Source organism: bacterium, assembly GCA_019912885.1.
GTDB lineage: Bacteria > Lernaellota > Lernaellaia > JACKCT01 > JACKCT01 > JAIOHV01.
This window is the reverse complement of record JAIOHV010000056.1, coordinates 1-57,671: the sequence shown is the minus strand read 5'-3', so window position 1 is coordinate 57,671 and position 57,671 is coordinate 1. Positions and strand designations below refer to the sequence as shown.

Annotated in this window: 49 protein-coding genes (1 of these 49 running past the window's edge); 26 read left to right on the top strand and 23 right to left on the bottom strand. The window is 64.5% G+C overall.

Going from position 1 to position 57,671, the window contains the following annotated elements; genetic code table 11:
- The 4 genes from K8I61_04835 to K8I61_04820 form a co-directional block, all read right to left on the bottom strand.
- On the bottom strand, positions 1-717 hold the 5' portion of the coding sequence (locus tag K8I61_04835; GenBank protein ID MBZ0271339.1) for a hypothetical protein. Its footprint begins 528 nt before the window's first position; only the first 717 of its 1,245 coding nucleotides appear in the window; it begins with the start codon at positions 715-717; its stop codon lies beyond the left edge, outside the window.
- 2 nt (positions 718-719) lie between these two features.
- Positions 720-1,982 carry a hypothetical protein gene (locus tag K8I61_04830; protein MBZ0271338.1) on the bottom strand — a complete coding sequence of 421 codons (1,263 nt, stop codon included), beginning with the start codon at positions 1,980-1,982 and terminating at the stop codon, positions 720-722.
- 138 nt (positions 1,983-2,120) lie between these two features.
- Positions 2,121-4,379, bottom strand: a complete 2,259-nt coding sequence (locus K8I61_04825) for a beta-propeller domain-containing protein (protein ID MBZ0271337.1) — start codon at positions 4,377-4,379, stop codon at positions 2,121-2,123.
- Between the two features lie 234 nt (positions 4,380-4,613).
- Positions 4,614-6,200 carry a tetratricopeptide repeat protein gene (locus K8I61_04820; protein MBZ0271336.1) on the bottom strand — a complete coding sequence of 529 codons (1,587 nt, stop codon included), beginning with the start codon at positions 6,198-6,200 and terminating at the stop codon, positions 4,614-4,616.
- Positions 6,201-6,371: 171 nt separating this feature from the next.
- On the opposite strand from K8I61_04820, the gene K8I61_04815 reads away from it, so the two are divergent.
- A complete protein-coding gene (locus tag K8I61_04815; protein ID MBZ0271335.1) occupies positions 6,372-6,785 on the top strand; it encodes a nuclear transport factor 2 family protein in 414 nt (137 codons plus the stop codon).
- 87 nt (positions 6,786-6,872) lie between these two features.
- Here the strand turns inward: K8I61_04815 and trxA are convergent, their stop codons facing one another.
- The 3 genes from trxA to mnmA all read right to left on the bottom strand — a co-directional run bounded on the left by trxA (position 6,873) and on the right by mnmA (position 9,802).
- A complete protein-coding gene (gene trxA / locus K8I61_04810; protein MBZ0271334.1) occupies positions 6,873-7,196 on the bottom strand; it encodes a thioredoxin in 324 nt (107 codons plus the stop codon).
- 141 nt (positions 7,197-7,337) lie between these two features.
- Complete coding sequence (gene mtaB / locus K8I61_04805; GenBank protein ID MBZ0271333.1) at positions 7,338-8,687, bottom strand: tRNA (N(6)-L-threonylcarbamoyladenosine(37)-C(2))-methylthiotransferase MtaB; 1,350 nt, start codon at positions 8,685-8,687, stop codon at positions 7,338-7,340.
- The gene (gene mnmA, locus K8I61_04800; protein ID MBZ0271332.1) at positions 8,684-9,802 is read right to left on the bottom strand and encodes a tRNA 2-thiouridine(34) synthase MnmA; all 1,119 of its coding nucleotides are present in this window, start codon (positions 9,800-9,802) and stop codon (positions 8,684-8,686) included. The genes mtaB and mnmA overlap by 4 nt, the downstream gene beginning before the upstream one ends.
- Positions 9,803-9,981: 179 nt before the next feature.
- On the opposite strand from mnmA, the gene K8I61_04795 reads away from it, so the two are divergent.
- The 14 genes from K8I61_04795 to K8I61_04730 all read left to right on the top strand — a co-directional run bounded on the left by K8I61_04795 (position 9,982) and on the right by K8I61_04730 (position 21,383).
- Complete coding sequence (locus K8I61_04795; GenBank protein ID MBZ0271331.1) at positions 9,982-10,263, top strand: BrnT family toxin; 282 nt, start codon at positions 9,982-9,984, stop codon at positions 10,261-10,263.
- On the top strand, positions 10,260-10,553 hold the full coding sequence (locus K8I61_04790) for a BrnA antitoxin family protein (GenBank protein ID MBZ0271330.1): 294 nt from the start codon (positions 10,260-10,262) through the stop codon (positions 10,551-10,553). Before K8I61_04795 ends, K8I61_04790 begins: the two co-directional genes overlap by 4 nt.
- Positions 10,554-10,644: 91 nt before the next feature.
- On the top strand, positions 10,645-11,721 hold the full coding sequence (locus tag K8I61_04785; GenBank protein ID MBZ0271329.1) for a carotenoid biosynthesis protein: 1,077 nt from the start codon (positions 10,645-10,647) through the stop codon (positions 11,719-11,721).
- Positions 11,722-11,730: 9 nt separating this feature from the next.
- On the top strand, positions 11,731-12,483 hold the full coding sequence (rnc, locus tag K8I61_04780) for a ribonuclease III (protein MBZ0271328.1): 753 nt from the start codon (positions 11,731-11,733) through the stop codon (positions 12,481-12,483).
- Entirely contained in the window at positions 12,480-13,391 is a 912-nt protein-coding gene (gene era, locus K8I61_04775; GenBank protein MBZ0271327.1) for a GTPase Era, read from the top strand. Before rnc ends, era begins: the two co-directional genes overlap by 4 nt.
- Positions 13,388-14,770 carry a ribosome biogenesis GTPase Der gene (gene der / locus K8I61_04770; GenBank protein ID MBZ0271326.1) on the top strand — a complete coding sequence of 461 codons (1,383 nt, stop codon included), beginning with the start codon at positions 13,388-13,390 and terminating at the stop codon, positions 14,768-14,770. Before era ends, der begins: the two co-directional genes overlap by 4 nt.
- A 157-nt stretch (positions 14,771-14,927) precedes the next feature.
- Complete coding sequence (locus K8I61_04765) at positions 14,928-15,800, top strand: hypothetical protein (GenBank protein ID MBZ0271325.1); 873 nt, start codon at positions 14,928-14,930, stop codon at positions 15,798-15,800.
- A 117-nt stretch (positions 15,801-15,917) separates the two neighbouring features.
- The gene (nadC, locus tag K8I61_04760) at positions 15,918-16,757 is read left to right on the top strand and encodes a carboxylating nicotinate-nucleotide diphosphorylase (GenBank protein MBZ0271324.1); all 840 of its coding nucleotides are present in this window, start codon (positions 15,918-15,920) and stop codon (positions 16,755-16,757) included.
- Positions 16,754-17,578 (top strand): biotin--[acetyl-CoA-carboxylase] ligase, encoded by an 825-nt coding sequence (locus tag K8I61_04755; GenBank protein ID MBZ0271323.1) that lies wholly within the window; start codon positions 16,754-16,756, stop codon positions 17,576-17,578. The genes nadC and K8I61_04755 overlap by 4 nt, the downstream gene beginning before the upstream one ends.
- A gap of 1 nt (position 17,579) precedes the next feature.
- Positions 17,580-18,344 carry a type III pantothenate kinase gene (locus K8I61_04750; protein MBZ0271322.1) on the top strand — a complete coding sequence of 255 codons (765 nt, stop codon included), beginning with the start codon at positions 17,580-17,582 and terminating at the stop codon, positions 18,342-18,344.
- A 109-nt stretch (positions 18,345-18,453) separates the two neighbouring features.
- Entirely contained in the window at positions 18,454-18,762 is a 309-nt protein-coding gene (locus K8I61_04745; GenBank protein MBZ0271321.1) for a DUF4398 domain-containing protein, read from the top strand.
- A complete protein-coding gene (locus tag K8I61_04740; protein ID MBZ0271320.1) occupies positions 18,759-19,805 on the top strand; it encodes an OmpA family protein in 1,047 nt (348 codons plus the stop codon). Before K8I61_04745 ends, K8I61_04740 begins: the two co-directional genes overlap by 4 nt.
- A 245-nt stretch (positions 19,806-20,050) precedes the next feature.
- Positions 20,051-20,566, top strand: coding sequence for an adenylyltransferase/cytidyltransferase family protein (locus tag K8I61_04735; GenBank protein MBZ0271319.1), 516 nt, complete (start codon positions 20,051-20,053; stop codon positions 20,564-20,566).
- A gap of 232 nt (positions 20,567-20,798) precedes the next feature.
- A complete protein-coding gene (locus K8I61_04730; GenBank protein ID MBZ0271318.1) occupies positions 20,799-21,383 on the top strand; it encodes a hypothetical protein in 585 nt (194 codons plus the stop codon).
- Positions 21,384-21,442: 59 nt separating this feature from the next.
- Here the strand turns inward: K8I61_04730 and ald are convergent, their stop codons facing one another.
- The 6 genes from ald to ligA all read right to left on the bottom strand — a co-directional run bounded on the left by ald (position 21,443) and on the right by ligA (position 28,871).
- Positions 21,443-22,561 carry an alanine dehydrogenase gene (gene ald, locus K8I61_04725; GenBank protein MBZ0271317.1) on the bottom strand — a complete coding sequence of 373 codons (1,119 nt, stop codon included), beginning with the start codon at positions 22,559-22,561 and terminating at the stop codon, positions 21,443-21,445.
- A gap of 23 nt (positions 22,562-22,584) precedes the next feature.
- Entirely contained in the window at positions 22,585-23,040 is a 456-nt protein-coding gene (locus K8I61_04720) for a hypothetical protein (protein ID MBZ0271316.1), read from the bottom strand.
- 112 nt (positions 23,041-23,152) lie between these two features.
- Positions 23,153-24,538, bottom strand: a complete 1,386-nt coding sequence (locus K8I61_04715; GenBank protein MBZ0271315.1) for a sigma-54 dependent transcriptional regulator — start codon at positions 24,536-24,538, stop codon at positions 23,153-23,155.
- Positions 24,535-26,562, bottom strand: a complete 2,028-nt coding sequence (locus K8I61_04710; protein MBZ0271314.1) for a hypothetical protein — start codon at positions 26,560-26,562, stop codon at positions 24,535-24,537. Before K8I61_04710 ends, K8I61_04715 begins: the two co-directional genes overlap by 4 nt.
- Positions 26,563-26,577: 15 nt before the next feature.
- A complete protein-coding gene (locus K8I61_04705) occupies positions 26,578-26,850 on the bottom strand; it encodes an acylphosphatase (GenBank protein MBZ0271313.1) in 273 nt (90 codons plus the stop codon).
- The gene (gene ligA, locus K8I61_04700; protein MBZ0271312.1) at positions 26,847-28,871 is read right to left on the bottom strand and encodes an NAD-dependent DNA ligase LigA; all 2,025 of its coding nucleotides are present in this window, start codon (positions 28,869-28,871) and stop codon (positions 26,847-26,849) included. The genes K8I61_04705 and ligA overlap by 4 nt, the downstream gene beginning before the upstream one ends.
- Positions 28,872-29,023: 152 nt before the next feature.
- Here ligA and K8I61_04695 point away from each other — a divergent pair, with 152 nt between their 5' ends.
- A complete protein-coding gene (locus K8I61_04695) occupies positions 29,024-29,701 on the top strand; it encodes a zinc metallopeptidase (GenBank protein ID MBZ0271311.1) in 678 nt (225 codons plus the stop codon).
- Between the two features lie 31 nt (positions 29,702-29,732).
- Here the strand turns inward: K8I61_04695 and sppA are convergent, their stop codons facing one another.
- The gene (sppA, locus tag K8I61_04690; GenBank protein ID MBZ0271310.1) at positions 29,733-31,478 is read right to left on the bottom strand and encodes a signal peptide peptidase SppA; all 1,746 of its coding nucleotides are present in this window, start codon (positions 31,476-31,478) and stop codon (positions 29,733-29,735) included.
- A gap of 271 nt (positions 31,479-31,749) precedes the next feature.
- On the opposite strand from sppA, the gene K8I61_04685 reads away from it, so the two are divergent.
- The 3 genes from K8I61_04685 (at position 31,750) to K8I61_04675 (ending at position 35,505) form a co-directional block, all read left to right on the top strand.
- Positions 31,750-33,591 carry a hypothetical protein gene (locus K8I61_04685; protein ID MBZ0271309.1) on the top strand — a complete coding sequence of 614 codons (1,842 nt, stop codon included), beginning with the start codon at positions 31,750-31,752 and terminating at the stop codon, positions 33,589-33,591.
- 90 nt (positions 33,592-33,681) lie between these two features.
- Positions 33,682-34,845: a PLP-dependent aspartate aminotransferase family protein gene (locus K8I61_04680; protein MBZ0271308.1), complete on the top strand. Its 1,164-nt coding sequence runs from the start codon at positions 33,682-33,684 to the stop codon at positions 34,843-34,845.
- A 258-nt stretch (positions 34,846-35,103) separates the two neighbouring features.
- Complete coding sequence (locus K8I61_04675) at positions 35,104-35,505, top strand: hypothetical protein (protein MBZ0271307.1); 402 nt, start codon at positions 35,104-35,106, stop codon at positions 35,503-35,505.
- 119 nt (positions 35,506-35,624) lie between these two features.
- On the opposite strand, the gene K8I61_04670 is transcribed toward K8I61_04675, so the two are convergent.
- The gene (locus tag K8I61_04670) at positions 35,625-38,207 is read right to left on the bottom strand and encodes an ABC transporter permease (GenBank protein ID MBZ0271306.1); all 2,583 of its coding nucleotides are present in this window, start codon (positions 38,205-38,207) and stop codon (positions 35,625-35,627) included.
- A gap of 167 nt (positions 38,208-38,374) precedes the next feature.
- Positions 38,375-40,420, bottom strand: a complete 2,046-nt coding sequence (malQ, locus tag K8I61_04665; protein ID MBZ0271305.1) for a 4-alpha-glucanotransferase — start codon at positions 40,418-40,420, stop codon at positions 38,375-38,377.
- A gap of 183 nt (positions 40,421-40,603) precedes the next feature.
- Here malQ and K8I61_04660 point away from each other — a divergent pair, with 183 nt between their 5' ends.
- Together K8I61_04660 and K8I61_04655 are read left to right on the top strand one after the other, a co-directional pair.
- Positions 40,604-42,754 (top strand): hypothetical protein, encoded by a 2,151-nt coding sequence (locus tag K8I61_04660; GenBank protein MBZ0271304.1) that lies wholly within the window; start codon positions 40,604-40,606, stop codon positions 42,752-42,754.
- A 262-nt stretch (positions 42,755-43,016) separates the two neighbouring features.
- Positions 43,017-44,327: a glycosyltransferase gene (locus K8I61_04655; GenBank protein MBZ0271303.1), complete on the top strand. Its 1,311-nt coding sequence runs from the start codon at positions 43,017-43,019 to the stop codon at positions 44,325-44,327.
- A gap of 93 nt (positions 44,328-44,420) precedes the next feature.
- Here the strand turns inward: K8I61_04655 and K8I61_04650 are convergent, their stop codons facing one another.
- Positions 44,421-46,577, bottom strand: a complete 2,157-nt coding sequence (locus K8I61_04650; GenBank protein ID MBZ0271302.1) for a hypothetical protein — start codon at positions 46,575-46,577, stop codon at positions 44,421-44,423.
- A gap of 318 nt (positions 46,578-46,895) precedes the next feature.
- On the opposite strand from K8I61_04650, the gene K8I61_04645 reads away from it, so the two are divergent.
- Together K8I61_04645 and K8I61_04640 are read left to right on the top strand one after the other, a co-directional pair.
- The gene (locus K8I61_04645; protein MBZ0271301.1) at positions 46,896-47,273 is read left to right on the top strand and encodes a PadR family transcriptional regulator; all 378 of its coding nucleotides are present in this window, start codon (positions 46,896-46,898) and stop codon (positions 47,271-47,273) included.
- Between the two features lie 123 nt (positions 47,274-47,396).
- Positions 47,397-48,329: an NAD-dependent epimerase/dehydratase family protein gene (locus K8I61_04640; GenBank protein ID MBZ0271300.1), complete on the top strand. Its 933-nt coding sequence runs from the start codon at positions 47,397-47,399 to the stop codon at positions 48,327-48,329.
- Here the strand turns inward: K8I61_04640 and K8I61_04635 are convergent.
- From K8I61_04635 to K8I61_04610, 6 genes are all read right to left on the bottom strand, one after another.
- The gene (locus K8I61_04635; GenBank protein MBZ0271299.1) at positions 48,319-49,191 is read right to left on the bottom strand and encodes a metal ABC transporter permease; all 873 of its coding nucleotides are present in this window, start codon (positions 49,189-49,191) and stop codon (positions 48,319-48,321) included. The genes K8I61_04640 and K8I61_04635 overlap by 11 nt on opposite strands.
- Positions 49,192-49,195: 4 nt before the next feature.
- The gene (locus K8I61_04630; protein MBZ0271298.1) at positions 49,196-49,966 is read right to left on the bottom strand and encodes an ATP-binding cassette domain-containing protein; all 771 of its coding nucleotides are present in this window, start codon (positions 49,964-49,966) and stop codon (positions 49,196-49,198) included.
- Positions 49,963-50,805 carry a zinc ABC transporter substrate-binding protein gene (locus K8I61_04625; GenBank protein ID MBZ0271297.1) on the bottom strand — a complete coding sequence of 281 codons (843 nt, stop codon included), beginning with the start codon at positions 50,803-50,805 and terminating at the stop codon, positions 49,963-49,965. The genes K8I61_04630 and K8I61_04625 overlap by 4 nt, the downstream gene beginning before the upstream one ends.
- Positions 50,802-51,092 carry a ribbon-helix-helix domain-containing protein gene (locus tag K8I61_04620; protein MBZ0271296.1) on the bottom strand — a complete coding sequence of 97 codons (291 nt, stop codon included), beginning with the start codon at positions 51,090-51,092 and terminating at the stop codon, positions 50,802-50,804. The genes K8I61_04625 and K8I61_04620 overlap by 4 nt, the downstream gene beginning before the upstream one ends.
- Positions 51,093-51,186: 94 nt before the next feature.
- Positions 51,187-52,260, bottom strand: a complete 1,074-nt coding sequence (locus tag K8I61_04615; GenBank protein MBZ0271295.1) for a hypothetical protein — start codon at positions 52,258-52,260, stop codon at positions 51,187-51,189.
- 31 nt (positions 52,261-52,291) lie between these two features.
- Entirely contained in the window at positions 52,292-53,056 is a 765-nt protein-coding gene (locus K8I61_04610; GenBank protein ID MBZ0271294.1) for a tetratricopeptide repeat protein, read from the bottom strand.
- 173 nt (positions 53,057-53,229) lie between these two features.
- Between K8I61_04610 and msrA the strand changes: the two genes are divergently transcribed.
- From msrA to K8I61_04595, 3 genes are all read left to right on the top strand, one after another.
- Positions 53,230-53,841: a peptide-methionine (S)-S-oxide reductase MsrA gene (gene msrA / locus K8I61_04605; GenBank protein ID MBZ0271293.1), complete on the top strand. Its 612-nt coding sequence runs from the start codon at positions 53,230-53,232 to the stop codon at positions 53,839-53,841.
- Between the two features lie 346 nt (positions 53,842-54,187).
- Positions 54,188-56,872 (top strand): hypothetical protein, encoded by a 2,685-nt coding sequence (locus tag K8I61_04600; GenBank protein ID MBZ0271292.1) that lies wholly within the window; start codon positions 54,188-54,190, stop codon positions 56,870-56,872.
- A 26-nt stretch (positions 56,873-56,898) separates the two neighbouring features.
- Complete coding sequence (locus K8I61_04595; GenBank protein ID MBZ0271291.1) at positions 56,899-57,624, top strand: hypothetical protein; 726 nt, start codon at positions 56,899-56,901, stop codon at positions 57,622-57,624.
- Positions 57,625-57,671 lie beyond the last annotated feature (47 nt).

Here is a 57,671-nt window from a genome sequence, read left to right as displayed (position 1 = left end):
GTCAAGCGCGAGAAAATCGGGGTATTGCTCGCTCGCCATCATCCCCTCGACCAAGTCCAGCACGGCGGCGATCGTCTCAAAGGTCGAGAGCCCCGCGAAATCCGGCAACGCGAGCGCATTGATGTCGAAGTTCAAATCGTGCGCCAAAAGCAGCTCGACGACGCCGTAAAAAAGCGCGTTGACGGCGCCGAGCGCGTGCACGTCCGTCACGTCGAACTCGCCGGAAAACGAGAACAACTCGATAGTCGAGACGCGCAGCGCGTAGCGCGGAAAGTCGTATTGAAAATCCGCCGCCGCGACGAGGAAGGCGTAGTGCGTCTCGTTGGTGGAAAGCGGCGTCAGCATCGTGTCGCGAAAAAAGTCGTGCAGCAAATCGCCGATGAGCACTTTGTCCTTGGCGGTCGACTTCGCGCCTCCCAGGTCAAGCTCGGACAAAAGCTTCGCCAACTCATCGACGATATTGGTCACCTGCATGATCTGCGACAGGAACAGGCCCAGCGTCGCCTCGACGTTGTCACCGTCCTTCTTGAGCGCGGCCTTGAACGCCTCGGCGGCCTCGGCGCCGCGCTCGTCGGCAAGATATTCTTTTCCGATCGCGATGATCTCGGACACGCTCGGGTCATCGAGAAACGCTTCGTCGTCGTTGCAACCCGATGCCGCGACGCAAATCGCGACGATCGCGACGACGAGCGTGAATCGGCGCGCCGCGTCACGCATGGCTACGACTCGTCGGTGGCAAGCGCGTTGGCCAGGCAAAAAACAAGCCGCGCCGTGTCGTCCGGATAATCGACGGCGCACCCGAGCAATTCAACGACGAAGTCCTTGAAGAGTTCCGGGCGCGGATCGAGGAAGTAGCCGCCGAAATCGAGATCGACGGACGGCAACAACGGCGGCAGATCGTCGAACAGATCGTTCACGAGCGAAAGATCAAACGGATCGGGCTCGCCGGGATGCACGTCTATCTCCGTGCCGTCCCAGAAGCTGTCGCGCGCCTCCTCCAGAATAACGAGCAGCGCGGGAATGTCGTCCATGAGATCGCGCGAGAAGGGATCAAGATCGGCGAAGCGATACGGCTCGCTCGGATCGTGTACGTGGTTGTCGATGATGACGACGTACCCGAAAGGCCCGACGGCGTCCGTGACGGTCGTCAACGCCTCGATCATCATGTCGCAGAAGCGGCCGAGCGCCAGCCCCGCGCGGGGCATGCGGTATTCGGACTCGGCGTTGTCGAGCAGGAATCCAGGGTGATTCGGATCGGTGAGAAGCTCGAGGACGACGCCAAGCAGATAGCCGGTCGATTCGTCGGCGGGAAGCCTCGACGAAACGAGAATCGCGTCCATCAGCGACGCGAAGTCAAAACCGAAATCCGTCGCGATGATCGTATCCACGAGCGCGCGCAAGGCGTGCGCGAACGCGCCGGAAAACGCGACATCCGCGGAATCCCAATCGCCCGTCAATTTGAGAAGCGGTTGTTCCTCGAACACAAGCGGAATGGGGCCGACCTCGAAGGCGATGCCCTTGTCCGCGGCGGCGACATCATACGCATCGATGAGCTCCGCAAGCGGGTCGTCGAAGATCTGGGAAAGCAGCATCCGCAAAATCGTGCCGCTGTCCGTGCCCTCCGGCGTGCGGTGATGCGATTTTTCGCGCGCGCGATATGGCGCGTCCGCGTCCGACTCGGGGACTTCCTGGCCCGCAAGCGCCGCGCCGAAATCGATCGCGTCGTCGGCCAGGATCAGCAGCTTTTGCGCGGTCGCGATCGCGACGCCGAGATACGCGTTCGAATCGCCCGGACGAAGGCGCTCGGCTTCATAAAACCGCCGGGCCGCGTCGCGCCCCTCGCCGGCTTCGAGCAGGCGTTTGCCGTCCGCCATGAGCAAATCGTATTGCGGATCGGGCGGATCGCCCTCCTGACTCGCCTGGCACGCGACAAAAGCGGCGACGGCCGCGGCAAGCGCAACGATGACGGCGATGCGGGGCACGAATCCTCCGGTGAACGACGCGACATTCTGGAAACATGCCGGTGCGCTGTCAAACCGCCCGGGCAGCCGGCAGACGATTCGAGCACAAAAAAAGACCGCGCGAGGCGGCCTTTTTTTTTCTCAAATCGTCGTCGTGTTTCAGTCGCCGACGGGTTCGTCCTCCGGAACGCCGTCACCGCCGCCGGTCGAACCGCCGCCGCTCCATCCGTCACCCCAGGCGTCTTCCGCGCTATACGGCAGCGCGATCGATGCCAGGTCTTCGAACGTTTCGAGGCTCGTCGCGACGAGCGCCGCGTCGGACAGGCTGTAAATCGCGTCGCCGATAACAAGGCCGCGGCGCGTGATCGGTACCTCGCCGAACCAGTCGCTGCCGGCTTCGGCGGAAAGGTCCGTATGCTCGACGGCGCCCCACTCCGAGAATCCCTCCGCGACGTTGAAGCGATACACCGCGAGGAACGAACGACCTGTCGCCTCGTCCGCGCCGTCCGCCGGCTCATCGCCCTGCTCGGCCGGCGGCGGAGCGGCATCGCCGGATTTCGCGCCCTCGCCGCCTTCGCTGCCAGGTACGTCCTCGCCGCCCTCGTCCCAACCGTATTCGACGACCGGAATGGCCAGAAGCTCCGCCGGCGGATAGTAGAGAAACGCCTTGGGGTCGTAGACCGCCGGCGAATAGACATCCCAACCCGTCGCGACGAGTTCCTCGAACGTGCGTACAGGATTCGCCGCGTCCGCCACGTCGAAGACCTGCAACAGCACGCCGCCGGTCAGCCCATTTTCATCGCCGGCCTCGCCGATCGTGACGATGTGGTTATCATCGACCGGGTGGATGTATGTCGAAAAGCCGGGAATCTCGAGTTCGCCCGCGACCCGCGGATCGGTCGGGTCCGACAGGTCGATGACAAACAGCGGATCGGTCTGCTCGAAAGTCACCACGTAACCGCGCTCGCCGAAGAAGCGCGCGGACTTCAGTTCCTCACCCGGCGCGATACCGCGAATTTCGCCGGCGACCTCAAGAAGGCCGTCCGCGGGACGCAGCACGTACACCATGCTCGAAAGCTCCTCGCCCCACCATCCGGTCGACGCGGCGACGCGCAGGTTGCCCTCGAATTCGCTCATCGAGAACTGGTTGAGCACGAAGCCATCGATCTCGCCGGTGCCGACGTAACTGGCCTGCGTCGCGCCGGCGGGCGTCGCGAATTTGTGGATCATCGAGCGGCGCACGTCCTCGCCGATCCACTCATGGACGGCGGACGCCTCTTCCGCGACGTACAGCGAATCGGTCGTGGCGTAGAGAAGCTGCCCGTCGGCGAGCAAGCCGACGTCTTCCTGCTTGTCGTACGGCTGGGATAGATCGATCGTCAGGATCGTCGAGACCGCGCCGCCCAGCGGCTCCTGGGGGCGGTAATAATCAGCGCACTTCGAAAGAAACCCGGCGCTCATCTCGCCACCGGCCCGACGATCGAAATAGCGCGGGATCCAGTCCTCCAGCGTTGAGGACTCGATGGCCGCGCGCGCGTCGTCGAGCATCTCGCCGACCGCCTGGTCGAACGCCGCGTCGTCTTCGGGCACGCCACCGTCGAAATACGACCACGGATCGACCCAGTTTTCGATCGCGTCCGTGAACGGTCGCGAGACGAGCACGATGCGAACCAGGTTGTCCACGCGGCGCGCGCTGACATACGAGCCCTCGGCATAAAGCGTGCGCAAAACGCGCGGCGACGCGCGGTCCGCGATGTCGACGATCTGCGTCACGAAGATCGACGTTCCAAGTTCCTCGCGCGGTAATTCCGGCCAGACATCGTCGGGCAATTCGCCCGGCGCGGTCGTCGAGAAGATAATGGCGAGGTCGGCGGCCACGAACAGCTCGCGCGGATGACCGGCAAGGGCAAGGCGCGCGGCCTCATGCATTTGGGCGGCGGGCCGCGCATCCGCGATGATGAAATTTCCGCCGGCAAGCAGATAGATCCACTCGCCGTCGGTCTTGACGATGTCGGCCTCGTCGACCCCCTGCTCCTGGACGTTTGTGTCGGAGTGGTCGTCATCGGCCCCATCGCCCGATTCGCCATTCGGATCGCCGGGGGCGTCGTCGTCGCCGCCTGTGGCATTATCGCCCTCGGCGCCGCCCATCGCGTCGTCGGATTCGCGCGCGCCGTCGATGGCCTGAGCCGCGGCGCGCTCGACCTGCGTCAACGCGACGAGGCGCATCCAGTCGAGGACTTCCTCGCAGTCCTGGCAGCGTACCAGACCCAGAGCCCGGGAGGCGGTGTCCTCGTCGCCCGACGAGCCGGCCGAATGATTTTGACAGGCCGTGCCGAGAAACGCGATCGCAATGATCACAAACGCCAGCGCAGCCGCGCCGATCAATCGCAAGAGATGGTTGGGCAGCGTCGAATTCACGTATCGTCTCCCGCGGGGCAATCGGGTGCGGCCTTGCCCGGGCGCACCACGCCCGCCGAAATTTCTTCCAAATTCAAGATTCAAGCAACAGGCGTGCCTAACGTTAAAAGACTTGATTTTCTTGCGGTTTTTCTTCGGGTAGCCTAATGCAAGTGTCGGATTTTCCCTCAGTTTTTCGATGTTTCCGCGAAAATCTGACGGTCCAACCGCGCCGGCGAACGAAATACCGGAGATTCAAAACGCGGCGCCAAACGCGACGGCAACGACGTTTTTCTGCCAGCGATAATCCGACAGGGAATCGTTGCGCGCGTGCCGGAACATAAGCTGGCCATAGATAAAACTGACAAAGTCGTAGCGCAAACCCAGGTCCAGCGAAAGGCGCTGATCCCGCCGGTTGCCGATGTGATTGACGTAATCCTGGTATCGAAACTCGACCGCCCCGCTCGATGTGAGATCGCGGCGCAGCGGCACGCTCATGCCGTAAAAAAGACGCCCGCCGTAATAATCATACAGATCGCTGGCGGCGCTGTTTTGCAAATACCCAAGTTCAATCGCCGCCTTCGCGCCGGCCGGCCGCGCCGGCTCGAACAACTGCGCGACGGTCGGCTCGACGGCGACGCCATCGCGCGCGTCAAAATCCGGAAACGCCTTTTGCCGGAAGGCGACGCTGGCCCGCGTGGCCGTTCGCGCCGATTCGACGAGCGTGGCGCTTGGCTCGATCTCCTGCGCCACCTCGTAACGATCCGTGCCCAAAAATACGTCGCTGATCTCGTACCCGATCCCCACGTGAAACTCGGGCATCGCATGGCGCACCCGCACCTGGCTGTCGAGCGAAAACGCGTTCACCAGCAGATCGAATTCGCGGATCGCGTCGTCCTGGTCGGCAAGGTGAACGCTCTGGAAGAAATGAAACCCGGCGCCGACGTAACCATCCGGCGTGCGCCAGGGATAAACCGTCCCTTCGAACATGCCGAACGCATACGCGCCGTCTTCACCCGCGACAATGTCGTCCGCGGGCTCGTAGAGAACATTGGTGTCATACGCCGCGCCCAGCTCAACGCCGATTTCCCACCACTTGTAGCGCCTGGCGCGCGCCTGGGCCTCGTCGAGGATCCGCGCCGCCACCCGTTCGAGAGCCGGGTCGTCCGCCGTATCGACGACGATCTCCAGCTCGTCGACGGCCTCGCGGTAATCCTCCAGTTCGAAATACGTGACGCCAAGATAAAAGCGGCTGTTCGGATGCGTTTCGGGAAGCTCGGCGACCGCGAATTCCAGATCGCGCCGCGCCGACTCCCATTCGCCGATCTTGAAGCGGCTCGCGCCGCGGTAAAAGCGCAACATCGGCTCGTCGAAACCCGCGTCCGACGCGCCGTCGAACGAATCGAGCGCGTCGCGATAGCGACCCTGGCGATAGGCGATCAGCCCGACCAGGAACCGCGCGCGCGCGTGCACCGGGTCAATGCGCAAGGCACGGCGCAGCGCCGAGATCGCGCGATCCCATCGTTCGAGATGAATGGCCGACTCGGCGAACGCGACAAGCAACGCGGTATCGTCGGGAGCCGAACGCAGCGCGCGCGCGAAATAGGAAAACGCGCGCTCGAAGTCCTCCTGCTCGAACGCCATCAGGCCGAGCGTATGGTGAAAGTCCCGGTCAGGATTGGCGGAAAGTTCGTCCGGCGGCGCGTGCGGATCGGCATCCGCCGGGACGGGCTCGACATCCTGCGCCAGGGCGTTCAGCGCGCCGGGAAAAAACGCCACGAACGCCATCACGACGGCCGCGCCAAGCGCGTTGACAGACGATCGATACCCTTTTGGCGGCACGCGAGTCCTGAACCTTTTTCTTTCGGCAGGAGTATAAGGCGGCGAGCATTGTTCGCGCCGGTCGGACGCAAGTCAATCTTGGCGCGTGGTGCGCCTTACCGCGCGCCGAAATTCCCGGAGGCCGGAGCCCTTGATCCGTCTATATTCCGACGGGAACAAGGGGGTTTCGTCATGGCTAGAAAATCCGTCGAAAACGAGATCATGGAACTTGAGAAGAAATATTGGCAGGCGATGAAGGATAACGACGCGCAAACCTGCGCGTCCCTGACCGACGAGCCTTGCCTGCTGGCCGGACCGCAGGGGGCGGCCAGCATCGGCCGGGACGCGCTCGTCAGCATGTTCAATGACGGCAAATGGACGCTGAAGGACTTCCAGTTCCGGGGCGAACCCAAGGTCCGGATGCTCGGCCGAAACGCCGCGGTCGTCGCCTATCAGGTTCACGAAACAGGCGAGATCGATGGCCGGCCGTTTGAACTGGACGCTGCCGAGAGCTCGACGTGGGTGCGTCACAACGGGCAATGGCTGTGCGCGGCGCATTCGGAATCGCTGATCGGCGATCCCTTCGGCCGCGATCGCAACGCCTGATCGAATCGACTCGCGTGCATACGGAAACGGCGCTTCGAGCCAATCGAAGCGCCGGGATTCCGCGTTACGCGGGTTGGCGGGCCGCGCCTAGAGCTGGCCTTTGACGAACTGCTCGAGGCGAGCCTTCGGTGCCGCGCCGACCATCTGGTCCGCCGGTCCGCCGCCCTTGAAGATGATCAGCGTCGGGATGCCGCGAACCTTGTAGTTCATCGCGGTCTCCTGATTTTCGTCGACGTTCAGCTTGCCGACCTTCACCTGGCCGGCATATTCGGACGCCAGCTCCTCGACGATGGGGCTGACCATGCGGCACGGGCCGCACCACGGCGCCCAGAAATCGACGAGAACGGGAACGTCGGACTCAAGCACTTCCTTCTGGAAGTTGCCGTCGGTCAGGGTCATGACATTGGCCATTTTTCCTCCCAAATGAGAGCCGCCGCGCCGCGTCAACGGCGGGCGGACCTTTTCCCAAAGGTAAGTCCGCCGGGGGGCCGCGTCAACGTGGCGCACAGGAATCCGCGTTTTCAACACGAACGCACAAAAGGCACAAATTCGTCACGGCCGTAATTCCTGCGTGGCTTTCGTGGCTTTTGTGCTTTTGTGTTGAAAAGAAGCCCCCCGCGCGCCCAGAAGCACCCTCTTCCCGCCCTCGCCCGACGTGCCCGTGACGCGAACGTCGTATTCCTCACCCGGTTCGATGTCGCCGGAAATGCGTACCGGCAGGTAGTTGCGCGCTATCGCCTCGTATTCGCCGTCGCGGTAGCGGATCGCGAGCGCGGAAAGCTCCCGACCCACAAAGCGCGCGGCGAAATCCGCCCACTTGCGGTTGCCGATCTCACGCAGGCGACGCCCGCGCGCGCGGACGATCGGGCCGGCCACGTGCGCATCCATCGCCGACGCCGCCGTGCCCGGGCGATCCGAATACGGGAACACGTGCAGGTGATGGATCGGCGCCTGCTCCACGAGACGGCAGGTCGCGGCGAACGCGGCCTCGTCCTCGCCCGGGAATCCCACGATGACATCCGCGCCGATGAGCACGTCCGGCAGGGCCTCAGCCACCGCACGCACGCGCGAAAGATACCGCGCTGCCGTGTACGGGCGACGCATTCGCGCCAGCACGCCGTCGTCCCCCGACTGAAGCGGGATGTGGAAATGCGGGCACAAGCGCGGATTGTCGGCAGCCAGGCGAATCAGCTCGTCGCGCACCTCCATCGGTTCGATGGAAGACAGGCGCAGGCGCGCAAGATCGGTATCGGCGAGGATCGCGCGAACGAGGCGCGTCAACGATTCGCGGCGTGCGAGATCCTTGCCGAACTTGCCCAGGTGCACGCCCGTCACGACGACCTCGCGATAGCCCGCCGCGACAAGCCCGCGCACGTCCTCGACGATGCGCGCGATCTCGCGGCTGCGGCTCTGCCCGCGCACGGTCGGGATGATGCAGTACGCGCACGTCTTGTCGCAGCCGTCCTGCACCTTCAGGAACGCGCGTGCGCGGTCGCACACCTCGATGGAGCCCTCGCCGAAAAACGCGTCGCGTTCCTTCGCGCTCGCGATGACGGGGCGCCCTTCGATTTTCGCGCGGATCGTCTCCGCGGCAAGCGTCTTTTGATCCTGCCCGATGACAAGATGCGCCCGCTCCTGCCCCGACGCGCCCGCCGGCGACAGGCAGCCGGTCAGCACGACGAGCGCGCGGGGGTGCGTTGTGCGGGCCTGGGAGACGAGCCGGCGCACGTCCTTGTCCGCGCCGCTCGTGACCGTGCACGAGTTCACGACAACCACGTCAGGCGCCGCGCCGTCGGCGGGCGCGACGAAACCCGCGTCCGCCAGATCGCGCTCGAGCGCCGCGGTATCGAGCTGGTTGACCTTGCAGCCGATCGTGCGTGTCACGAAGGAGTACGCCGTCACGCCGCCCCCGCGTTTCCGGATGCGTCCGCGGATTCGGACAAGATCGCGCGGTCGATGAATCCGCCGCCGAGCACCACGTCGCCGGTGTACACGACGGCGGCCTGCCCGGGCGCCACGGCGCGCGCCGGCGCGTCGAAGTGCATCACGACGCCGTCGCCGTCCGGCGTGATCGTCGCCGCGACGCCGGGGTGGCGATGGCGGATCTTCACCACGCCACGCACGAGCGTATCGGGCGCGCCGTTCACCCAGCGGAAGCTCTCGCACGCAAGCCCGGCGGCGAACGTCTCGTCGGCGTGGCCGACGACGACGCGCTTGTCGGTTGCGTCAATGCGCACGACGTAGTGCGGCTCAGGGCCGAAACTGCCGAGGCCCTTTCGCTGGCCGACGGTGAACAGGTGATAGCCGTCGTGCCGGCCAAGGAGGTTGCCGTGCGTATCGACGATGTCGCCCGCGCCGTCGTTGGCCAAGGCAAATCGCGCCACGACCGCGTCGTATCGCCCGCTCGGCACAAAGCAGATGTCCTGGCTCTCCGGCTTTTCCGCGACTGGCAGGCGCAGTTCGGCGGCAAGCCGTCGCACCTCGTCCTTGACCAGATGACCGATGGGAAAGATCAGGCGATCAAGCTGCGTGGCGTTGATGGTGAAGAGAAAGTAGCTCTGGTCCTTGTCGCGATCGACGCCCGTCAGGAGGCGGCGCGTGCCGCCCGCATCGACGACGCGCGCGTAGTGTCCGGTGGCGAGCGCGTCGCAGCCGAGTTCGGTCGCGCGGCGCAGCATCCAGTCGAACTTCATACGGTCGTTGCACGCGACGCACGGGATCGGCGTGCGCCCGGCGAGATACGCCTCCGCGAACGGGCGGACGACCTCGTCTTCGAATCGCTCGGCGACGTTGAAGGTGTAGTGCGGAATGCCGATGGCATCGGCCACGCGGCGCGCGTCGTGGATGTCGTCGGGCGAGCAGCACGAGCCGCAGCGCGCGGATTCGGACCCCGCGACGACGCGCATCGTCGCGCCGATGACCTCCCAGCCTTCACGGGCAAGCAGTGCCGCCGCGACGGACGAATCCACCCCGCCGCTCATGGCGACCAGCACGCGCTTTCGGTTTGAGTCCGACATGATCTTCCGCGTTTTCGGTTCCTCGCGCGGATCGGCCGCGCAGGACCCCTGCTACTTACGCGCGGAGGACGAAATTCGCAAGCGAAATGCGGAATATTTCGTCCGTGTTTGGCAAAGTCTTATAACCTTTTGACAGAGGAACGGGTCGTAATCTATTGTATTACACGAAAGGGGCGCCGATGCGCGTTCGCGAGTTCGAATGGGACGAGGGAAACGAGTTGCATCTTGCGCTCGGTCACGGCATCGAGCCGGAAGAGGCGGAACAGGTGTTTGCACGTTCGCCGTTAATCAGGAAAACGAAAAAGGGCAACTACGCTGCCTTTGGCAAAACGAGCGCCGGCCGGCTCCTTGTGATCATTTTTGATCACAAAGGCTCGGGGTATGTGCGGGTAATAACCGGCTGGGACATGAAAGCCGCCGAACGCCGCTATTACCAGCATTGGGGAAAGGGAAAATCATGACGGGGAAAAAGAAAAAGACGGAAGATCTTGCCGACTACTACGATCGTCACGGTATTCTGAGTGAACTCGTCGACGAGCCGGTCGAATTCGCGCTCGACGAGGAATTGCGGGCTCAAATCCTGAAAGGTGAGCGAAAACGGCCGCTTAAGAATGTTTCCGTCAAGCTCGACGAAGCGCAAATCGTCGCTCTTCGGAAGATCGCGACACGCAAATCGATCCCCTATCAGACGCTCATCCGGCAGATCCTTGCGGCGGAGATCGCGAAAGAACTTCACTTGGGCGAGCGATAAGTCCCACAAAGTCGCGGCGACGATTCCGCGTTGACAGCCCCCGCGCCGGACGCAAGAATCGGCGTCCTCTCCTCTTGCCCCGGAACAGGCCGTGAACGCACCCGAGACCACCATCGACGCCGCCCCCGCTCCCGCCCCGGCATCGGCCGCCAAGGCGCTGAAGTCCCGTCTGGCGTGGACGGAATTCTGGACGCAGTTGCCGATCTGGTTCTTTTTCGTCGAGTCGCTCGGCCTTCTGCACTTCGCTATCGCGAACGTCCCCGAGGCCGAATACGCCAAGGCCGGCGTTTCGCGCGGGCAAATCGCCGTCACCGCCATCGCGCCGATGTTCTGGGTCGTGCTGTATTACGCCTTGCGCGCGACGGACCCCGATCGCCGCGCGCGATACGGCGCAAAAGCCCTGCTTCTGCCGGTCGCGATGGCGCTGACGCCCGTGGCGATCTGGTACGCCTACGCCCTCATCCCCGGCCTTCGCTTTGAGCTGTCGATGGTCGCGCTGACCGGCGCGTTCGAGGCGCTGCAGCTCGTGTGGATCACTCTCGTTCTCGTCCATTGCTTCGCGTTTCGCGGGCTGCGCGGCGTGCTGACGTTTTTCGTGATCGGCTGGGCGTACGGCCTTGTGCTCGAAAACGGCGGCATTGTCATGGGCTATTTCTTCGAGCCGCAATACAGTCTCTACCTGTGGCGCCTGCCCGCGCCGTTCGCGACGATGATGGGCTGGTGCATGGCGTTTTACGTGTGCGTGTGGATCGCGGAACGCTTCGGCGAGCGCCTCGCGTTCCTGAAAAAGCCCTTGCCTGCCGCGTTCTTGACGACGATCGTCGCGATCAGCCTGGACGTGCAGCTTGACCCTGTCGCTTCGCTGTCCGGGTTGTTCTGGCAATGGAACGAGCTTCTTCCCAAATGGTTCCTGACGGTTCCGTTCGCCAACTACCTCGCATGGTTTTGCGCGTTTCTGCCGTTTTCGTATGCCTATTTCGCCGCGAAGGCGACGGACGGCGGCCCCGAACCGCGCGTGTGCAACAAACGCCTTGCTCTTTCGATTCCCAACGTCATCGCCGCGGCGACGATTCTGTTTTTCGGCATCTCCTTTGTCGTGGAATGCGGTTTTGGCGGCCCGACCTATGCCGTGCTGAACCAGTTCCTCGACAAGATCATCCCGTACTAGAGGCCACGCATGCCCCCCATCGGCGAAGCGGACCCCGGCGATCTCGCCGCGCGCCTTGGCGTCGATTTCCGCGATCCGAACCTGTTGACGCAAGCGCTGACGCACGCCTCCTATGTGCACGAGAAATCGGAGGCCGGCGGCGATTACGAGCGCCTGGAGTTTCTCGGCGACGCCGTGCTGCAATTGGCGATCTCGCACATGCTGTTGCGCGATAATCCGGAGCTCGGAAGCGGCGAGCTGACGAAGTTTCGCGCGGGGATCGTCAACAAGGACACGCTCGCGAGGCTCGCGGGCGACCTCGAGCTCGGCAAATTCATCCGCCTGTCGCGCGGCGAGACGCGAACACTCGGCCGCGAGAAAAAGCGGCTGCTCGCGGACGTGTTCGAGTCCGTCATCGGCGCGATCTACCTCGATCAGGGTTTCGGCGCCGCGCACGATTTCGTGAAACGGCAGTTCGCCGAGGTGTTCGCCGGCAAGGTCGAACGCCTTCTTGTCGTCGATTACAAAACGCGCGTTCAGGAGATCACGCAGGAGCGTTTCAACACGCTGCCGGATTATCGCCACGTCGCCGCGAAGGGCCCGGACCACGACAAACGCTTCGAGGTCGAGCTGTGGGTCGGCCGCGAAAAGTACGGCGTCGGCAACGGACGATCGAAAAAAGAGGCGGAGCAGGCCGCGGCCCGGGAAGCGTGGAAGGCTTTTGGCCTCACCGACCCGCTGGCGCACGCCCTGACGCGCGCGGACGCGGGGCGGTCGTCATGACGGGCGCATCGCCGGGATACCGGGCCGGGTTCGTCGCGGTGACGGGGATGCCGAACGTCGGCAAATCCACGCTGCTGAACGCGCTTGTCGGCGAATCGATCTCGATCGTCACGCCCAAGCCGCAGACCACGCGACGGCGCATCGTCGGCATCCTGCAACGCGACGAGGCGCAGATCGTGTTTTTCGACACGCCGGGGCTCGCCGAGGAAATCAGCGCGCTCAACAAATTCCTGAACGTGGAGCTTCGCCGCACCGTCGGGGAATCGGACATCGCCGTGCTTGTCGTGGACGCGGGTGCGCCGCTGCGCGAGGCCGAGGCCATGCTTTGCCGCGAGCTCGGCGGGCTTGGCCGGCCGCTCGTGCTGGCCGTCAACAAATGCGATCTCGTCCGGGATGATAAACGGCTCTCCGGGCGCGAAGCGGCATTGTCGGAGTTTGCGAAATTCGATGCCGTCATTCGCATGACCGCGACGAAGCGTGACGGCGTGGACGAACTCGTCGATGCCGTCCTGCCGCTCCTGCCCGAAGGCGCGCCGATGTATCCCGAGGACGAAATCACGTCGCTTCCGGTGCGCTTTTTCGTGGCGGAGATGATCCGCGAGCAACTCTTCCTTCAGACGCGGCAGGAGATCCCCTACTCCACCGACGTCGTCGTGGAGCACTTCAAGGAACCCGAGGAAGAAGGCGGCGTCGTTCGCATCGAGGCGGAAATTTACGTGGAGCGCGAAAGCCAGAAAGGCATCGTCATCGGCAAGGGCGGGCTGTTGCTGAAATCCATCGGCCAGGCCGCGCGCGCGAAGATCGAGGAATTTCTGGGGCAGCGCGTCTACCTTGGGCTGTTCGTGAAGGTGCGCAAGGACTGGACGCAACGCGATGAGTGGCTGCGCCGGTTGGGGTACCACCCATGACGCCGCTTGTCGCCATCGTCGGCCGGCCCAACACCGGCAAGAGCACGCTATTCAACCGCATCGCCGGCGCGCGACGTGCGCTCGTGGACGATATGCCCGGCCTGACACGCGACGTGCACCTGGCGCGCACGAACATCGGCGGCCGCGCGGTGCTTCTGGCCGACACCGGCGGCCTTTCGAGCGAAACCGGTGACGAACTGCACGCGCGCGTCGTGGAGCGCGTCGACGAGATCCTCGCCGATGCGGACGCTGTCGTGTTTCTGCTCGACGGGCGCGAAGGGCTGCTGCCCGAGGACGAGGAAATCGCCGCGCGCCTGCGCCGCACCGAGACGCCCGTCTTTCACGTCGTGAACAAGGTCGAGGGCGACCGCGTCGCAAACGCCTCGGGCGAGTTCTATCGCCTCGGCGCGAACGATTTGTACCTGATTTCCGCCAAGGAAAATCTTGGCGTGGACAAACTGCTGCGCAAGATCGCGGCTGTTCTGCCGCCGGCCGAGGAAGGCGATGCCGAATCCGAGTCGGACGAAAAAGGCGGAACGCGCATCGCCATCGTCGGCAAGCCGAATGTGGGAAAGAGCTCGCTGGTCAACCGCATGATCGGCGCAAACCGCATGATCGTCTCGGAAATGCCCGGCACGACGCGCGACGCGATCGACGTGCCCTTTGCCGCTAACGGGCGCGACTATCTTTTGATCGACACCGCGGGCATTCGCCGCAAGGCGAAGGTGACCGAGCGCGTCGAGAAGTTCAGCGTCGTCCAGGCGCTCAAAGCGCTTGACCGTTGCCACATCGCCCTTGTCATGGGCGACGCCGAGGAATTCTTCAGCGATCAGATGCTGCGCGTGACGACCTACGCCATCGATCGCGGCCGCGCGGTCGTCTGGCTGTTCAACAAAATCGATCTCGTCGGCGACATCGACGCCTGGCGGCGCGAGATTGACCGCCAGCGGGATTTTCGCCTGCGTCACCTGGACTTCATCCCGATGCTCGAGATATCCGCGAAGACCGGCCGCGGCGTCAAGAAAATCATGCCGCTCGTTACGCGCGTGTCCGATGCGTTCAACCGCCGCATCGAGACGGGTCCGCTCAATCGCCTGATCGAAAAGGCGATCCAGACGCACACGCCGCCGATCGTGAAAAACCGCCAACTGAAGTTTTATTACGCGACGCAACCCACCGTGCGCCCGCCGTCGTTTGTCATGTTCGCGAACGATCCGGGCGCGGTGCATTTCAGCTATCACCGGTTTTTGCTGCGAACAATTCGCGATTCGGCGGACTTTCTGGGTTCGCCGGTACGCCTTTCGATCAAGAAGCGCACCGGCGCCGCGCGCCCCGAAGCCGCCGCCGCGGCCAAAAGCGAGCGCAAGCGGCGCGGGTGATCCGGGTCAAATGGACAGCGCGCCGAGAAAATGCCAGTATTTTTTTGTCATTTGACGCATCAAGGGTGTGGCGTTCAATGGAACGACTCGCGGGTGCATTGTCCCGCGCCGCCGCAAGCCGTTACCGGCATGGACCTATTCGGAGCAAACACGGGCTATGCAACTGATTCTCGTCATCGGCCGTGATCCGGAAATCGGCAAGGCTGTGCAATCGGCGCTCGATTCCGGTTGGTATCGCGTCTGGACGTCGCCCGACCCGGGCAACGCCATCTCCATGATCGGGCAACAGGAGCCGTGCGTCGTCGTCATGGACGCCCGCCTGGAGCCCGACGTCGCGTTGCGGTTTCTCTTTCGGCTGAAAAACGAATTCGGGCAGGGCCACCTGACCGCCCTTCTCGTTACGCATGCGCAACAGATTCTGCCGGCGGAACTTGCGGCCGCGGCCCAGCCGGACGACACGATCAGTTGGCCCGCATCGCTGCCCGCGTTGTCGAACAAGCTTCGCCTTTTGATTGACCGGTACGAGACCAAGAAGGCCCGCGCGGGCCATTACCTCGATGTCGCGTCGCCCGACCGCGACCCGTCGATCCTGAAAAGCGATTCGCAATACGACAGCGTCCATCCCCGCGAGGACGATCACGGCGGCAAGCGGAATCTGTACGTCGCGGGCGAAGAGTCCGGAGTACATCCGTCGCGCGCGGCGATCGAGTTGCCCAAGGATTTTTTCGGATCGGATTCGGGCATCGAATTTGAATCGCAACATACCGGCGGCGACGAGGACATCTCGAACTTCGCGATGAATACCATGGGGCAAGCCGGTGCCGGCGCGCGGGGGACCATTGATGCCGCGCTCGCGGGGTTGACGCCCGACCACATCGACAAGATCGCCCGCGAAATGCTCGACGAAAAGCTCACGCGCGCCGCGCGCGAAAATATCCGCCGCGTCATCGCCAAGCAGGTGCAGGTCGAACTCGAGGCGCTGCTACCGACGATCATCGCAAACGTCAAGGAACAGATCGAGAAGTCGTAAGCGAGGCGTCCGTACCCGCTCCCGACGGTCGCGGTTCCATATCGCTAGTCCGGCCCATCCGCCGCGCGTACGATTCCACCGCTGGCCCGGCGCGTTCGCGACACGTACAATTCCTGCATGATCAGCGATAACGAACGCGATCTCATCGGACGCGCGCTGGCCGAGGATATCGGCGCGGGCGACATCACGAGTCTTGCGACCATCGACGAAAATCGCCGCGGCGAAGGCGTGCTGCGCGCGCGCACGTCGCTCGTGGTGGCGGGGTTGGCGTACGTACGGGCGGCGTTCGAAATCGCCGATGTGCGTCTCGTTGTATTTACGCACAAGACAGACGGTGATCGCGCGCACGCGGGCGAAGCGATCGCGACCGTCACCGGGCCGATACGCTCGCTCCTTGCCGCCGAGCGTACCGCGCTCAACCTCGCGCAGCGGCTATGCGGCGTCGCCGCGCTGACCGCGACGTTCGTCGAGGCCGTCCAGGGCACGCGCTGCCGCATCATCGACACGCGCAAGACGACGCCTCTTTGGCGCGCGGCGGAAAAGTCGGCGGTGCTCGCGGGCGGCGGCGTCAACCACCGCATGGGCCTGTTTGACGTCGCGCTCGTCAAGGACAACCACATCGATGCGTGCGGCGGCGTCGGCGACGCGGTCGCCCGCGTGCGCGCGGCGCTCGGCCCCGATGCCCCCATCATCGCCGAGATCCGCCGCGCGGACGAGATCGAATCCGCGATCGCCGCCGGCGCGACGCGCCTTCTTTTCGACAACATGGACCCGCCGTCACTCGGCAATGCTGTGCGAATCGTCGCCGGCCGGGTTCCCACGGAGGCGAGCGGCGGCATTACGCTCGCGAACGTCCGCGCGATCGCCGCGACGGGCGTGGATTTCGCCTCCATCGGTGCGTTGACGCATTCCGCGCCGGCGGCGGACCTGAATTTCAAGATCCGCGCGATCGCATGAACGATCCCCTGCCCGTCCCGGACAAGCTGTCCGCCGATCGTGTGGCCGCGTGGATCGGCATCCCACGGGCGCACGTTCGCGTCCTTGACGAAGCGCCGTCCACGAATGCCGAGCTCGCGGCCTGGGCCGGCGACGGCGCGCCGAATGGAGCGATCGTCGTCGCCGACGCGCAGACGGCCGGTCGCGGGCGAAAGGGCCGCGTGTGGCACTCGCCGCCGGGTGTGAATCTGTACGTCTCGATGTTGTTTGACGCCGAGCCGCTCGGCGAGGACGCGCGTCTATTCGTGTACGCCGCGGGCGCGGCGCTTTTTCAGACGGCGGCGGATATTGGCGTTTCGGACGCCATGTTGAAATGGCCGAATGATCTGTACGCCGGCGGGAAAAAAATCGCGGGCGTTCTGTGCGAGACGCACGCCGGCCGCCACGCGTTGATCGCGGGCCTCGGCGTCAACGTCAATCTCGATCCGCGCCGCGCTCCGCCGGATATCGCCCTACGAGCCGCGTCGTTTGCCACGCTGACGGGGCGCCCTCACGACCGCGCCGAGGTGCTGGCGCTCCTTTACCGCCATCTGGACGGCATGTATAAGTCGCTCATTCATGACCGCGCCGGGCTTCTCGACCTTTGGCGGCGCGGCGCGCGGATTCCCGGTGCGCGGTACGTCGTCGATACGGCCGAGGGGCGCATCCGGGGACCAGCGCTCGGGCTTGCGGACGACGGCGCGCTCCTGATCGACGACGAACGCGGCGAGCGCCGCGTGTATTCGGGAGACGTCGTCGCGATTTCAACCGATGGGCAAACGTTCGAGATGCGGGTGGATTGATATGCTTTGCGTCATCGATGTGGGCAACACGAACACGGTCATCGGCGTTTTCGACGGCGAAAGCCTGCTGGCCTCCTGGCGGCTCGGCACACGCGAGGAACGCACCGCGGACGAATACGGCATGCTCATGCTCGACCTGTTTCGCCACGCGAACATCGCGCTCGCGGCGGTCGATGGCGTCATCGTTTCGTGCGTCGTCCCGACGCTCGCCTATACGTTCTCGCGCCTGTCGACCAAATACTTCGGGCGCGAGGCAATGCAGGTCGGCCCCGGCATCAAGACGGGCATGCCGATCCTGTATGACAATCCGCGCGAGGTCGGCGCGGATCGCATCGTCAACGCGGTCGCGGCGTACCACGAATTCCAGGAGGCGCTTGTCATCGTCGATTTCGGCACGGCGACGACGTTCGACGCGATCACGGCGCGCGGGGAATACCTCGGCGGCGCGATCGCGCCCGGTATCAATATTTCGATGGACGCGCTGTTTCGCCACGCCGCCAAACTTCCGCGCGTGGAGTTTGCAAGGCCGCGGGCCGCGATCGGCAAAAACACTGTGGCGAGCATGCAGTCGGGCGTGTTCTTCGGTTACGTCGGCCTTGTCGACGCGCTTGTCACGCGCATCCGCGAAGAGCTTGGCGGCTCGGCGCGCGTCATCGGCACGGGTGGCCTGGCCACGCTGATCGCCAAGGGCTCCGAGACGATCGACGCGGTGGATGGCGATCTGACGCTCAAGGGTCTACGGATCATTCATGGCTTGAATCAGTAGTTTTCTTCGGTATTTCAATGGCTTACGACATCACCGCGAGTGCGCGCCGTTGACGGACCGAAAGCGCGCGTGATACTTCTTTTCCGCAACACGGAGATGTCCAATCCCCATGCGGATCCCGCGGCTTACGGCGCTCGTTTTCGTCGTCGCGATGCTGACGCATTGCGCCGCGGCGAATGTCGGCCCCCAGGTGACGCTCGAGGAAACGATGGCCGTTTACGAGGCCGCCAAATATTCGGGCGCCGCGGAAAAGTCTCCTTACGAATTCTTCGCGGCCGAGCAGTATCTCGCGCAGGCGGAACGCGAGATGGCGCGCGGCCGACCGGAACTGGCTTCGCGCTATCTGCAAAAGGCGCACGAATTCTCCGAGCTCGCCTACAAGAACGCGAAGAAGTTCCGCAAGATTCACCTCAAGTGAGCCGTCGGCCGCACCGCGTCCGCCTGGCCACTCGCGCCGCGATCCTCGCGTGCGCGTTAAGCGCCTTGGCCGGATGCTCCGGCACAATACGCGGCAAGATCCCCACGCTCGAGGCGAAAATCGAACAAGCCCGCGAAACGGGCGCGCCGTGGTGCGCCGCCGCCGCGTTCGCGGCGGCCGAGGCGAATCTCGATTTCGCGATCACCGAATCGCGTTTCGGGACCAACGCGGAGGCGGCCGTGTTCTTCGACCGGGCTGAAATGGCGCTGGCCGAGGCGACAGCGAAGTCGACGGGCTGCGAAAACGATCTCGACGGCGACGCGATCCCGGACGTGCGTGACGGAGATCCGTACCGCGCGGAGGATTACGACGGTTGGGAGGACGAGGACGGCATCCCCGATTATGACAACGACGGCGACGGCTTGCTCGACGAGGATGACGGCTGCCCGGACAGTCCCGAAGACTTCGACGACCATCACGACATGGACGGCTGCCCCGATATCGACAACGACCGCGACGACGTGCCGGACGCGCTCGATCAATGCCCCGGCGCGCGCGAGGACATCGACGGGTTCCAGGATCAGGACGGCTGCCCCGATCCGGACAACGACGCCGACGGGATTCCCGACGAAATCGACAAGTGCCCGAACGTGGCGGAAACCTTCAACGGGATCCTCGACGACGACGGATGCCCCGACGTGAAGCCTTCGAGCCTGAAGATCGTCGTTGGGCCGGACATCGCTTTCAGCGGGCGATCGACACGTCTGTCGCGCGGGGACATCGACGCGCTGCAAAACTTTGCCGTGCAGCTTTTCGCCAATCCCGAACTGTCGGTGCGCGTCGAGGCGCACGTCGATCCGTCGAATGACCCGGACCAGGACGTCATCGTGACGCAAAAACGAGCCGACGCGGTGCGCGACGCGCTGATCGGCGCAGGGGTGGAGGAGGAGCGCGTCATCGCCATCGGCTTCGGCGGCGAAAAACCGATCGGCACGCGCAACGAAAACAATCGCGTGCTTCTGGTCATCTTCCAAGCAAGATGAGGATTGAGGATCGAGGATTGAGGATCGAGGATTGAGGATCGAGAATCGAGTGACATCGCCTGTGGTGACGTCATCCCGAGCGAGTCCTCGTCATCCTGAGCGAGTCCTCGTCATCCTGAGCGAATCCTCGTTATCCTGAGCGAGTCCTTGTCATCCTGAGCGAAGCGAAGGAGCTCGCTCGCCCCTGCTGACGGCCGCGTCTTTCTGGCATTCTCCTTCGTTCAAAATCCGCTAAACTGCCGCCCATGTCGCCGCCCCGCCCCACCGCAACGAAGATCGTCGCCGAAGACGCGCTCGTCGCGGCGCGCGAAGCGTTGCGCGCGCACGGTAAGACGCTCGCCTTCACGAATGGATGTTTTGACCTGCTGCATTCGGGACATTTGCACACGCTCACCGCCGCGCGCGACGCCGCCGATGCGCTTGTCGTCGCCGTCAACACCGACGAGAGCGTGCAGCGCCTGAAAGGCCCCCGCCGTCCCGTGATCCCGTGCGCCGAACGCATGGAGGTTCTCGCCGCGCTGGCGTGCGTGGATTTCGTTGTCGCCTTTGACGATCCCGATCCGGGCCGATTGATCGACCGCGTCATCCCGGACTTTCTCGTGAAGGGCGGCGACTGGGCCGCCGACGCCATCATCGGCCGCGAGACCGTGGAAGCCAACGGAGGCCGCGTCGTCCGTGTGCCGCCCGTTCCGGGGAAATCGACGACGAACATCGTCGAAAAGGCAGGCGCGGGAAAAGAGGAAATAGAAAAAAGGAAATAGATATGAGCGGGACACGCACACCGGCAATTCGAAAGTTCCCGGGCAAGACGAGTTTTCGCGCCCGCGGGGATGCGGGCGCCACATCAGCGGTCCATCACGTCCATCAAGTCCATTCGGTCCATACCGTCCATTCCGTCCATCGCGTTCGGGGAACGCGACACCGCCCATCATTGACGCGACGCGTCACATTCGTCTTGCGGCCCGCGGCGCGCAGGAATAGATTGAATTCGCGATGCCGCACCGCATATTTCAGATCAAAGATCGCTCGCCGCTCTTCTGGCTTGGCGCCGTGGTCAGCGTGTCGAACGCCACCTACCTCGCGGCACTGAAGCGCCTGCACATTTTGAACAAGGGCGAACTGCGTTTTCGCGAGGTGATCGGCCCACCGACCGGCCATTCACCGGAAAATGGACAGGCGACGGTCGTGCTGCATCTCGACCTTTGCGGCGATCTCAAGGGATTTTTCGATCCGACAAACGAGGCGCTGTTTTTGCGCTCGACGGTATCGCCGACAAGCCGTGTCACCGTCTCGGGTATCGGACGCCAGATGCCGGCTACGGGCGGCCATGTGCGCATTTTCCCGTGGAGGAATGTGGAGTACGTCGTCGATTTCCGCGACGATTCCGGCGTGCCCTACCGCGTTCGCGGCGTGAAAAGCCTATGGCAACTCGATGTCTTGCGTGCCTGGTCGCTCGTGACGGGCGAGGTGACCAAACGCCCCGAGGGCGAGCGGATCGCCTCGTTTGTCGCGCGCTCCGGAGAAACCGAGTCCGCCGCCGCGCTGATCCCGTTCCTGAAAAGCCTGCGGCTGCTGTAAATGAGGATTGAGGATCGACGGGACGCGATCCGCGTTCTCCAATCTTCCATCTTCAACCCCTACGCGATCCCCGCAGCCTCCTCATAGGGCGTATACGGCAGGTTCCACGCCTCGGCGACGCCCTCATAACACACCTTGCCGCGATAGATGTTGACGCCCTTGCGCAGCGCCGGATTTTCTTTTGCCGCGCGCTCCAGGCCTTTGTCGGCAAGCTCCAACGCGTAGCTGAGCGTCGAATTCGTCAGCGCATACGTGCTCGTGCGCGGCACGATGCCGGGCATGTTTGCGACGCAGTAATGCGTCACCCCCTCTTCCACGAAAACAGGATTGCTGTGCGTCGTCGGGCGCGTCGTTTCGATGCAGCCGCCCTGATCGACGGAGATATCCACGATGACGCTCTTGGGCCGCATGCGGCGGATCATGTCGCGCGTCACGAGGCGCGGCGCCTTGGCCCCGTGGATGAGCACCGCGCCGATGACGAGCTCGGACTGCGTGACGGAGTCCTCGATATTGCCATGGTTGCTCATCAGCGTGATGACCTTGCCGCGAAAAACATCGTGCACGTAGCGCAGGCGCGCCGGGCTGATATCGAGTATGGTCACCTGCGCGCCCATGCCGACGGCGATCTCGCACGCGCACTGACCCGCGACGCCCGCGCCGATGATCGTCACCGACGCCGGCCGCACGCCGGAGACGCCCGCCAGCAGCACGCCCGGGCCGCCGGCGACCGCTTCGAGGTAGTGCGCGCCCACCTGCGGCGCGAGCTTGCCCGCCACCTCGCTCATCGGGGCAAGCAGCGGAAGCGAACGATCGGGCAATTCGATCGTTTCGTACGCCACGCCGACGCAATGGGAATCGACCATCGCGCGCGTCAGATCCTTGACCGCCGCGAGATGCAGGTAGGTGAAGATCAACTTGTCCTTGAGGAAACGGACTTCCGAGGCGAGAGGCTCCTTGACCTTGACGATCATCTCGGCGCGCGCCCACGTTTCCTCCGCGTTGGGGGCGATGGTCGCGCCGGCGCGCAGGTAATCGTCGTCGGAAATCTGGCTTCCGGCTCCGGCGTTGGTTTCGACAAGGACGGTGTGGCCGTGCGCGGTCATGGCCGTGACGCCAAGCGGCGTCATGGCGACGCGCTTTTCATCGGACTTGATCTCCCTGGGGACTCCGATAATCACGCGAGGCTCCTTGTTAGGCGGAATCAGGAATCGAGAACGAGCTGCTCGTAACCCAGCTCTTTGAGCGTTTCGCGGTAGACCTTGAAGGCCGGGCGCAGCGTTGGCACGAGCGTCAGGGCGCGGACGAAATTGCCGCGCGCGGCGATCTTGCCCTGCACGATCGCCGCCCCGATTTCCTCGAGCCCAAGCCAGAAGCGGTGCGCGAAATCCGCGGAACCCGCGAACTCCGCCTGGGCGTTCTTGTGTTTGTCGACAGGCGTGGCGTCGCCAAGCTCGAAGCTGAGGTAACGCCCGTCGGCAAACGCTTTCGGATCGCCGACATGCAGAGTAACGAACGCCTCCGGATCCTGGTAGCTCAGGCGCAAGATCATGTCGACGTTTTTCATCGACGATCCGACGGCGGCGTCGCTCGCCGCGCGTGCGAAAAACGCTCCATAAATCTTGTAGAAATCGTCGCTGCTTGAAAAATAGCGGCTCAAGCTATCGGTCCTCGCTCGTTATTGCCGGTTGAAAAATCGGAGAATTCCAGGTGCTTTAACGCGTTGCGATCTTACGGGAAGCCGCGAAGGTTCGCAATTCGACGTTGCCGATTCAGGCCGGCTCGTTCGCGTCGCGATCCAGGCCGTATTCGCGCATCTTGATCTGTAGCCCCTTGCGCGAAAGGCCGAGGATCTTCGCGGCCTGCGTCACGTTGCCGCGCGTTTTTTTCAGCGCGGCGCCGATCAGCTCGATTTCCACGCGCGCCGCCGCCTCGCGCGAAGCCTGTTTCAGATCGAATCCCGCCGCCTCGGCGCCCGGCGCCGGAACGGCTCGCGAGCCCGGGCCCGGCGCGGCGTGCGCCAATTCATCGGGCAAGTCGCTTGCGGCGATCGTGTCGCCCTCGGCCAGCAGCACGGCGCGCTCGATGACATTTTCGAGCTCGCGGATATTGCCGGGCCATGCATGCGCGCGAAGCCTCGCCCACGCATCCGGGCCGATGCCGGTGACGCGCTTTTTCACGCGCTTGTTCGCGCGTTCGATAAATTGCCGCGCGAGCATGTCCAGATCCTCGGTTCGTTCCCGAAGCGGCGGCAGGCGCAGATGCACGACATTGAGCCGGTAATACAAATCCTCGCGAAAACGGCCCGCGGCGACCTCCTGCCGGAGATCGACGTTCGTCGCCGTGACGAGGCGCACATTGACGCGGATCGAACTCACGCCGCCCACGCGCTCGAACTCCTGCTCCTGAATCGCGCGCAGAAGCTTGACCTGCGTCTCGAGCGGCACGGTTCCGATTTCGTCGAGAAACAGCGTGCCCTTGTCGGCCAATTCGAATCGCCCGGGTTTACTCCCCACCGCGCCGGTGAACGCGCCGCGCTCGTACCCGAACAACTCGCTTTCGACGAGGGTCGCGGGCATGGCCGCGCAATTGATGCGGATATACGGCTTGTCCGCGCGATCGCCGCGCTCGTGCAACATCCGCGCGACAAGCTCCTTGCCCGTGCCGGATTCGCCGGTGATGAGGACCGTGGTCGGACTTTTCGCGACCTTGTCGATCATCGCGTAAAGCGATCGCATCGCGGCGTTTCGCGAGGCGCCGCCGACCGGCTCGTCCGGTTCGCTGCGCGCCAGATCGCGCTGGCGCACCGCGCGCGCCACCGACGCCAGCAGTTCGTCCTTGTCAAACGGCTTGGTGAGATAGTCGAACGCGCCTCGCTTCATGGCCTCGACGGCGGTGTTCACCGTTCCGTGCGCGGTCAGCATGACGATCGGCAATTCGCGGTCGGCGGCAAGCGAGCGCGCCAGCACCTCCATGCCGTCGATGCCGGGCATGCGCAAATCGGTCAATACGCACTCAACGCGCTCGCGAGAAAGAATCGCGAGCGCCTCTTCGCCGCTCTCGGCCTCAACAACGTCGTAACCCTCGCGCTCGAGCGTCGCGCGGAGCACGCGGCGGATGTTCTTTTCGTCGTCCACGACGAGAATCGTACCGCTCATGGGCGCGGCTCACGGGTGTCGCCGTCACGCGGAAGGTCGAGCACAAAGCGGCTGCCGCCGGCCTGGGCCGGCTCGGCGAAGATACGTCCCCCGTGCGCGAGCGCAATGCGTTGCGAGATCGTCAACCCGAGGCCCGATCCCGCCGGTTTGGTCGAAAAAAACGGCATGAACAATTTTTCCCGCTCCGCGGGGCCGATACCCGCGCCCCGGTCGATGACTTCCACGAGCACCCGGTCTCCGGCGCTTCGCGTCGCCACGCGAACGAGGCCGCCCCGCGGTTGCGCCTCCCACGCGTTCTTGATGAGGTTGATGAGCACCTGCCGGATCTGCTCCACGTCCATGCTGAGCGTGCCGAGCGTTTCGTCAAGCTTCATCTCGATCGCGACGTTCGCCGGCTTGTCGCCGTCGGACAGAAATCCGACCACCGCGCGCACCGTTTCGTTCAAATCGACTTCGGCACGCCGGATTTCGAAGGGCCGCGCGTAATCGAGATATCGCGTGAGGATGCTGTTCAGCCGGTTCGTTTCGTCGAGAATGATCTCCACGAACTCGCGTGAGCTTTTCGGCAGATTTTCGTCGAGAAGATATTGCGCCGCGCCTTTCATCGACGAGAGCGGGTTGCGGACTTCGTGCGCGACCGACGCCGCCATTTCGCCGAGCGTCGCGAGGCGATCCTGCGAACGCATGCGCTGATAGATGCGCGCGTTCGCGATGCGCACCGCCGCCTGGTCCGCCAGCGCGCGGAGAACGCGCATGGTTTCCGCCTCATCGACGCCGGCCGCGTGCCCGACCAGATAGATGCCGACAAGCTCGTCGCGGTGACGCAGAGGCACGATCCACCGCGCGCCGCCGTCGCGCAAAAGGCGAAGCAGCGTGACCCAGCGGTCTTTTTCGGGGCCGACGTAACTTTCGGAGGCCAGTTGCGTGAGCCGCTCGCGCGTCGTCGGGTCCGCCGGCAATCCTGCCGCGGCCTCCGTGGCCGCCGCGTCAAAGCGTCCGGGGGCTTCGCCGTCGCCGGCCAGGCGAACGAGCGCGCCCGAATCGTCCGCCAGGTACACCGCTGCGCGCGCAAGGTCAAGTTCGCGCGGGGCGTGCCCGGCGAGAAACGCTCCGATCTCGTCGAGCGAGAATTGCGATGCCAGGTCGGCGTTGAGGCGGTCGATGCGGCGCAGCACATCGCCCCGGCCGCGCATCACCAGCTCGCGCGCGCGCTCGTCGATCCCCGCGAACAAAGGCTCGTACATCAGCATCAGGATGAACGCGGCGAAAAGCGTATGGATGAAAAACAGCACGGGAATCGGCCGGATGAAAAAGAAAAAGGCGCCATACACGATCGCGAGAAACGTGGCCGACAAAAGCAGCACGGCAAGACGCCCGGCCGCGCGCGGGAGGTTGAAGCTGCGCGAACGCACCAGCGCCTGATAGAGATAGTAATGATAAAAGGCGTGCGCCGCGGGGCCGATCGGCCCGCCCCGGATGAGCTGGTCGAGCGAGATCACCCCCGCGGCCGAAAGCGACATTCCGAACAGGCCGAGATAGCGGCGGCGAAGCAGCGGCTCCTTTTCGCCAAGCAGGCGGCCAAGGATCAATACCAACGTGGGCGCGGAAACGAGCCAGACCGCCCCGGCGGCACGGCGCGGCCGGTCGGCCGGCGGAAAAAACGCCATCACGCGCAACGCGGTATCCAGGCGCGGGACATACGACGTCACGGCCGCCGCCGCGCTTGCGGCGAAAAGGACGATCAAAAGCGCCTCGACCACGCGGCTGGGACGAAACATGTAGCTGTACGCGAGATACATGTAACCCGCGGCAAGAAAAAACGTCGCGACAACGTAGGCGCGCAGAAAGGCGCTGTCGCCGGTCAGCTTCCACAGCACGTACGACGCCGAAAAACCGAGCAAGAAAATATTGGAGAGAAAAAACGGCAGGGTGGTGCGGCTGCGTTCCTTGCGTGTCCAGACGACGATCGCCAGAACGAGCGCGATGAACGCGGTGAACAGCAGCGACTGCGTGCGGACGTTCATGGCGCGTGCCGCCCTTTAATGGCGCACCTCAAACGAGGTCAGCCCCGCGGGATCGACCCATCCCACGCTCACGCCGTCCACGCGCGCGGACGGCGGGCCTTGCCGGCACCAGGCGATCATCTTTTCCACGCGGGCGCGTTCGCCCTCGACGACAAGCTCTACGGCGCCGTCCGGGCGATTGCGGCACCAGCCCGAAAGACCAAGCTCGCGCGCCTTCGCCTTGGCACTCGCGCGAAAAAACACCCCCTGCACCAGTCCCGTCACGACGACATGCGCGGCTTCGGTCATGACGTTTCCCCGATCTCGGCGAGAAAGCGCGCCTCGTCCCAGATCTCGACACCGAGATCGCGCGCCTTGTCGAGTTTGCTTCCCGCCTCCTCGCCCGCGACAACGACGCTCGTCTTTTTTGACACGCTACCCGCGACGCGCCCGCCTAGCGCCTCGATCCGCGCGCCCGCCTCCGGTCGTGTCATTGCCGAAAGCGTCCCGGTCAGCACGAACGTCTTTCCGGAAAACGGCCCGCCGGTGACGCGCGCCGGCGCGGCCAACTCGAAACCCTGCGCCAAAAGCTCGTCGATCAACGCTGCGTTTTTCGGATCGGCGAAAAAGCCGTGGATCGACCGGGCGACGATCGGGCCGATGTCCGGGACTGACGCAAGAGCTTGCTCATCCGCCTGGCGGATCGCATCGAGCGAGCCAAGCTCGTCGGCGAGCGCCTTGGCCGTCGCCTCGCCGACGTGCCGGACGCCAAGCGCGTACACGAATTTCGCAAGCGTGGTCTTCTTGCTCGCCTCGATCGCGGCCAGCATGTTGTCCGCGCTTTTTTCGGCCATGCGGTCAAGGTCGGCCCAGTCCGATCGCGAAAGGCGAAAGATATCGACCGGCGATTTGGCGAGCCCCTTGTCCACGAGCTGCGTGACGATCTTTTCGCCGAGGCCGTCGATATTGACGGCGTTTTTTGACGCGAAATGCAGGATGCCCGTGACGAGCCGGCGCGGGCACGCGAGCCCGATGCAACGCACGGCCACCTCGCCCGGCAGGCGCACGGCGTCCGAGCCGCACGCGGGGCATTTGCCGCCGACGGCCTCGAGGATCGAAAACGGCTTCGTGCCGTCCGGCCGCAATTCGGCGACGACGGAAACGACTTCCGGAATGACGTCGCCCGCGCGCTGCACGACGACCGTATCGCCGACGCGCACGTCCAGACGGTCGATCTCGTCCTGATTGTGCAGCGATGCGTTCGATACCGTCGCGCCACCGACGAAGACCGGTTCGAGCCTGGCGACCGGCGTCAGCGTGCCCAGGCGCCCGACGTTGATCTCGATGCCTCGGATCGCCGTCCGCGCCTGCTGGGCGGGGAACTTCGCGGCGACCGCCCAGCGCGGGCTGCGGCTGACAAAGCCGAGGCGGTCTTGCCACGCGAGATCGTTGACCTTCAGCACGACCCCGTCGATCTGATAGGGCAACGACGCCCGGTGCGCGAGGGCGTCATCATAAAAAGCGACCGCCTTGTCGATGCCGCCGCAAACGCGCCAGCGATCGTTGACCGGCAACCCCCAGGCGGCCAGCGCCTCGAGGATCTCCGATTGCCGCGCGTGGCGCGCACCCTCCAGGCGGCCGACGCCGTACGCGAAAAAAGCGATCGGCCGCGCGGAGGTGACGCGCGGATCGAGTTGGCGCAGCGAGCCCGCGGCCGCGTTGCGCGGATTGACGAAAACGGCCTCCCCCTCCTCCTCGCGCCGTCGATTGAGTTCCACGAAATCGTCGGTGCGCATGTAAACCTCGCCGCGCACATCAACCAGCGCGGGCGCGCCCTTGGCGAGGCGCGCGGGGATGCCGTGAACGCGCCGAAGGTTTTCCGTGACGAGCTCGCCGACAAACCCGTCGCCTCGCGTTGCGCCGGCGACAAGTGCACCATTCTCGTAAACGAGCTCGACCGCCAGGCCGTCGAATTTCGGTTCGGCGACGTAATCGATGCCGCGCTCCGCCGGCAATTCGAGCAGCTTGCGCACGCGCGCGTCGAATTCGCGAAGTTCGGAGGCATCCATCGCGTTTCCGAGCGAAAGCATTGGCTGCGCGTGGCGAAACTTCTCGAATTTTTCCGCCGGCTTCGCCCCGACCATCCGCGTTGGCGAGTCGGGCGAAGCCAGTTCGGGAAATTGCGCCTCCAGGCGCTCGAGTTCGCGAAAAAGCGCGTCGTATTCCGCGTCGGAAATTTCCGGCCGGTCGAGCTCGTAATAGAGCCGATTGTGATGCCCGATCTGATTTCGAAGCTCGCGGATGCGGATTTCGGCGCCCTGACGGTCCATGCCGCGAACGCTACCACCCGCCGCCAAATCGCCGCAACCGGGAAATATCGTCGCGGCGCCGGTCGAGGCCGACGCTTTTCGTTGACACGCGCGCCGGGCGACTTATCTTTTGATCGAACGCGCGTGTCATTGCGTTCGAGGAGTGTTCATCCATGCCGATTGTCTTCAGTCCCTGGGTCGTCATTCTGGTTCCGGCGATCATCTTTTCCATCTGGGCGCAGATGCGCGTTTCCGGCGCGTTTCGCAAGTACTCGAAGGTGCGCAGCGGGCAGGGTCTCACCGGCGCGCAGGCGGCCCGCCATCTGCTCGACCGCGCGGGCTTGCAAGAGGTGCGTATCGAGGGGATTCCCGGAAAGATGACCGACCACTACGACCCGCGCGACCGCACGTTGCGTCTGTCGCCCGACGTCGCCAACAGCACGTCGCTCGCCGCGCTCGGCATCGCCGCGCACGAAGCCGGCCACGCCCTGCAGGACAAGGACGGCTACGCCCCGATGAAGATGCGCCTTGGCCTGGTGCCGGTCGTCAACTTCGGTTCGAGCCTGATGTGGCCGCTTGTTTTCGGCGGATTCTTCTTTCAGATTCCCGTACTCATCAGCATCGGCATCGTGTTGTATTCCGCGGCGGTATTGTTCCACGTCGTGACGCTGCCGGTGGAATACAACGCGAGCAGCCGCGCCCTGGCCGAGCTTCGCAATACGGGCCTGTTGCGCGACGACGAGATCAGCGGGGCGAGGCGCGTGCTTTCCGCCGCCGCGCTGACGTACGTCGCCGCGATGCTGACCGCGATCCTGCACCTGGTGTACCTGGTCGCCCTTTCGCGCGACTAGCGAAACGAATCCGAATCGCCGGCGCGGCGCGCTACCAGGGAAGCGCGCCGTTTGCCTTGGGAACGACGAGCGACAGCGCCAGCGTCTCGCCGGTAAACAGCGCGGCCAGCGAGGCCAGTTCGACATCCACGGCGGGAAAGAACGCGTCAACGCCAAGCAACCCGCCCGCGCGCAGTAGCGGCGCACGCAGGTATTCGACCTGCTCGACGCGCGGCATTTTCGCCGGATCCGCGCCGGCCAGACGCGCGGCCTCGACAACGGCTTCCCACAGGCCGCCCGCGCGATCCACGAGCTTGAAGCCAAGGGCCGGTTTCCCGACAAACACGCGCCCCTGCGCGGCCGTCTCCACGTCGGCTTCCGGCATTCCGCGCGAGGCGGCGACGCGCTCCTTGAACAGCTCGTAAAAACGCTCGTTGATCGCCTGCATCTTCTGGCGCTCGGTGGCGGAAAACGGCGTGTATTCGGAAAAGATCGCCGCGTGCGCGCCGCGCGCGACGATCTCCTTGGCGATGCCGATCTTTTTGTACAATCCACGAAGCACGAACTTGCCGGAGATCACGCCGATCGATCCGGTCATCGTCGCCCCCTCGCTGTAAATCGGACGGCCGACGCACCCGATATAATATCCGCCCGATGCCGCGACATCGCCGAACGCAACGACGAGCGGTTTCTTTTTCGCAAGGCGCGTCAGTTCGCGATGAATGAGATCGCTGGCCGTTCCCGATCCGCCGGGTGACGCCACGCGCAGGACGACCGCGCCGACGCGCTTGTTGCGGCGCAGCGCGTCGATCGCGCGGCAGAACTCGCGTTGCGGCACCTGAATGGCGCCGGAGCTCGCCTTGTCGACGATCGCTCCTGCCGCGGTGAGCACCGCGACGCGCGGCTCGTTCGCGACGTACGCGGCCGCGGCCGCGCGCGCGTGGCGGACGCGGTGATGCCTCGCGAGCGGAATCAAGCGCGCGCTGCCGAGCGATTTTTTCACGTCGGCGCGCACCGACTCGGCGTAATCGACCGCGTCGATCAGCCCCGCGTCCCTGGCCTCACCGGGTGTGTACGGTCCGCGATCGATGAGCGTTTTCAGCGCATCCACCGTCATGCCGCGATATTTCGCGACGTCGGATAAAAGCGCGTCGTACGTGCCGTCGGCCAGATCGTTCAGCATCTGCTTCGCGTAGCGCGACGGGCTCTTGCGGGTGAAGGTCTCCGCGGCGCTCTTGTATTTGCCGACGTGCAACAGATCCGGCTGGGCGTCGAGCCGCGTCAGCAGCTCGTTGACGTGCACGGACTCAAGCGTCAATCCCGTGAGAAAAAGAATGGACCCCGGCGGCATGACGATCCGTCCGCACGCCGCGGCGAGAAGGTATTCGGGCAATCCGCCGCCGAAAAGGATCGCCGCCGTCTTTTTGTCGGCCGCGCGAATCGCGTGCAGGTGGCGAGCGATCTCCTGCGCGCGCGCGTACCCGATGCGCAAGGGGTGGATCGCCACGACGGCCGCGCGGGCGCGCTCGTCGCGCACCACGTGGCGGAGCCGCAAGACAAGCGAGGCAAAATCGACGCGGTCCTTGCGAAACGCGCTCAGCGCGGAGGTGGCGATGACTTCCGGATACGCGCCCGACAGGCGGACGTGCACGCCGTCGTAACGCCGGCGCGCGATCAAATACCCGTAGGCGTAATAAGGCGCCGCCGCGATCAGGCGAAGCCCGCGGCCAAGCGGGCCTAAGTGCCGCGCGGGCTGAGTATGCGTGTCGTTGCCGTTGTCGTCTTCGGAATTTGGCATATTGAACGCGCCGTCACCGAATGCGGTGCGGATTCAGGCGGGGCGATTCCCGCGGCGGGCACGGCGCGAATTCCCTTTCCGCATGTTTTCGCGCGAATGGCAAGCGCGGCCAACGGCGCGCGCGGTCGATCGATCGAATGGACGCGACGGAAATCGCGCGCGGCCATGCCGATTTCCATCGTCATCCAACCTCTTTCCTCTTTCCCCTTTCCCCTTTCTTCTTTGCCATGGCCTCTTTGCTCTTTACCCTTTTCGGTTTATGAGATGAATCATGGATTTGACGCGCGCCGTCCCCAAACTCAACACGTCGATCGACTTTCACAAACTTGTCGTCTCTCTTGACGAGCGCGAAGTGCAGATGATCGCCCACGTCAACGGGATCAGCTCGCTGGGCGACCTGGCCAACGGCCTGCACGTGCCGGTATCCGTCGTTCTCGACGTTTTCGCGCGGCTTCTCGAACATGAACTTGTCTATTTCGACGATCCGGACGCCCCCGCGCAGCTTCGTGGCGAAATCGTGTCGGCGCGGCGTCACCGACGCCGGCGCCCGGCCGACGAGGAGACGCCCGCCATTGATGAGCCGGTCGTTTCGTTTGAATCGGTAGCGCCGGCTGTCGCACGCGAGCCGATCGAGATATCCGCGCCGGATCGCCAGGGCGCCTGGAACCTGGAGACGGTCTTCCGCCTTATTGCCAACACCGCCGCGGAGCATACGACGGGCCTCTTGCGGATCCGCGGCGGCGACGGCTACCGCGACCTGGTCTACCTCGACGGGCGGCTTCTGAACGTCGTGGCGCACCCGTTCGATCCCGGCGAAACCTTCGGCCGCGTGATGCAGCGCGCGGGCCTCATCGAGCAGGATTCGGTGTTGCAATCGCTCGCCATGCGGAAGGAACGCGGCATCATGCAGGGAGAGGCGCTCACGCGCCTGGGCGTTCTGGACCACGAGCGCCTGCCGCAGTTGCTCGTGCGCCATGTCGAGGTGAAGCTGCGCGCCATCTGCGATTGGGACGGAGGCGCGTGGGAACTCTATCGGGGCGCGGCCTTTGCGCAACGCGTGCACGCGATCGACATCGACCTGCCGCGCCTCCTTTATTCGCTCGTCTGGAAGGCCTATCCCTTTTCGCGCATTCCCCATACGCCCGCCAACAACATTCAGCAGAAATTTGTCGGCGCGGCGGCCCGCCCGCCCTTCGGCATCACGGATATCGTTTCGAGGGACGTCGGCGAGCGCCTCGAGAAAGCGCTGAAAGAGGGCGATCAACCGATGGCGCGCCTGGATACCGTTGCGCGGCTCAAGCCCGCCGCGCTCGAAAAATTCGTCTGGACGATGATGCTGCTTGGCGCGATCGAACTAGGCGACCGCCCCCGCGCACGCGGCGAATCGGAGGATTTGCGCGACCTGCAAGAGCGCGTCGCCGCGCTGCCCTCCACCAACCACTTCGACCTGCTCGGCGTGCACTGGAACGTCAACCGCCTGGAAATCGAATCGGCCTACGAGCGCCTGCGCACGCGCGAGGAGCGCGCGATGAAAACCGCCGGCGAAGCCGAACGCGATCTGCGCCGGCAGTTTCTGGAATACGTGGATCGCGCCTACAAGACGCTTTTGCCGCTACATTCGCGGAATCAGTACCGGCGGCGCGCCTTCGGCGAGGCGTTCATCGCCAACCAGCTCGAGCTCAATCGCCGGAAGGGCGAGCACCAGCTCTACCTGCTCGAGGACTTTGGCCCCGCGGCCGCCGCGCTCGCGATCGCCGTGGAGCTGTCCGACGAGGATCCGGCGCTTTTGGCCGAATACGGACTGGCGGCGTATCTCGCCGAACGCTCCGCGGGAAAGGCGGGCGTCGAGGCGCGCAAGAACCTGGACCGCGCGCTCGACATGATGCCCAAGGGCGAGGTGCCAAACCTGTGCCTGGGGATGGCCTATGCCGCTTCGGGCAACCCGTCTCAGGCGGCGCGGCACTTCGAGGCCGTGCGCTCGGCCAATCCGCAAAACATTTACGCCGGCGTCCTGTTGCGGATGTCCCTCGAACGGACCGCCGTGACCGTCGAGGAAAAGGACGAGGCGCTGCGCCGGTTCATCGAACAGCGCGACCGCGCCGTTTCGGCCTGACATCCGGCTGACCGGCCTTGCTTGATCCGCGCGCGCGCCGCGTGATACGTCTCCCCGACTTTTCTCTCCGGTTTTTCGGGAGTGATTCGCATGACCGACAAGAAAACGAAGCCGCGGTTTGAAACGCAATGCGTCCACACGGGCGTCAAGATGGATACCGCCTACAATTCGGTCACCTCGCCGATTTACCCCAGCTCGACGTTCGCGTTCATCGAGCCGGGCAAGACGGCCGGTTTCGATTACACGCGTTCGGGCAATCCGACGCGCTCGGGTCTTGAGGAAAACCTGGCGGCGCTTGAGGGCGGGTGCCTGGCCCGCGCGACCAGCACCGGCATGTCGGCGATCGCGACGTCGCTTTTCCTGTTCGAAGCCGGCGACCACATCATCGCCGGCCACGATATCTACGGCGGCACCTACCGCCTGTTTGCGAGCGTCGCGCCGCGCATGGGGCTGAAGTTTTCGTTCGTGGACATGCGCGAGCCGGCGATCGTGCGTAACGCCATCAGCGACAAGACGCGCGCCATCTGGATCGAGACGCCCTCGAATCCGCTGCTCAACCTTGTGGACATCGCCGCGATGGTCGAGATCGCGCGCGAGCGAAATCTCCTGACGTTCTGCGACAACACCTTTTGCAGCCCCGCGCTCCAGCGCCCGCTGGAACTTGGCTGCGATGTCGCGGTCCACTCGACGACCAAATACATCAACGGCCACAGCGATGTCGTGGGCGGGGCGCTCATCGCGCGCGAGCCCGCGATCGGCGAGCGCATCGCGTTTCTGGTGAACGCGCTTGGAACGGCGTGCTCGCCGTTCGACGCCTTTCTCGTTCTGCGCGGCGTGAAGACGCTGCCGCTGCGCATGAAGGCGCACGTGGAGAACGCGCGGGCGGTCGCCGAATTCCTCGCGACGCATCCGAATGTCGAGCGCGTGTATTTTCCGGGCCTGCCCGATCACCCCCAGCGTGAATTGGCCGAGCGGCAGATGGCCGGGCCCGGCGGCATGGTGTCGTTTGACATCAAGGGCGGCGCCAAGGCGGCCGAGCGCTTTGTCATGCGCCTTCGTTATTTCACCCTGGCCGAGTCGCTTGGCGGCGTCGAATCGCTCGTGGAAATTCCTTCCACTATGAGCCACGCGTCCATGGACGAGACGGCACGTCTGGGGGCCGGGATCACGCCATCGAATATCCGGCTTTCGATCGGCATCGAGGCCGCGTCCGACCTCGTCGACGACCTTGCGCAGGCGCTCGAGGACCACTGATCGGGCGATATTCGAAGCAAACGGCCTCTGTTACCTCCAAATTTGCGGCGCGGCTCACTTCTAATATTTCTTATTCGCGTATTATCGCGTTCTTTCCGCAATATCTATTGTTGTTTCGCTAATTTCGCTGTATAAATTTTTGGCAATTCGCTGTTGCTCCTTGTCCAAATGTGGGCGCCGCTTGGGGGGATCGCCTTGGTCGCCGAAAGAACCGTCCTTACGGGAGGCGAAGACGCGCGAGCGCGACGGCTCGTGCAAATGGATCGCACGGAAATTGCGATCATCGTCCTTCTGATTCTTGCCGCCTTTGACTCAGCGCGCGGGATGACCTTCGCCGTGCCTGCCGGAGTCGCCATCGGCGCCTTGGCTGGCCTTCTTTTCGTGCAGGGTCTTTTGCGCGATATCGCGCGCCTACTCATTCTGCCTGCGGCCGGTGAACGCCACCGCGTTCTTTGCCTGTGCGCGGAGTCGTCGGTGGCCCTGACGCTCCTTGTCGTCGCGCTTGGCCTTGCCCTCATTGGCGTGACGCAGTCGATCGAAATCTCCGGCGGCGCGGCGGTATTCGCCGGCGGCGCGACCCTGCTGTTCGGATTCGTGTCGAAAAACTATGTGCTATCGATCCGCAAAGAGAAGGACCACGGCAGCGTCATTGTCTGGTGAATCAGCCGTCAGCGATCGGTTTTCAGCGTTCAGCTTTCAGCAATCAGCGACGGATGACGGCTGACGACTCGACGGCTACCGGTATCCGTCCCGCGATCCGTCCTTCAACCCATCGATCGTCATTCGTACTTCAGTGCGTCGCGCACCGTCAGGTTCGCCGCGCGCCGCGCCGGCAGAAGGCCGGCCGCGATCGCGAGCAGAATCGACCCGACGAACGCGCCGGCGACAATCGGTCCGGAGGCGTGCAGCGGCATTTTCCAGCCGACCACGAGCACGTTCAGGCGCTGCAGGTGGATGTGGGCAAGCGCCAGTCCCGCGACGCCTCCGATGACCGCGCCGGAAAATCCCATCAACCCCGACTGCACGAAAAAGATGCGCCCCACCTGCCCGCGCGTCGCGCCAAGTGAGCGAAGCACGCCGATCTCGCGCGTGCGATCGATGACGTTGGCGAGAAGATTGTTGATGATGCCGATGACCGCGATGACGATCGTGAGGATCTCAAGCGAAACGGCCAGCGCGAAGATTTGTTCGAGCGCCTCGAAGATCGCCTTCTTGAAATCGCGGTTGGACAGCGCGAACAGGTCGAAGCGATCGCCCGACAATTCGTCGATCGCGTGGCGCACGCCTTCGAGATCGGCGCCGTCTTTCAGGTAAACGTGGAACGTATCGACAAGAGGATCGCGGAACAGTTCCAGATACAGGCCGCGATTCAGCATGACCGTACCGGTCTCCGAGGCGTAATCGACGATGGTCCCCAGGATCGGCACGTCCCGCGCGCCGGCGGGCGTCATCAGGCGGATCGTTTTCGCGCTCGCCAGCGGCGGGGTGCGCGTCACGAAGTTTTGCGAAAGCAGCACGCCCTCGTTGTTGCGAAAGCGCGCCGCCGCGTCTTCGTCCCATCCGTCCGGAAATTGCAGGCGCTTGCGGTTGAAATAGTCGGTGAAATCGATCGAAAGCAACAGGATACGCTCGGCCTCGTAGTCGTGAAGGCGCATGCGCAACTCGACGGCGTGTTTGACGCCGGGTATTTTTTCAAGCTCGCGGCCCATTTCGGGATCCATCGGCACGGAATTGCGCGTCGCGAAGGCGTTTGACGAGCTGACGAAAATGTCCGCCTGGAGGATGTTGTCCATCCAGTCGCGGATCTCGCGCTTCATCGAGTTCATGAACAGGTAGATCTCGAACATCACCGCGAGCGCGACCATGAACGCGGCGACGGTCATCGCGGAACGGCCCAGATCGCGGCGCAGGTTATCGGACGCCATGCGCGGCAGCGCGTGCCGCGCGGCGGCCGTCACGCGCGAGAATGCGCCCAGAAATCCGCGCATGAAAAGCGGCACCACCGCGACGGCCAGCACGAGCACGCCGGCCATCGCCGCACGCACGCCGTCGGCGGATTTGGCGATCGGCGGATAGAAAAGCGCGATCGCAAGCAAAGCGGCGGCAATTCCGGCCACAACCGTCCACCGCGTCAGTTGGGCGCCCTGCCCGCTTGAAAGACCGGGGCCATAACGCACAACGTCCAACGGCGAAACGCGCGCGGCGCGAAACGACGGCCAGAGCGCGCCGATGAGCGAAATGAAAAGGCCGATGGCAAGACCCGAGCCGATCATCTCTCCATCGAACGAGGCGTGCGTCGTGTTGGCGGGAACGAGGAGACTCGTGATGTCGTTGATATAACGCAGAATCGTCACGCGGCCGATCGCGTATCCCGCGGCGACGCCCAACACCGCTCCGGCAAGGCCCAAAATGATGCCCTCGATCGCGAACACGGCTCCGATGCCAAGGCGCGTCACGCCGAGCATCCGCAAAAGGCCGATCTCGCGCATGCGCTGGTACACCGATGTCGTGATGGTGTTGAAGATGATGAACCCGCCCATCGCGACGACGACAAACGTCATGATGAGAAGGCCCATGCGCACGTTGGCGAGCATCGCGTCAACGCCCTCGTTGCGTTGCTCGGGCCGCTGCACGTCGTAGGCGCCGCCAAGTTCGGCCTCGAGAGCGGCCTTCACCGCCGCAACGTCCGCGCCCTTTTCGGCGACAATGTCGATGGCGTCAAAGCGTCCCGCGCGTCCGAAATACGCCTGCGCCGCGTATACATCCATCAACGCGAAGTTGCCGCCGAACGCCGTCGCCGGCCCCTCGGCCTCAAGGAACCCCTTCACCTGAAACGGCTTTCGTCCCTGGCTCGTCAAAAGTTCGATTGTGGAATCGGCCGTGACGCCGTGTCGATTCGCAAAGTCGCGCGCCACGAGAATCGTGTCCACCGCGTTCAGGAACTCAAGCGGATCGGTCACTTCGGCGCCGCTCGCGTCCGTCATGCGATAAGAGCGCGCGGCCGAGTCGTTCAAGGTGTCGACCGCGAGGATCAGCAGGTTTTCGCCCGCGAATTTCGTAACGGTCTGGATCGTGGGGATGACGGCCGCCACGCCGGGCACGGCCTTTTCGCCCGCCTCGCCGCGCGACAGGCGCTCGTAGAGCTCTTCGGCGACGCCCGCCTCGCCGCCGGTGATCTGCAGTTCTACCTTGCCGGCGACCGCGTCGATCATCGACGAAAACGAGTCGGTCATCGTCGCGAGGATCATCTGCACGGCGATGTTCGCGGCCACGCCGAGCGCGACGCCCGTCAGCGTCAGGGCGGTCCGGAGCGGATGCTCGCGGTATCGGCGCAGGGTGACGGTGCGAAAAAGATGGCGCATGAAAAATCGGCTCAAAAAGGAGCGGCCTCATTAGCCGATTCGGCGTGTGGTGTACAGGGAGCCGAGGATTGATGATCGAGGATTGCGTTGAAACGTGCCCCGATAACGATCACGATTATTGTCTGTCGCCGGTCGCCGCTCGCCTGTCGCACGATACCCGGTGCGGTCTATCCCCGCGACGGCTCGCGCCGCGCGCGGATCGCCGCGACGTGCCTGGCGACGCGCGAATCGCCCGGAATGTCCTCGATATCGATCGGCAGCCTGGCGCGCCAGTTCGGGTGTTCGTCGATCGTGCCGGGCAGATTCGGCTGATCGACGACGCCGAGCACGTCTTCCCACTGCACGGCGAGCACCTTCGACGGACCCGACGCGAGATACGCGTGGATGTCGCGCGATAGTTTCGCGGCGGGGGCGCGCTTGCCGGCCGCGGATCGCTCGGTGACACCCTCGCCCAATCTTTGCGCGTGCAACGCGCGCACAAGGCGCCTTTTCTCCTCGCGCCGGTCGGCGCGCGCGGCCGCCTCGCCGCTTGCCTGGGGAAACAAGTTCAGCTTCGCGCGCCAGTCGATATCGCGCTCGCGCAGATATCCGGCGATCGTCGGCAGGTCGTGCGTCGATGCGGCGATAAGCGCATTTTTTTCAAGCGCGCCGGGAGCGCGAAACGCGCCGTCGGCCTCGCGCTCAAACCAGAACACGCGGTACGAGAGCACACCCGCGTCGGCAAGCGCCGTCCGCACCTCTTCGGGCACGGTGCCGAGATCCTCGCCGATCACAAGACACGCGTTTCGCACGCTCTCGAGCGCGACGATTCCCACAAGATCGGCCAGCGGATATTCGACGTACGCGCCTTCGTTGGCCGCCGCGCCGCGCGGGATCCAGAACAGGCGCATCAGGCTCATGACGTGATCGAGCCGGATCGCGCCCGCGTGACGCATGTTGCGCCGCAGCAGGCGGATGAACGGTTCGTAACGCGCGGATTGAAGGCGCCGGGGATTCCACGGCGGAACGCCCCAATTTTGCCCGAGCCGATTGAAATCGTCGGGCGGCGCGCCGACCGACATGCCGAGCGCGAAGGCGTCCTGATGCGCCCACGCCTCCGCGCCGTCCTCGGCGACGCTGACGGCGATGTCGAGGTAAAGCCCAAGTCCAAGCCCGCGCTCGAAACAGCGCCGCGCGGCCTCGCCGAGTTGCCGATCCGCGACCCATTGCAACCACGCGTGGTAGAAAATCTCGTCGCGCCTCTCCAGAAGGAAGGCGTTGATCCGCGCGCCAAACGGTTGGAGATACGCGTTGGGCCACGCCGGCCACCCCCAGTTTGCGGAGTCCTCCCCGTGCATCGCCTCGCGCAACGCCTCGTGAAGCGCAAAGAGCCGCAACGGGGCGCCTCCATCCTCGCAATACGCACCAAACTCGGCCGCCAGCGGTGAGTCCGTATCGAGATGCGCGGCGCGAAAACCGTCCCACGCCGCCGCCAGCGCGGCGCGTTTCAGGTCGGCGACCCGTTCGTAATTGACAAGCTTCGAGCGACGCGCGGTGGACAATCGCCTTTGAAAGCGCGGCGAGGAAATCAACGCGCGCGCGGCGCCGGAATCCGCGAATCCCGGAGCGGACTCCACGTCGATGAAAAGCGTGTTGAGAAAATTGCGGCTCGAGGGGCTGTAGGGGCTCGCGTGAGAGGGCTTATGCGGAAAAAGCGCGTGCAGCGGCGAAACCCCGACAACGTCCGCGCCGAGGTCGCCGGCGATCTCGCAAAGGCGCGCCAGATCCGAAAAGTCGCCGATACCCCAGTTTCGCTCCGAACGCAGGGCGTAGAGTTGCGTCGAAAATCCCCAGACACGCGAATCTTTGGCGATGGCCGAAGGTTCGAACGCGCGGCGAGGCACGACGATGAGCCGCGTGAAATATCCCGGCGGCGGCGCGGCGCCGTCGCGATGGATGACGAGGCGGTGATATCCGGACGCGGGTTGCGCGGCGACGATCAGCCGGACTCCCGAATTGCCGTGAGACTCCGCCGCCGCGTCGCCGCAACGCAAGGCGCCGCTTTCCTCCCAAAGCCGCCACACGATGCGCTCGCCCGGATGCGCATCGGCGAGCGGGCAGGCGATCGGTTCGCCCTCCCGAACGACCAGCGCCGGCGGCGCGAGCGCGCGATCGGGGTTGCCGGACGTCTCGAAAACGCGCGCAATGGCGTCGATCGTCGCCGGCGGCGGCACGTGGCGCCCGCCCCAAACATCCCAATACTCCGGCGAAATGCCCGGAATTTGGGCCGTTTTTGATTTACCGCCCCTTTTCGGCATACCCCACCTTGTGTTATAGGGCTTCCGTCGATCTACCGATAAAAATACTAAACGTTCAATGGCGGCGCTTGCGTGCGCCGCTTGTCCTGGGGAGGCTCGGTGCGTCGACTTACCGTCACGATCGCGATCATCGCCGTCATCCTGTCCGTGGCGGCGGGAATTGCGGCCCCGCGCGCCGTGGCGTTCTCATCGTCTTTCGACGGAATGCCCGTCCGCGTCAAGGTCGCGCGACCCGCATCCGGCGGCTTGACGCTGACGCTCACCACGACCGGCGCCTTCGTAGCGCCGCTCGCCCTGGACCCGGCCTACGCGACGCTAACGCTCGACGGCTCCGGTGTCGACGGAAAACCGGGCGCGCCCGCCCTGCCGGTCGTGCGCCGCCTCATCGCCGTGCCTGAAGGCGCGGATGTCGTCGTCACGGCGCACTTCACCGAACGGACGATGGACGTTTCGGCGCTCACCGGCCGCGCGCGCCTTGCACCCGCGTTCCGGTCCGTCGAGAAACTTCCGAGTACCTCGCCCGGGGACGGATTCGTCATCGACACCCGCGCCTTTGCCCACGACGGATATCGCTTTCGCGAAGCCGCTACGGCCCGCGTCGTCGGGCATCTGCGCGGCACGCGCCTGACGCTCATCGAAGCGCGGCCGATCGACTACAACCCCGCGCGCGGCACGCTGCTCGTGCGCGAAGACATGCGGATTGACGTGGCCTTCCCCGGGGCGGACATCGCCGCGACGCACGAGCGGCGCGCGCGCTACTTCGATCCGCGTTCCGGGGCGATCCTCCACGGCCTTCTTCCCCCCGGCGGTGAGGACGAGACCGTCCATCCGTGGGAATGGCGCGGCGCGGTAACGCGGGCAAGCTACCTCGTGATCGGCGATCCGCTGCTCGCATCGGAGGAATCGTTCGCCGAATTCGCGGCCTGGAAAGAACAAAAAGGCTACGACGTCGTGTTCCTGACAACCGGGGAAGCCGGCGGCGAACCCGAGGCGATCCGCGAGACGATCCGCGACGCGTACGAAACCTGGGACGCGCCGCCCGCGTACGTTCTGCTGCTTGGCGATGTCGGCCAGATTCCGGCATTTGTCGGCACGGATCTGAGCGCGCCGGCCTCCGATTCGATGTACGCGCTCATGGACGAGGATGTCTTTCCGGACCTGGCGATTGGACGTTTCCCGGCCCGAGACGCGGTGCAACTCGCGAACATCGTGCGCAAATCGCTCGCGCACGACCGCGACGTCGCGCCGCTTGCGTCGCCGCTGACGGCGGTATTTTTGGCGTCCCTGGACCGCGCGGAGATCACCGAAGGCACGCACGACTACATCATCGAACATTTCACCGAACCCGCGGGTTATCGGAACGAGCGCGTCTATCACGCGCGCGGCGCCACGCCGAACGACGTGACGGATGCCGTCAACGAAGGACCCGAGCTGCTTGTCTATTCCGGTCACGGTGCCGAAAACAAATGGACCGACGGCCCGCCGTACGGTATCAATCAGATCGACAAACTCGAGAACTCCGCTTACCCCGCCGTGTTCTCGTTCGCGTGCGTCACTGGCGCTTACGATGTCGAATTGGCGCTCTCGGAGGCGTGGGTTGTCGCGGAAGCCGGCGGCCACGCGGCCTGGGCCAGCTCCGTCAACAGCTTCTGGGACGAAGACGACATTCTCGAAAAGGCGATGTTCGAGGCGTTTCTCGGCGGCAAGGCGCCGATCGCGCTCACATGGATTTCCGGCATGACGGACTACGCCAAGCTCGCGCTATGGCAATACCTGGGCGGCGAGGGCTTCGCGACGCGTTACATCGAGATGTACAACCTCATGGGCGACCCCGAGCAGACGCTTGCCTCGCGCCCGCCCGTTGCCGCGCAGGTGACGTTTTCCGGCGCGGTGGCGGACGGCGCCCTGACCGTGCGCCTTGACGCGGGGCGTTTTGCCCAGGTCGGCATCACGAAAGACGGCGAGGCCGTGGGCATCGCGTACGCGCAACCGGGGTTGTTTTCACCCGTGCGAATCGATGCCGATCTCACCCCCGGCGACGAGTTGCTGGCGACGATCACCGGCCCGGACCTGATCCCTGAAACGCGCGTTCTGGTTGTCGGCGAGCCTTTCCCCGATGACGTCATCCCCGGCGCCGACGACGATGACGATGGAAGCGAAGACCCCAACGCCGAGGCCGAAGGCGGCGGCTGGTCGTTCGACGAGAACGACGACGAATCGTCCGAGCCCAAGGGCGCGTGCGGGTGCTAAGAAGGAAAGAGACTGGAAGGCTGAGAGGCTGGAAGGTCATCGCAACGCGCGCCACGCAACGAACGGAGCTGCGCGCGTCAGCAAGCTGCCGCCCGTTTCGCCCCGAAAGGCGGCCGTCGGAAGATCGACAAAACATCACCTCTCCCGATCAACAATTTCGTTTGCGAACGAGGAGACCGCTCCCTTACGGTCGCGGCTTTGACTTCGCAATTCCGCGATCAATCCAATAGACAATCGCCCGCCTCGCTGAAATGATCCGAGCGTGCGGATTTTCCTGCTCATCCACCAGTTTCCGCCCGAGCGGTACGGCGGCGCGGAAAGGCACGTGCAGCAACTCGCCACCGAACTTGGCAAACGGCACGATGTTCTCGTCTACACGCAGTCCTGCGACGCTTATGGCGAGAGCCCGGAAGACGCCGTCGTTGGCTACTTCCGTCTGCGCCGTTTTCGCGATCGGCGTGCGACGGCCGCGCCCGCGCTGTCGGCGGATCTCCTGCATACGGCGCGGACGTTCATGCCGGATGTCGTTCATGTGCATCACGGCATCGGTTTTTCGCCATCGGCGCTCGCACACCTTTCGCGCGATTGTCCGAGCGTCCTGACGCTGCACGACTACTGGTGGCAGTGCGCGCGCATCCGGCTGCTGTTTCGCGGGCAGACGCCCTGCCCCGGCCCGTATCCGCTCACGCGGTGCGTCGATTGTTATGAGGACGAAGCCGACAGGCTGATCGGCGAGGCGGCGGGCCTGTCCGACTATGGGCCGCTCGCCGGCATTGCGCGAAGGGCGCGGCGCTACGTCACCGAGACGCGCAAGGCCGACGCGGCGCGAAACGTCGCGCAGAAGGGCCTGTCGTTCGTGCCGTTTTCGCGGCTGATGTTCTTCCACCGCCGGCAGCACGTGTATCGCTCGATCGTCTCGTCATTTCGCGACATCATCAGTCCGTCGAAGTACCTCGTGAAGCGCTACCGTCAGGCGGGCTTTTATTTGCCCCGCGAACGGACGCACATCGTTCCGTACGGTATTGACCCGGCCGAGATTCCCGCACCGCCCGCCGCCCGCCGCGAAGGACCGGTGCGTTTTGGGCTAATCGGCCATCTGAATCACGAAAAAGGCGTCGGCATCGCCATGCGTGCGATCCGCGATGTCGCCGCGGGCGCGGCGGAGTTGCACGTGCATGGCGGTTACGATGGCCCGAAGGACGCGGCGGCGAACGTCGTTTTCCACGGCGCGTTTGTTCCCGACCATTTACCGCGACTTCTCGCGGATATCGACGCGCTCATCGTTCCGTCGATCTGGGTGGAGAACTCGCCGAAGGTCATCCACGAGGCGTTCGCGGCGGGCGTGCCCGTCATCGCCGCGGATCACGGCGCGCTGCCGGAACTTGTCGGCGAGGGGCGCGGCGGGTTCCTCTTCCGTGCGCAGGACGCGATGTCCCTGTCCGCCTTAATGCACCGCATCGTCCTGCACCCCGAGGCGCTCGATGACGCGCGCGCGGGCATCCCGCCGCCGGAGACAATCGGGGAAACGTCGGTGCGGATCGAGGAGGTCTACAGCCGCGCGATCGGGCGGTGAGTCGCGCCGGATTTCGAGCGCACAAAAATTACGCCCCGGCACGTGGCCGGGGCGGTGGTCTCAACTCGCCGCTTCCGCGACGAAACCTGGTTTTTATTCGATCGGGAAGTCGTGGCAGCCGCCGCACGAGTTCGTGTACGGAATCGGCATCAGGCTATCACTTGGCGTCTGCCCCGCCAGGATCGTCTTTCTGGGCACATCCATCATGTGCGACGTGATGTCGTTCATCCAGTAACCGCTGCCGACCACGCTCGGCGCGCCGGCGCCCGTCTTGGCCGTCTTGACCATGTGGCAGTCCACGCACGTGGGTTCCATGAAAGTGTGATCGTAGCCGACTTTCGCCAGGATGTGCGGCTTGGCGTCGCCGGCCAGATCCACATGACATTTCGTGCAAAGGGCATTGTCGTCCGGGTCTTCAAGCAACTGGGCCTGATTGTCGTCCTCCCCGTGCGGGTCGTGGCAATCGGCGCACGAAAGCAGGACGAACTCGTTGCGGTAATGCGCACTACGCACGTAGTCGGTGTACTGCTGATGGTGGCTCTTGGAGTGCAGGTTGTCGTCGGCGTAGAAATCCGACGCGGCGCCGTCCGCGCGGCTCGTGTAGTCGGCCAGGAAGACCTCGCGGCTCGTGCCCGCGATCATCATTTCGTTATTGTCGTTGATCGGCGTGTCCTCGAGGTTCTTGCCCTTCGGACGGCTGTGGCACTGGCCGCAGATCATCGAGCTGCGTTCCGCGGCGAGGTTCGCCGGGGAGACGATGTATTTGCCCTGTCCGGCGTTCTTCCAGTGGTTGGAGCCGGGACCGTGGCAGGATTCGCAGCCGAGGTTCAGCTCTTCCGGCACCCCGTCGCCGTCAAGGTCCAGCTCGCCATTCGGATCCGAGACCGCCATCGCCTTCCAGCCGTCGGTATCGTTGCCGGTGAGCGAGAAGCCGTTGTAATGGCAACTCGCGCAGGTCTTGTCGAACGACTTGCTCTTGGCCGGTGTCTTGAGACCCGTGGATTCGCTGAAGTACCAGTCGGCGTGATAATCGCGAATCACCTTGCGTGTGCGCGGCGAATACGTTTCGCTGCCCTCCTCTTGGTACTGAACCGGCATCGGGTAGAAGCTGTCGCCGATCTTCGTGTTGTAGCGCTGCTTGTACACGCCGCCGCCGTACCCCAGATCGACGGTGTAGGTCGCGGTGGCGCCGATGTTCACCTTCTGGTCGGTGAGCGTCATCTTGTATAGCGATCCGTCTTTCCAGAGACGCACCGTCAGGCTCAGATTTCCCGCCGGCGGGGTCAGGGAGGTCTTGTACTTGTCGAATCCGCGGCCGCCGTCGTAATCGTAGTAGTAAACAAGCGTGTCGTCCTCAAACAGGTCGTAACCGTCCAGCAACGCCTCGTGGCGATCGAGATCCCAGTCCTGAAGTCCGCTTTCCTGGTACGGATTGTGGATGCCGAGCTTGTGCATGGTCTTTAATTCGTGCGTGTAGCCGTGGCAGTTCAGGCACACCGACGAGCCGACGAAGCGGGCGTTTTCGCCGACGCTCATCGAAAGCGTAATGGGCCGCTTGGTGCCGTACAGGTCGTCGGCATCGTACGACGCGCGCGACAGATTGCCGCCGGGCAGGTGGTCGCCGTCGAGGGCGTCGGGCTGCACGTAAAGGAAATACGCGCCCGCTTCGACATCGTCGATCGCGTAGATGCCTTCGCCGTCGGTCACGCCGTATTGATAGGTGATCGCGGCGGCAAGCTGGCCGCGAATCAGATCTTCGAGCGGCTCGTCGTCGGTCGCCGCGGCGTCGAACGTCGTCGGATCCATGTTGATCGCGATGCCCGTCACGTCCTCGACAGGGATGAGGAAAACGTATGCGTCAGCGATTGGGTCGTCGGCGGTGTCGAGAACGCGGCCGGTGACGCCGTTCGGCAGGGTGCCGTATGTGCCTTCACCGTCCTCGCCGTCCTCGCCATCCTCGCCGTCGGAGCCGTCCAAACCATCGGAGCCGTCCAAACCGTCGGAGCCGTCCAAACCGTCGGAACCATCCAATCCATCGCTGCCGTCGGCTCCGTCTTCACCGTCGGCCCCGTCCGCTCCGTCAAGGCCGTCCGAGCCGTTGGACCCATTCGAACCGTCGGCTCCGGCCGGACCTGCTTCTCCGCTCGCGCCATCCTCGCCGTCAGCGCCGCCGTCGCATGCGGCGACGAACGCCAGCATGGCCACCAGGCACAGCGCCCAGATCCAATTTCTTGTATTCAGAACTTGCATTGGAAACTCCATAGGGGTTACGACGGACAGAGCGATGTGCAATAGCCGTGCCCCGATATCGGTTTCCGACTACGGATTCCGATTTCATTCCCAAATTCAACGAGTTTTGCGGAATGAGCCCCCGTTCCGGAAAGGTCGTGGGCGCGTTCTGATCCGTCTGAATTTGAGACTGAAAACGCCGTTGCGGTTCTCGGAAAAAGTCCGGGCGACCGCATTCGCAATTGTGGGCTTGACACCTCGATGACAACGAGGCCTTGGAATGTTCTCCCGTTCGGTTTAGATACCAGCACGCCGCTTTGGGCGATAATTTTTATCGCCATGACGGAGCTGCTGGTGAAAAGTATCGAAGTACCGCGAAAGCTAGCGAAGGGCGGAACGCCAGCGATCGACGCCAAAAGCATCGAACGCGAATTTCTGCTTTCATTCTGGAAAATCCACATCCTCCACCACGCGGCGAAGAAGCCGGTGGTCGGCCAATGGATGATCCGGGAACTTCGGCATCACGGTTACGAGGTTAGCCCCGGTACGTTGTATCCCCTTCTCAAGCGACTCGAGCAACGCGGTTGGTTGAGCAGCATGGCCGATCCCGACGGCGGCCTCCGCGCGCGCCGGGAGTATGCGCTCACGCCCGCGGGGCACGAGGTTCTTGCGATTCTGCGAGGCTATCTCAAGGAACTCAAAAGCGAGGTTCTCTAGCACGTGGGCCCGCCGCGGTCTCCTCGGGTTCCGCGAAGCCCATCGTTGTCCGACCATCGAAGCCACATTGACCGGCCATCCGCGCATCCCCATACTTCGGCGCCGAACACGGGAGCATGAAAAATGGCGAGCGTGCTGGTCACGGGCGGAGCGGGATTCATCGGCGGCACGATCGTGCGCCGCTTGCTCGCCGACGGCCACCAGGTCCGCGTGCTGGATAACCTCAGCACGGGGCGCCAGGAAAATCTCGACGGACTGGACGTGGAATTCGTGCGCGGCGACATCCGCGACGAGTCCGCATGCCGCCTGGCCTGCCACAAGGTCGAGCGCGTCATTCACCAGGCCGCGCTCATCTCCGTGCCGCAGTCGGTCGAAGACCCGCATCTGGCCGCGGAGATCAACATCGTCGGGTCGATCAACGTTTTTCGCCAGGCAATCGAAAGCGGCGCGACGCGCATCGTCTACGCCAGCTCGTGCGCGGTGTACGGCGAGGCCGACGCCGAGTACATCGACGAGGCGACCCCGCCAAAGCCCCTGTCGCCGTATGCCGCGACAAAACTCGCCGACGAGGCGATCGCCGAGTCGTTCGCGCATTGCTACGGCGCGGCATTCGTCGGACTGCGTTACTTCAATGTGTTCGGCCCGAGGCAGGATCCGAAGTCGCCGTATGCCGCCGCGATTCCAAGTTTTCTGTCCCGCGTGCTGTCGCGCCGCGCGCCGGTGATCCATGGCGACGGCCTGCAGACACGCGATTTTGTCTTTGTCGAGGATGTCGCGCGAGCCAACGTGATGGCCGCTTTCGCCGATCTTCCCGGCAACGAGATCTTCAACATCGCGCGCGGCGATTCCACAAGCATCCTCGATCTTGCGAATCTGTTGATCGAGCTTGCCGGCGGTACGGCCGGGCCCGAGTTTGAGGCCGCGCGCGTCGGCGATATCCGCAACAGCCGCGCGAGCGTCGCCCGGGCCCGGGAGCGGCTTGGATTCTCCGCCGAGTTCTCGGTGCGCGAGGGCCTCGCGCAAACCGTCGACTGGTATCGGGGCCTTATCCGCTGACCGCCTCGCCTTTAAGCGCCTTCCGGCGCTTTGCGACAATGCGCGATACCGCGAACACCGCCAGGTACGACGCCGCGGCCACGACGATGATCGTCGCTCCGGCGGGCAGATTCGTTTCGTAGCTCGCGGCGAGCCCTCCCACCGTCAGCGCCGCGCACACGAGAATCGAGGAGATCATCATGCCCCCAATGGTGCGCGACCACACGGACGCGATGGCGATCGGCAAGGTGAGAAGCGCGATGACGAGAACGATCCCGACGACCGAGACGAGCAAGACGACGGTGAGCGCCGTCAGCGTCAGAAGCATCAGATGGAACGTCTCGTCGGCGAGGCCCCGCACACGCGCGTGGAGCGGATCGAAGCACACGACGAGAAACTGGTCGTAAAATACGAGGCAGACGGCGACGATAAGCGCATCGAGCATCGCGATGAGCGCCACGTCGTGCCGCGAGACCATGAGGATGTTGCCGAACAGGTAGTTCATCAGGTCTTCGGCGAAGCCTGGCGTGCGCGAGATGAACAAGACGCCCACGGCCATGCCGACCGCCCAGATTGCGCCGATCACCATGTCCTCGCGCTCGCGCATGCGCAGCGTGACCCAACCGGCAAGCAAGGCCGAACCGAGCGCCGCGACGAGCGCTCCGTGCAGCGGCTGCAGAAAGTCCAATCCGTGCACCTTCGCGAGATACACGAACAGCCCCATCCCGCCGAGGATGCTGTGCGAAATCGCGCCCGCCAGATACGTGATGCGCCGCGTGACGACGTACGTGCCGACGATGCCGCACGCCACGCTCGCCAGAAGCGCCGTCAACACGGCGATGCGCAGGAAATCGTAGCGCGCGAGGTCGGCGAAAAACGACATCGCCCTACTCCGCGTCGCCCGCGCCGTGCGCGTGATGATGCCCGTGGTGCACGGCCGTCATGCGCTCGCCGTACAGGCGAAGGATGGCGTCCGCGGGCAACTCCGCCGTGGGATGCACTTCCACGAATCGGTTGACGCACACCACCTTTCGCACCGTCCGCGAGACGAGGCCGAGGTCGTGCGTCACGAGCACGATCGTCATGCGTTCGTTCAGGTGGCGGAGTAGGTCGTAGAACGCCTCCTCGCCGCGCAGGTCGATGTTCGCCGTCGGCTCGTCCAGAAGCAGCATCTCCGGCTCGGCGACGAGCGCACGCGCGATGAGCGCGCGCTGCCGCTGCCCGCCGGAGAGTTCGCCGAAGCGTGCGCGCTCGAAACCGCCCAGCCCCACCTCGGCGATCGCACGGCGCGCGGCCTCGCGATCGGCACGCCGGATGCGGCCGAAAGGACGCACCCGCCCCATCAATACGACATCGAACGCCGTCACGGGAAACGCGGGATCCGCGCGCATCTCCTGCGGCATGTATCCCACGCGCCGGCGTGCCGCATCGGGCGTCGTGCCGAACACCTCGACGCGCCCGCTTGCCGGTTGGAGAAGACCGAGCACGAGCCGCAACAGGGTCGTCTTTCCGCCGCCGTTCGGCCCGACGATGGCCACGAATTCGCGATGCTTCACGCGAAACGAGACGTCGTCCACGATCAATCGCCCGTCGTAGCCGAAATTCACGCCAGTGATAGCGATGTCGTCCCGATCCAGGGCGGTATCCACCGGCGTCATTCGGCAAGCGCCTTTTCGATCGCGTCGGCGATCGCGTTCATGCCGGCGATGTAATCGTCAAACAGCGTGTCGAGCGATTCGACACGCGCCCCGATCTCCCGCGCGACAACATCCACGTTTTTTCGCGGCTCTTGCGGCTGATGGAAGATCACGCGCGCCTTCGCGGCCCGGGCGCGGTCGATGAACGAGGCGATATGGCGCGCCTCCGGCTCGTGTCCTTCGCGGTCAAGCGACACCTGCCTCAGTCCGTAACGCCGCGCGAAATGCCCGAACGCCGCGTGTCCTACGAAAAACTCGCGCCCCCGATAGGGCGCCAGTCGCGCTTGCAGGTCCGCGTCCAGGCGACGCAAATCGGCGATGGCCGCGTCCCGGCGCAACGCGAAATCCGCCGAACGCTCGGGAACGAGTCGCGATAATTCCTCCGCCGCCAGCGCGATGAATTTTTCGGCGAACGCCGGATCGAGCCAGACATGCGGATCCGTGTCGGCTCCCGGAACGGCGGGCGCATCGACGATCCGCAGCGCCGGCATCGACTCGGAAATCCGGCGGACGATCGCACGCTCGAACGGCATTCCGAGGCGAAAAATCATGTCCGCGTCCGCGATGCGCGTCAGGTCGCGGGGCGGCGGATCGTAGCCATGCGGCGAGCGGCCGGGCGGGATAATGACGTCCACGCGCGCCGCGTCGCCCGCCACGCGGCGCAACAGATCCGCCTGCGGGGCGACGGACGTATAGACACGCGGCGTTTGCGCCGCGAACGTGGTCGCGGCGGGCGCGAACGCGACGGCGCAAATCGCCCCGGCGATCGCGAGGACCGCCAAACGAACACGGCGCGTCATAAAACGTCCGGGTCGGCCGCTTCGTCGCCCTCGTGCTCGCACACGAGACGCATCTCGCGGCAATCGTCGCACCGAACGATGGCGTGCGCGGCGCGGAACTCGTGCCAGTGCCGCTGCTGATCCTCGGTCAGCACACCCTTCCCGCCGCAAAGCGGGCAGGTGTTTTCGAGCGCGGCGAGCACGGCGTTGCGGATGAATTCGGAGCGGTTCGGCACGGCGGCGAGCGCATCCAAAAGCGCCTCGTCAACCTTGAACGTGACGACCTCGTGTTTCGATCGGCCAGACATGAGTGAGCCCCGGAACGCACGGAAGGCGCGGTTTCGAAGTGATATTACGAAGTAATACAGGAGTTGGCAAAGGCACAGGGGATCGAGGAACCCGCTACGACACGGGTGCGATCATTTTTTGGGCGACGAGAAAATCCGCGATGGCGCGCGCGGCGGTCTGCGCGCCTTCGGGCGACCAGTGGCCGTCCGGCCGGAACAGGTTTGCGCCAATCCTCGCGCGCTCCCGGAAGGCGCGCAGCGGGTAGATCGTCGCGATCCCCTGTTTGCGGCTTGCGGCGACGATTTCCCGGATCTGCGCACGAAGCGGGTCGGGGGACGCGCCGATCACGATCTCTTGCGGCGGGATGACAAAGACCGCGAGCGGCGCCCCCTCGCGCGCCGCCTCGGCGCGCAACAACCCTAAAACGAAGCCGAATTGCTCGACGCCCGAAAGCGCCGCGCCCGTCGCGCCGCGCTTGCGTCCCTCGGAGTAGCGGCTCTTCTTTTTGACAAGAAAAAGCGTCGCCGCACGGCTGCGCAAAAGCATCGGCATCCAGCGGGAATTGGGCGGAACAGGCGCGCCGTCGTTGACGAATCCGGCGGCATCGCCGGCGGGACGCAAATGGCATTTGTTGTGGCCGTAGGCGCGCACCTGGTCGATGTCGTCAATGTCGTTAACGCACACGATCGCGACGACGGATTCGACGGGGAACGCTCGCTGTTCGATCGCGAAACGCCGAAACAGCAGGAATTCCTGATCCGTGCCGTATCCGGGAAACGCCAGGGGCGCGACCGGGCGCCCGATCATGCCGGCAAGTTGTGCCGCGGGCGTGGATGCCTCCGAGAGCCCGAATCCCCAGCCGAACGAGTCTCCAAGCAGCGCCACCGCGGGGGTATCGCGAGGCGGCCGCGTCCCCCGCAATCCCAGCTCGTTGAAACGCACGAATTCGCGCGCGACGCCGACGTCGAGATAGCCGCTCGCGCCCGGCTTGCCGGCCCAGCCGATTTCCGGATCGTGGCGCGCGAACTGAAAGCCCGCGCGCCTTTCGAACGGCACGACGAGATTCAGTTCTGGATATCGCAAACGCGCGTAGGCTTCGACGACAGCGAGGGAAGCCAGAAGGCCGACCGCGATCGCGGCGAATAAACGCCGTCTCCTTGCCGAATCGGGTCGCGTCCGGATGGTCATGGTATTCGTCGGCGATCGGGAGATAGGCGCGCTACGCCGACGCGCCGGAATCCGGATGCGCGGAAAGCCAGCCGCGCGCCTTGGAGACCCAAGCGCGCTCGGCGCGGCGCGCGAACGCGGGTTGCACGCGCGCGTCGCCCACGATGGCGCGCATGAGCGCCGCGGCCTCGTCGCTGTTGCCTTCCTTTTCGAGAATCAGCGCCAGGCGGTAACGCGCCTCGGCGTAGCTTTTGGTCTTGAGGACCTCGCGGTAGGCATCCTTGGCGTCGCGAAGTTCGCCGAGATTTTCCAGGCACCGGCCAAGCGCGATGAACGCCTCGCCGAAGCGGTAGGACGGATCCCGGCGCACGATGCCGACCAGTTCGCGCACGGCGTCGCGCGGGCGGTTTAAGCGTTCATACGCAATCGCCAGATAATAGCGCGCGTCGTCGTGATCGATGCCAAGCTCGATGGCGCGCGCGAGTTTCGTCGCGCCGTCGGCGAATCGCCCTTCGCGCACGTAGATCTCGCCGAGTTCGGCCAGATGCCCGGGCGCGGCCTCCTCGCCCGCCAGATGTTCGAGCTCGCGGCGGCGCCGGCGCTCGCGGGCGCCGGATTTCAGCGACTCGTCGATGCCCGAATTTGGCAGGACAACGACGATAAGGTAGATCGCGCAGCCAAGCGGACCCAGAAAGAAGATGACGAAAAGCCAATAAAAAGGCGGACGGCGGCGGAAATAGTCGATGAGCGCCCACGCGTACACGCCAAGCGACAAGAGCGAAACGAGACTGAATCCGTGGGAATCAAATACGTCCATGACCGCCCTGACCGGGGAAAACGGCGCACGAGCATTACCGCATCGTCCCGCGCGCGACAAGGCGGCGCGGCCCGCGGCGTAACGCGCGGCGACGCGGGCGCGTATCGAGGGGTGTACGGCATGGCGCGCCGCGCTTTGAAAAAAAATCCGAACGAAACAAAGGAAAATTGGACATGACACGCATGGGAAAATTATTCGCGACGATCGCCACCGTTTTGGCCTTCGGATTCGCCGCCCACGCGGCGGAAACGGCAACGATGAAATCCGGCGCGAGCGAGGAAACGCAGAAGGCAAAAAAAACCGCCGACGCGTATTTCGCGGGAGGTTGCTTCTGGGGTGTCGAGTATTACTTCGACAAGGAACCGGGCGTCATCGCCGCCCAGTCCGGATATATGGGCGGCGACGAGTCCGCGACCTCGTACAAAGAGGTGAGCACCGGCCGCACCGGCCGCGCGGAAACCGTGAAGATCACCTACGATCCGTCGAAGACAACGTACGAAAAGCTCGCGCGCCTGTTTTTCGAGATCCACGACCCGACGCAAGTGAACCGCCAGGGACCGGACATCGGCACGCAATATCGCTCGGTCGTGTTTTACACGTCGGACGAGCAAAAAAAGACGGCCGAAAAATTGATTGGACGGCTCGAAAAGAAGGGCTACGACGTGGCGACGCAGATCGAGCCGGCGGGCGCGTTCGCGACAGCGGAAGGCTATCATCAGGATTATTACGACCGAAAAGGCGGCACGCCTTATTGCCACATCAAAACGGAACGTTTCGACGATTGACGAATGACGACAGGGTTTGCCCGTCCGCGTGCCAAGCTGGGAGCGCAGCCTGCCCGGCGCGCCGAAGCCATTGCGAAGGCGGGTCCCGCCTGCCTCGGAACGTCGTGCGCGCTTTGTCGTTCTGAGCGAAGCGAAGAATCTCACATCTTGCTCCAGACAAGGCGAGCGCCTCATGCGCTCGTACGTTTGGCACGCGCGCACCCGCCCGCAAGCCCCATTCGCACCACGCCGTCTTGACATACCCCGCGCGCGGCATTTACGTTGATTTTTAGAATATTTACCGACGTTCGGCGGCCGGTTTTTCGCCGCTTTGCCGGGCGTTTGCGTTCGCGCCAGGAGCTTCATCATGGCTGAAGAGACGACCGTCAACACGGCGGCCATCGTTTCCAATCTCGGCAACGCGGAGACCGTCGACAAGCAGGCGGACATCATCGCCAAGGGGCTTTTGGCGTCCGGGCTCGGCGGCGCCGTCGAGTTGATGTCGCAGCTGCACGAAAAGGCGCTCGACGATCTGGGATACGCGCGCGGGTTCCTGCTGCTTGTCGACCTGCCGCTTTTGACCAAGGCGCTCGGCCCGCAGAATCTCGAAAAACTTCGCTTCGCGATGAAAAAATCGCAGCGCGTCAAACCGATCGACGACCTGATGGACCGCGTGCGTACCGTCGATGGCGCGACGCTGACGATGGCGAAGGCGAAGTCCGCGATGATGTTCCAGCTCCTTTACCTTCTTCGCGAGCGCATCTCGGAGGAAGGCATGGCGGAGCTGCGCATGACGGCCGCGGACGTCGTCAACATGGCGCTTGACCGGGACGACATCAAAAACCGCGAATTGGTCGTGGACCTGGAGAATTTCGGCAAGGGCTACTGGACGATCTTCATCGACCTTCTCAAGGAGGCCGATTTCCGCGCCGACGACAAGCAGCGCTACACGATGGTGCTGAGCGACGCGGCGGTGCGCCGCGCGGCGGACGGACTCGAACTCGTCTCCAGCGGCAAGGGCGGCGAAGGCGGCAAGCTCTCCGAGACGGTGCTCGCGCGCATGGGCTCGAACATCATCAAGCGCCTTTCGCTCCTGTTGCGCACGGTGAAGATCTATTCGTCCGCGGATCACCCGTCGATCACGCTGGCGCTCGAATCGTTGCAGGGGACGATCGACCAGATGCTGAAGGACCGCGAGAAGCTCACGCTCTCGCGCCTGGGGGGCGACATCCTCGTGGAGGACGTGCGCCTGAAAAAGACGGCGCCGTTCCTTGAGGATTTCGCCCGGTCGCTTGAGGAGCGCAACATCAACTCGATCACGCTGCGCAAGGGGATTTCGCTCGACGAGGTGCGGACGTTCGTCATGATCTTCGGCGAAAGCGCGGCCGCGATCCGCAACCGCGGCGGCGTGAGGGGCATCTTGCAGAACAAGGGCGTCACGCACGTCGTGGTGGACCAGTTCCGCTACGGCATCATCGAGGACGAAGGACAGGTTCCGCAAAAAGACGATCTCGCGTCGGACGAACGCGCGCTCGAGAACCTGGTGTTCACGGAGATCGTTTCGAAGATCAAGGCGGGCGGCTCGGTCGGCGACGTGTCGGCCGAGGAGGTCGCGAAGGCGTTTTCGAGCCTTGTCAGCGGGCGTTTCCGCAAGGACCAGAAATCGCGCGCCGCGCTCGCGCAGATGATCCTCTCGCTCGATCCGAGCCTCGCGGATCAGGCGCTTTTCGCATCCGGCGGCCTTCGCGACGCGATGAGCTGGTCCACGGCGCGAACGACGATCGATCAGCTCGTGCTGGAAATGGGAAAAAGCCGCGAGCCCGCCGCGCGCATCCACGCCCTCGAGAATCTCTCGAAAATGATGGGGCTCGCGATCTCCAAGAACAAGGACACGACGCTCGCGGAGATCAGCGACAAGCTCGCCGAGCGTATCTGGTTCCGCGAACGCGACATCGAGGTCTGCTCCAAGATCTTCGAGGTGATGACCGAGTTGTTCCGCAATCTCGCGATGGCCAACCGCTACTCGATGGCGTTTGACGTGGTTCGCCAGTTCGAGCGCATCCGCCGCCAGGTGGACAACCTGCCCGCCGAACGCCGGGACGCCTACACGAGCGCGCTGCGCGAGTTGGCGTTGACGGCGACCGTGCAGGCCGGTTCCACGGACACGGTCGCCGCGCTGGTGCGCGAGTTGGAAAGCGAAACGATGACGTTGGCGGATCAGGCCATGAAGCTGCTCGAGTTCCTCGGAAGCGAGGAGGTCGTCACGCAGCTTCTCGACGGCTTCCGCCACCCGTCGCGGTCGGTCCGCAACCGCTGTTTCCAGGTGCTCCAGGCCATCGGCGACAAGGCGCTCGAGGTGTGCGTCTGGAAGCTGAAGAACATCGACGACACGGAGATCTTCCGCCGAACGGGAAACACCGGCGCGCTCGAGGACTCCGCGTTTTTCGTGGCGCGGAACGCGATCGATCTTGTCGCGAAGCTCGGCGGCCCCGGCGAGCTGGAAATCATGCGGACCCTCGCGCACGATGAGGATCCGCGGATCCGGCGCGAGACCCTCGCCAACCTCGCCAAACTCAACGAGCAGGCCGCGGAAGAAGAGGCGCTGGCGGCGCTCGGCGATCCCGCGGACGATGTCGTCGAGGTCGCCGCGTCGGTCGCGGCGCAGCTCAAGGCGTCCGCGGCCGTAGCCAAGCTCGTGGATCTTTTCTACGCGCGCCCGGCGCTGCGACCGAATGTCGTCAACGCGCTGTCGCTCATCGGCGGCGACGACGCGGAGATGCTGCTCGTCCCCGCGACGCGCTTCGGCACGCGCGGCAATCTCGCGAAAATTTATGCGGAAGACTTTCAACTCCGCGTGACGGCGATCCGCGCGCTCGGGGCGCTCGGGCAGGAAAACGCGCAACTGGCGCTGCGCCGCATGGTGAGCCGCTGGTCGAACCCCGTTTTCCGCCTCTTCTTTTTCCCGATGCGGCAGATGTTCGCGCACAAGGATCTCATCAAGATCGCGCGGGACGCGCTCGGTCGCATCGACTACCGACTGAAAACCGCGTGACGAGGGCGCGCGCCGTGCGGCGGCGGATGCGAGGCACTCTGGCCGCCGCGCTCGTGCTCGCGCTCGCTGCGCCCCTTGGCGCCCAGGACGGCGGCGCGCTGCTTTTGGCCGGAGACGAGATGTACCGCGCGCGCTCGGGCGATCTGTCCGCCGCGACGCGCGCGATCAGCGAATGGCGGCGCGCGTCGGAAATCCTGGACGACCCCTTCCCCGCGCTGATTCGTATTGCGCGCGCGCACCACTTTCTTTTTCAGTTTCAAAAAGCCGGTGCCGCCGCGAACCTTTCGGCGGGGCTCGATACGGCCCGAAAAGCTCTTGCAATGAAACCCGGCGCGTCGGACGCGAATTTCTGGTACGGGCTCCTGCTGTTCGAGACGCACATCCGCGGCGACGCCACCACGGCCATGAAGGTTATGGACGAGGTCAAGCGCCATCTGGCCGCGGCGCACGAATCAGACAAAAATTATGAGTTCGCCGGGCCCGACCGCGTGCTGGGGCGCCTTTATCTCGAATCGCCGATCGTCGACTTGCCGCTCGCCGAAACGCACCTGGCGAGCGCCGTGAAACTCGCTCCGACCTACAGCGCCAACCGCCTGCTCTACGCGCGCGTTCTGGCAAGGCGCGGCCGCGCCGCCGAGGCGCGCGCGCAGCTCGATGCGCTCGCGACGCTGACCGCCGCGCCCGGTTTCGAGCGCGAGCTTGCGCGCGACCGCGAGGCGGCCGGAACGATCGCGCTTCCCGCCTCGCCGTGACGAACGCGCTTTCCGAACGATACCCCGCCCTGGCATCCGCGATTGGG

Bases quoted from the DNA above. Each gene is read 5' to 3' on its own strand.
- K8I61_04815 (MBZ0271335.1), top strand. From the start codon at position 6,372: ATGGCTAGAAAATCCGTCGAAAACGAGATCATGGAACTTGAGAAGAAA.
- trxA (MBZ0271334.1), bottom strand. From the start codon at position 7,196: ATGGCCAATGTCATGACCCTGACCGACGGCAACTTCCAGAAGGAAGTG.
- mnmA (MBZ0271332.1), bottom strand. From the start codon at position 9,802: ATGTCGGACTCAAACCGAAAGCGCGTGCTGGTCGCCATGAGCGGCGGG.
- K8I61_04795 (MBZ0271331.1), top strand. From the start codon at position 9,982: ATGCGCGTTCGCGAGTTCGAATGGGACGAGGGAAACGAGTTGCATCTT.
- K8I61_04790 (MBZ0271330.1), top strand. From the start codon at position 10,260: ATGACGGGGAAAAAGAAAAAGACGGAAGATCTTGCCGACTACTACGAT.
- rnc (MBZ0271328.1), top strand. From the start codon at position 11,731: ATGCCCCCCATCGGCGAAGCGGACCCCGGCGATCTCGCCGCGCGCCTT.
- era (MBZ0271327.1), top strand. From the start codon at position 12,480: ATGACGGGCGCATCGCCGGGATACCGGGCCGGGTTCGTCGCGGTGACG.
- der (MBZ0271326.1), top strand. From the start codon at position 13,388: ATGACGCCGCTTGTCGCCATCGTCGGCCGGCCCAACACCGGCAAGAGC.
- K8I61_04765 (MBZ0271325.1), top strand. From the start codon at position 14,928: ATGCAACTGATTCTCGTCATCGGCCGTGATCCGGAAATCGGCAAGGCT.
- nadC (MBZ0271324.1), top strand. From the start codon at position 15,918: ATGATCAGCGATAACGAACGCGATCTCATCGGACGCGCGCTGGCCGAG.
- K8I61_04755 (MBZ0271323.1), top strand. From the start codon at position 16,754: ATGAACGATCCCCTGCCCGTCCCGGACAAGCTGTCCGCCGATCGTGTG.
- K8I61_04750 (MBZ0271322.1), top strand. From the start codon at position 17,580: ATGCTTTGCGTCATCGATGTGGGCAACACGAACACGGTCATCGGCGTT.
- K8I61_04745 (MBZ0271321.1), top strand. From the start codon at position 18,454: ATGCGGATCCCGCGGCTTACGGCGCTCGTTTTCGTCGTCGCGATGCTG.
- K8I61_04735 (MBZ0271319.1), top strand. From the start codon at position 20,051: ATGTCGCCGCCCCGCCCCACCGCAACGAAGATCGTCGCCGAAGACGCG.
- K8I61_04730 (MBZ0271318.1), top strand. From the start codon at position 20,799: ATGCCGCACCGCATATTTCAGATCAAAGATCGCTCGCCGCTCTTCTGG.
- K8I61_04715 (MBZ0271315.1), bottom strand. From the start codon at position 24,538: ATGAGCGGTACGATTCTCGTCGTGGACGACGAAAAGAACATCCGCCGC.
- K8I61_04710 (MBZ0271314.1), bottom strand. From the start codon at position 26,562: ATGAACGTCCGCACGCAGTCGCTGCTGTTCACCGCGTTCATCGCGCTC.
- K8I61_04705 (MBZ0271313.1), bottom strand. From the start codon at position 26,850: ATGACCGAAGCCGCGCATGTCGTCGTGACGGGACTGGTGCAGGGGGTG.
- ligA (MBZ0271312.1), bottom strand. From the start codon at position 28,871: ATGGACCGTCAGGGCGCCGAAATCCGCATCCGCGAGCTTCGAAATCAG.
- K8I61_04695 (MBZ0271311.1), top strand. From the start codon at position 29,024: ATGCCGATTGTCTTCAGTCCCTGGGTCGTCATTCTGGTTCCGGCGATC.
- sppA (MBZ0271310.1), bottom strand. From the start codon at position 31,478: ATGCCAAATTCCGAAGACGACAACGGCAACGACACGCATACTCAGCCC.
- K8I61_04685 (MBZ0271309.1), top strand. From the start codon at position 31,750: ATGGATTTGACGCGCGCCGTCCCCAAACTCAACACGTCGATCGACTTT.
- K8I61_04680 (MBZ0271308.1), top strand. From the start codon at position 33,682: ATGACCGACAAGAAAACGAAGCCGCGGTTTGAAACGCAATGCGTCCAC.
- K8I61_04675 (MBZ0271307.1), top strand. From the start codon at position 35,104: ATGGATCGCACGGAAATTGCGATCATCGTCCTTCTGATTCTTGCCGCC.
- K8I61_04670 (MBZ0271306.1), bottom strand. From the start codon at position 38,207: ATGCGCCATCTTTTTCGCACCGTCACCCTGCGCCGATACCGCGAGCAT.
- K8I61_04650 (MBZ0271302.1), bottom strand. From the start codon at position 46,577: ATGCAAGTTCTGAATACAAGAAATTGGATCTGGGCGCTGTGCCTGGTG.
- K8I61_04645 (MBZ0271301.1), top strand. From the start codon at position 46,896: ATGACGGAGCTGCTGGTGAAAAGTATCGAAGTACCGCGAAAGCTAGCG.
- K8I61_04640 (MBZ0271300.1), top strand. From the start codon at position 47,397: ATGGCGAGCGTGCTGGTCACGGGCGGAGCGGGATTCATCGGCGGCACG.
- K8I61_04635 (MBZ0271299.1), bottom strand. From the start codon at position 49,191: ATGTCGTTTTTCGCCGACCTCGCGCGCTACGATTTCCTGCGCATCGCC.
- K8I61_04630 (MBZ0271298.1), bottom strand. From the start codon at position 49,966: ATGACGCCGGTGGATACCGCCCTGGATCGGGACGACATCGCTATCACT.
- K8I61_04625 (MBZ0271297.1), bottom strand. From the start codon at position 50,805: ATGACGCGCCGTGTTCGTTTGGCGGTCCTCGCGATCGCCGGGGCGATT.
- K8I61_04620 (MBZ0271296.1), bottom strand. From the start codon at position 51,092: ATGTCTGGCCGATCGAAACACGAGGTCGTCACGTTCAAGGTTGACGAG.
- K8I61_04615 (MBZ0271295.1), bottom strand. From the start codon at position 52,260: ATGACCATCCGGACGCGACCCGATTCGGCAAGGAGACGGCGTTTATTC.
- K8I61_04610 (MBZ0271294.1), bottom strand. From the start codon at position 53,056: ATGGACGTATTTGATTCCCACGGATTCAGTCTCGTTTCGCTCTTGTCG.
- msrA (MBZ0271293.1), top strand. From the start codon at position 53,230: ATGACACGCATGGGAAAATTATTCGCGACGATCGCCACCGTTTTGGCC.
- K8I61_04600 (MBZ0271292.1), top strand. From the start codon at position 54,188: ATGGCTGAAGAGACGACCGTCAACACGGCGGCCATCGTTTCCAATCTC.
- K8I61_04595 (MBZ0271291.1), top strand. From the start codon at position 56,899: ATGCGAGGCACTCTGGCCGCCGCGCTCGTGCTCGCGCTCGCTGCGCCC.